The sequence below is a fragment of the Mesorhizobium sp. M0715 genome (genome assembly GCF_040320355.1).
Lineage (GTDB): Bacteria > Pseudomonadota > Alphaproteobacteria > Rhizobiales > Rhizobiaceae > Mesorhizobium.
Genome location: NZ_JAMYPL010000024.1, coordinates 1 through 54380, shown reverse-complemented (window position 1 = coordinate 54380; position 54380 = coordinate 1). Strand labels below are relative to the sequence as shown.

Sequence of the window (54380 nt, the reverse complement as noted above, 5' to 3'; positions counted from 1 at the left end):
TTTGCCGAAGTCGGCGCCGGCATCGCGATGTCATCAGTCCCGATGCCCAGCATGTCGAACATGGTCGGCACGGCGCGCTTGGCTTCGGCCTCGCGGCAGTAGCGCAGCCCATCGCGAAAATAGGTCTCGGAGAGTTCGGAGGCTTGGCCCCGGCGACCCTTGAGGATGGCGCGATAGGGCACCGTCATCAGCCCGCCGAACGGGTCATAGACGATGTCGCCGGGGTTCGAGTAGCGGTCGATCAGCCGGTCGACGATGTCGAACTGCAGCGGGCAGACATGCTTTTCCAGATTGCGGAACGCCTGCTGGCCATTCAGCGTCAGCATGCGCACCACATCGGTCCAGATCGCCGGATGCTTCGACGGCGGATCAAGCGTCATGTAGGTCTTGGAGAGAGCATCGCGGACTGCAAGCTCTTCGCCCAACTTCACATGCATCTCGAAATCGTAGATCGCGGTTTCCGACACCTTCTGGAACAGTTCGCGCAGCGGCTTCGGGCCGAGCCGCACCAGCTCGTCGGTGGTCAGCAGCCGCTCGCCCGACGACGGCCAGAAGGCGTGCGCGTCGAGCTGCCAGCGCGCCAGCGTGTAGCCGCTGTCGGGCACTTGTGGCCGCCTGTCACCATCGCTCCAGCGTTCATGCTTGCCGTCGCCAGCGATCACCAGCGGCTTGGCATGCGCCACCGGCTGATCGGCATAGCCGCGCGAAAGGTCGCTCTGCGGCCGGCGAAACAGCAGCACATATTCCGGACAGCCGACGCCCATCTTGGTGGCGTCCTTCATCATCTCGGAATAGGTCAGCCGGTAGGTCTGGTTGTTTTCCTTCACCACGTCGGTGGCGATGGTGATCATGCCGATGTACTGAAAGCCGTGCTTCAGATAGTGGAAGATCGCCTCGGCATGGAACGGCGACACGGTCGGCACGCCTTCGCCGGTCACTGAGCCGAACAGCACCCGGTCTTTCACATGGATGCAGGCCAGCCGGCCGGGCTGCAGGATGCGCAGCAGCTCCGGCGTCAAAAAATCCATCTGCGCCCAGAAGTGGCCGTTGTCGTCGGTGTGGCCGAAATCGTTGTAGCTCGCCGTATATTCGTAGTGGTTGGCGAACGGGATCGAGGTGACGATCTCGCCGATGCTGGCGCTGGCGGTCTGGCGCGCCTCCAGCACCGCATCATTGTGGGCGATCACAAAACCGTCGCCGCGCTCTTCATGCCGGCGCACGCCGATCGAGCGTGACAGCACGTCGTCGAGCGGCAGGCCGTCGAGGCCATAGCGCCGGATGATCTCCGCCATCCGCGCCATCAGCCGCTCATGCTCGGCCCATTTGCCTTCGAGGTTGCGGCGCACCTCGCGCTCGGCTTCGGAGAAGATGATGTCGATGCGGCATTCATGCATCTGGCCGAAGCGCACGATGCGGTGCACCGCCTGGATGAAATCGTGGAACTTGAAGCCGACGCCGACGAAGATCGCCCAGTGGCAATGTTTTTGGAAATTGTTGCCGGCGCCAGACATTTCCGGCTTGGTGGCGAGGTCGCGAAACTTGCCGTCCTTGAAGCCGATGGCGTTCTTTTCGTTCGCGTCCAGCCCCTGCGTGCCATAGATCGAGCGCACGCCAGGCACCGCTGCCTCGATCGCCCGCCGTTCATCCTCGAGGTCGTGCCAGAGGATGCGATGCGCGTCCGGATCCTGACTGATCAGCTCGACCATCTTGCCGATGCGCGCGGCCAGGCTGTCGCGCTTGGCGGCACTCGCTTGCACCACGCCAAGCGCGGTGTTGCGGATCAGCAGGCCTTGGCCGTCGCGGTCATAGCCAGCGGTGGAGTGGTCGATCGGCACCTCGTGCCAGTTCACCGTCACGGCCGGCAGCACATAACCTTCGTCGGAGAAACCGAGATCACCAGGCGATTGCAGGAACACCGCCCAGCTGTGCACCCACAGCCAGAATTCATCTTCCTTGTGCGGGAACAGCGTCAGGTCGCCGGCCGTCTCCGAATTGCGCTGAAAGAACCGTGTCAGCGCCTGGCCGGTGTCCATGATGCCGAGGAAGCCGGCATAGTGGATCAGTTCCTTGGTGCGGTTCGGCGATGGCGTCGCGGTGGCGACGAATTTGAAGCGCACCGCCTTGAACAGCGGCAGGAACGTCTGGAAGGTTTTGGTGCCATAGCCGCGCAGCACCGCCGCCTCGTCCAAGCTGGCGGCAACGAAGCGTGACGCATCAATCTTGCCGGCCAGCACGCTTTCGTAATTAGTCAGGTAGATCGTCTCTTCATCGTCGACCTCCGAATCGGAGCGGATGAACTTCAGCTTGACGGCACAGTCGCCGGTGAAGCGCTCCGCCGCCTCGGCGAAGAACTCATGCCGCACCCCCAACGGAATGACGATCAGCCGTAGGCCAGGCGCAAACTTGCCTATCAGCCGCATCAGCTCGATCTGCATGAACGTCTTGTGCAGACCGAACGACGCGAAGATACCGCGGCTGCCGCCCTTCAGCGCCCAGCGCACGATCGCCCGGCAATGCGGCGCGCCGGCCGGGTTGATGTCGTCGAGCGCAACATCGAAGCCGTCGGCTTTCGCCAACTGCATCTTGCCACGCAGGAAAGTGAGGTAGGGATCATCGGGGGTCGAGGCGAGCGCGTTCATGCGTGCCCTCCCGGCTGATCAATCGCCGATTCCATGACGAAGCCGTCGCAGAGCACCGAGATGCTGATGATGACGTCTTTTAGCCCCGGCAACTTGAACTGTTCGCGGTCACCGGTTTCCCAGTTCACGGGCAACGCGGCAAAGGCTACAGCCGCTGACTTGGCAGAGCTCTCCCTGTCGAAAAAAAGCGGAGAAATCTGGCGGCCCGACACGATGTGAGTGATCGAATAGACCGGCTGTTTGTCCAGCGTGGTTCTGCCGATCGCCTCATGCACGGCGAGCCCGCGCCAAACCCCGGCCGTAACCTGGCTCGTTTCCATCTGACCGGTCGATATGCGCAACGTCGTGATGAAGATCTTGGCGGTTTTGAAGCGGGGAGTGTTCATGCCGGCACCACTTTCTTGGCGCGCGGCTTCTTTGCCGCCTCGGGCTCTGGCGCAGCCTCAAATCCCCACGCATCCCAGCCCGGGCGTGGCGAGCGGCAGAACATTTCGAGCTTCGGCACGCCGGGATAGAGGCGTTCGATCTGCTCGGCGTACCAGTCGGGCTTGGCGCTGTGTCCGCCCACCGGATGTTCGGTGCATTTCTGCGGTTGCGTGCCAGGCAGCGGCGCCGGCACGTTGCCGCGCGTGCCGATCAGCAGCAGTTCGAGATTGTCGAACGACCAGTAGCCGGTGCCGAGCTGCTTGCCCGGGTAGACCTTCTTCCAGCCCCAGAAGGATTTGAAGACGAAGCCCCAGGCCTGCATGATCGCCAGGCCGTTGGCGAGGTCCGTCACCCACAGGAACAGCACCGCATCTTTCGCTGCCGGGCAGCCAAGCGCGAGGATCGCCTCGATGTCCATGGTCGGATAGTGGTTTTCGGCGCTCTTCTCGCGACCGGTTACCTCCGAATGCACCAGAAACTTGTGCGGCGGATCAGCAAGGATCACCGGGAAGGTCGGCCCTTCGGCGCCGTCCTGCCACCAGATCGGCGCGGTGGCCCGGCCGCGCGACGAGATCAGTTCTAGATGCTCGACCCGCACCGCATGCGCCAGCTTCTGCTTGGCGGCGCGGATGATCTTCGCACCTTTCATGTATTCGCCGACGTTCTCACGGTCGGGCACGAAGGCGGTCTTGATCGTCTTGCGCGCCGGCTGGCGCACGCCGTCCTTGCCCTCGACCTCGTCATGGTGGGGAATTTCCCCACCGTCGACCAGCCGCTTGCGCACGACCGACACCGTCTTATGGTCGACGCCCAGCATGGCGCCGATCGCCCGGGACGAGATCGACGGCGTGTCGCGCAACTGGTCGGCGATGACGTCCTGTTTTTGCGCGGTGTTCAGATGCCGGCGGGCGAAATTGAACTCACGCGACAAGGTGCGTTTTTCGATTTCGGTCAGCCCCTTGCGCACGAAGCGCGGCCAGTCGACTAGGCCGAGGCTTTCGCAGATCTCGACCCGGTGATGGCCGTCGATGATCTGGCCTTCCTCGTCATATTCCACCGGAACCAGCACGCCGTGCGCGATGATCGAGCGTTCCAGCGATGCAAATTCGTCGGCTGTGAGGCGCGGCAGGAGCTGGTATTTCATCACACCATCCCCAGTGCGGATTTGTACAGATCGAGGATCGCCTCGGCTTCCTGCCGCTCCGCCTGATCCATCTTCCGGAGCTTGACCACGGTGCGAACGGCCTTCGTGTCGAAGCCCATGGCCTTGCACTCGGCATAGATTTCCTTGCGGTCATCCGAGAGCGCGGCGATGTCTTCGGACACCTGCTCGATGCGTTCGATAAAGGCTCGCAACTGCCCGACGGCGACCGTCTGCGGCCCGCTCGCTTCTTCCTCGGCCAACTTTGCGCCCGGGCGCTCACGGGCAGGGCCGCGTGGGGCGTATGGATCGTATTCGTCGGTCATTTCGCCACCGCCTTCCGGCGCTTGCGCTTACGCCGCACCACGCCGTTGGCGGCGTCGCGGCGCTTCTGGTTTTCGATGTGGCTGACCATCTCCAGGTGGTCGGGATTGACGCAGCGCCGGTTGTGGCACTTGTGGTCGATCTGCTTGTTGCGCGGCACATAGCCGAATTCATTGGTGAAGCTGACGATGTGCGCCGCGACGGTGCGGTCGTTGAGCTTCATGCGCGGATAGCCGCCGCCGCGCCCATTGCCGCTGTCGCCCATGGTCCACAACCAGCACGGCGTTTCATATCCGCCGTCGAGGACTTCGACGCCTGCAGCGAGGCGCTCGGCTATATGGGCTCGGCGGTCGAACATCACGACACCATCACCACGCGATAGGTGCCGCCGCCGCGACCGCCGGGGCGAACGATGGTGCGGACCAGTTCCGCTTCGACAAGTTCGGCCAGGTAGTCGCCGCCGTGCCCGGCGCTCACTTTGGCTGCGCTGGCAAACTCACGGAGGCCGCCTGAGATGATGCCGGCGGCGTCCGCTCCCCTGCGCATGGCGTTCCACATCCGTGCGGCCTGCGGCGATATCCGGTGCGCCCGCCCGAATACGTCGGCGCAAAACCCGGTGTCGTCGGCCGGCTCGTCGAGGATGGTTTCGAAATGCCGCTGCACGAACGTCGTGGTGCTGACGCCGGCGGCGCGCGCTGCCGCCTGGAGCCGCGCATTCATCAGCCGGTCGCACTTGACCGAGAAGCGGTAGAAACTGTCGGCGCGCTCTTCCGGGTCGCGGCGGGCAAGGCTGGCCATGGTCATTCGCCCACCACCTTCAGGCTGCCGGCGGCCTGGACACCGGCCAGCGCGTCGTCGATCGATGCGGTGAGGCGGGAGATTTTCGAACTGATGCCGCGCAGGATGGTGGCTTCCGTCGCCGTGACGATGCCGTCGGCACGTGCCTTGACGGTTTCGACAACCAGCCTGCCAGCCTGCTCCACAAGTCCGGCGACCTGTTCTTCCAGGTGCGCAACGCGGCTGCCGTTGTCAGCGGCGCCGGTCAGGTTCCGGCCGTGGAATTCAGCCATGACGGCGGTGACGAAGGGCCGGCCGCAATCCTCTTCCAGCGTCAGCACCACGCTGAGCGACATCAGGTCACGGTCGAGGCCGCCATTCCAGCGGCCGACCTGTCCCTTGGAATAGCCGGTCTTTTCCATGACGCGGGCGATTCCCCCGCAGGCCTCGACCAGGTCGTGCTGGGCGGCAAGCAGGCGCAGCTGCCAGCGTGTCGTGAATTCGCTCAATTGGGCCTCCTCAGGCAAAAGCTTTCACGCGGCGGGAATTCGCTCCGCCGTTTCCCGTGGTGGGACAGTTTCAAAGGGTTCAGTGTGCGGGCGTTAGTTCATGGAAGCCCGCAACCAGATGCACTCATGGTCCGCCACCTCGAAATCGGTTCACCGCTGTCCGCGCGTAGCCGGGCACGTCGGCAAGGTCGTCATCCAGATCGGCCACCGCACGGGCCAACACCCCGGCGCCGATCATCGTGGCGTATTCGGTCAGCGCCAGCGCGACGGCGCGCTCATTGGTGCACCGTTCATAGGCAGCGACCGCGCGCACCAGCACCATCACATGGTCGGGCAGCAGGATCGCGTTGAGCGAAAGATCAGGCGCTCCGGCCGAAGAGGCATCAACTGCCGGCGCGCTTTCACCCACGTCGCGTGCCCCCACGGACGAGAACTCGGTGAAGTAGGCAAAGGGTGCGCCGTCCAGGGAGGAGCCGGACGGCGCGGCTGCGGCTTGGGAGGGCAACGCAGCGGGGAATTCATAGCCCACGGCGCCAGCCTGGCGCGGCACCAAGCGGTCGACAAACCCGACGCCGGCAAGGCGCGCGCCACGGTCGGCAAGGGCAGGAGAGGCGAGGCGCTGTTTCATGCCGCCTCCGAAATTGGCCGGGTCACGCCTTCCGGCCATTCCAGGTCGACTGGCCAGTTGTTTGAGAACCACAGCATGGCGCCTTCGAACCGGCTGGTGGTCAGGTCAGCGCTGCCCTGCAGGCGGTCCAAAACCTTGCCGTCGCCAAAAACGATTGTCGAGACGCGCGAAAGGCTCAAGCCTTTCTCGGTTGCGTAGGTCGTTGCGACTTTCAGCAGATGATCTTTGAGCGTCATGGCGCAAAGGAATGAGATATGTTTACCGCATTGTCAACGATAAACTTACCGCTAACGCGTGACGATACCGCGCGGTTAGATTACCGCATGAACACCGAAGCCCCTTCGCCGTTGGCCTTGCGCATTCTTCGCCGCCTTGAAGCCACAGGAAAATCAATGCGTTCCGCCTCACTAGAGGTCGGAAGCGACGCATTCATCCGCAACATCATGACTGGAAAGTCTAAGTCGCCGCGCGCCGACACTCTTGAGGCTTTGGCCAAGGCGTTGGGCACGACATCTGCTTGGCTTTTGACGGAGCAAGGGCCGGAATCAGTCGCCGACGAAGAGCGGACCAAGGGATTCTTGCCGCAGTTCGTTCCCGGAAAGGAACTGGTCGGCGATCGGAATTTTCCTGTCTACGCTGCCGCCAGAGGCGGTAACGAAGCACACCAGATCGTTACGTTCGAGGCGATCGAGTATGTGAAAAGGCCCGCCCTCCTCGAACATGTCAAAGATGCGTACGGCGTTTATGTCGTTGGGGAATCTATGATCCCGGCGTTCGAGCCTGGTGACATGGCGTTGGTGCATCCCCACTTGCCGCCCGCGCGGGACAAGAACGTTGTATTATATCATGTGCCGCCTGTGGCTGAGGCCGAAGCCATGATCAAACGGCTCTTGCGCTACGATGAACGTGACTGGCATCTGCGCCAGTTCAATCCGCCCGAAGGCGAGGAAAAGGAGTTTTCAGTTGCTCGCGCTGATTGGACCGTATGTCACCGCATAGTCGGCAAATACGAAGCCCGCTAGCTCGCCGCCGGCATCTCTCGGACCTCGTCCGGTACATCCCCGAGCGCTGCGATCAGCATCGCTTCCCCAAACTCCCCCGTCGTTGCATCGCCCTCCCGCGTGAAGGCGACCACAAGCGCCTTTGACTGAGCAAGCCGCTCGGCCATTCGTCGTGCATGATTGGTATTTTGCGCCTGAACGGGGATATCCGGCCTGAGGCCGCCCCGGTCTCCACGAGTAAAACTTTGCACCACGAAAAACGCACTCATTCCAGGCTCCCTGTTGCCCTTGTTGTTGTGCGGCATACTGACTCACAGACCAGAACGTAGCAAGAACAAATGAGTCGCAGTTCTCAAGTGGAGCGCGATAATCTGTGAGATATTTATACCGCATATCTCTTGACGCGGTATTTTTATCGCGGTAGCGTTCGCCACCATTCGCAATTCCGCGAAGGAGGCATGGCGTGTCGCTATCTCATCCAGTTGCCGTCAACGACAGAACCGAGGTCTTCCTCGAGGCTGCCTTTGACCATGGCCACGCCGATGCCGTCGGCGGCTGCGACCTGGCAATAGGCTGCCATTGCGATTCCGACGTGTATCTTGGTACTGACCATCGCCCATCGCGCCGTGATCACTTCGACAAACGCCCCGTTGATTGTCCCGATGCTGCTACGCCGGATATTTCGAATGATGCCGGCGTCCCTGGCCTGATCCAGAACCTGTTGGCCGTTCCAGCCCTTGCAGATGTTGGTGCCCGCGACCTTCGGCGCTTCCGCATGGTTCCCGCCCTTGTGCAGGCCAACCCACACCAGAACGGCGAGCGCCGGAAGAATAAGCCACCGCGCAAGCTTCCTGTTTTCAGCTGCCGGGTCCGCCGTGACACGAAAATCATGGCGGCAGAACCGGCAGATGCGCGCGTCGCGCTGAACTGTCTCCGCGCACTCCGGGCAAGTCTTGGTGTCGCCCTCCATTGTTCCCCCCAGCATTTTTCCCCAACGCGAAAGGATAGTCCCATGATCACCTTCCAGCAATCGCCCATCGGCTCGCTGTCCACTTCCCCAGCCGTCATCACCCAAGGCATCGTCGAGCTGATGGCCGACAAGATGCTCGAAATGGGCATGAACGGCACCGCGGTCACCGCCGACAGCCTGGCCGAACATTCCACCTTCACCCGCGCCCAGATCGAGGAACACGGCCCCGAAGCGGCGGACCTCGCCAAGTCGCGCGCCGTCCACAGGCTGGGCTGACGGCCATGCGAAACACCGCCGAAAGGCTGATCGCGGTGGCCGGCCAGTCGCCCGAAATGGAAGCGTGGATTTCCCGCCAGCTTTATGCCGGCCAGAAACCTTCGCAGATCCTCGCCGAACTGGGGCAGGGCGGTTTCGACCGCGCCTGCGCCGCCCTGGCCAAGGTGCACACGCGTCTCGCGCTGGCATCCGCCTTCACCTTCGCACTGGCCTTCGTCAGTGTCGCCGTGGGGCTGCGTTGATGCAGCACCCCCTCGACTATGAACGCATTACGATACCGCCGCACGGCACGGTGCGGATCGTCTGCCACAACTGGCCCACATGCGGCTGCGGCGACGACTGCACCAACCGCCCGGCAGCGGAATCGCCCACGGCGCGGCGGATCCTGAATGGCCTAATCGCCGCCGTCGCCATCATCGGCGCCGGCTTGGTTTGGTGGAGTTTTCAGCCATGAAGATCAGCCGCGCAGTCCGCGACATCGCCATCGAACGTCAACGCCAGATAGACGCCGAGGGTTGGACGCCAGCACATGACGACATGCACAGCGGCGGCGAAATGGCGGCGGCCGCGGCGATGTACGCGCTCCCGGCGCGTTACCGGCAAATGAGCGTCGTGGGCAACCACGAGCGATATGAGCAGCTTTATCGATACATCTGGCCTTGGGATGAAGGCTGGTGGAAGGCCACCACTCGTCGCCGCGATCTGGTGAAAGCGGGCGCGCTGATAGCCGCAGAGATCGAACGCATCGACAGACTGGATGCTGCGATGCCGGAGACGACAGCAGTCAACGTGCAGCGCACGCGCGGCGATCGGCTGGCCGAAGCAGTCGCCTTGGCCGACCGCCTATTTCCCGACAAGCACTGGCTGTTCGGTAAAGGACGGATCACACCCACGGAACCGCTCTACGGCTTCCGTGTGTTCGAGCCCGGAAATGAAGATACGCACATTGCCGAAGGCGAGCACGATGACCCGGTCGAGTGTGTCTGGCTTGCCGTAGGCAAATCCGACACGCAGGAGCTTCCTGAGGTGTCAGCCCTATGAGCGTCTACGTCGACAACGCCAAGCACCCATTCGGCCGTCTGCTCATGTGCCACATGTGGGCGGACAGCCGCGCGGAACTGTTCGCCATGGCCGACCGCATCGGCATCCAGCGCAAATGGTTCCAGCGCCCGGCCGGCCTTGGCGTGGCCGGTATGGATGCGACGTGGGAGCATTTCGACATCGCTCAGTCCAAGCGCGCACTGGCGGTTGCCGCCGGCGCGATCGAGACGGACAAATATGGCCCGTCCGAGCACACCGCCCGCCTCAAAGGCGATCAGGCAAAGCTCGATCAGATCGCCGCGCTGCGCGCCAAGGGCTTTGGCGCGGGCGCACGGCCGGCCGATCCTAAGCAGGGAGCGTTGCTGTGACGGCTCCCCAGCGCATTCAGCTGTCGCGCCGCAAGGGCTGGCGCATGCCGGAGAACACCGTGACCGTGGCGCGCCCCGGCCCATGGGGCAATCCCTTCATCGTCGGCAAGCATGGCGACGCCGCCTATTGCGTCGACCTCTACACGGCGCTGCTGGCCGGCCTGATGCGCGTCGGCCGCGACCCCGACATTGAGGCGCTGGAGCGAACCCGCCAGTTCGTCGCTGACAATGCCAGTGAACTGACCGGGAAGAACCTCGCCTGCTGGTGCAAGCCCGGCGCGCCGTGCCACGCCGACGTGCTGCTGAAGGTCGCCAACCGCAAGGTCGGGGAGGGCCAGGCATGCCGCTCTTGAAGCCGGTCGAGGCCTGCGCGGAACTGGGCATTGGTGAAGACACCTTGCGCGCCATGCGAAAATCGGGCGAAATCCCATACATCAACGTCGGTCTGGGCAAGAAACGCGAGACGCCACGGTACGAGCTTGACGACCTCATTGCCTGGAAGGCGAAGAGAAAGAAGACCGCCACATGTCCGTCTACATCAGGGCCGATGCCAAGGATGGCTTCTACGCCTACGACTTCCAGCTACAGGGTCGTCGATTTTCAGGCTCAACGGGATGCACGTCAAAGCGCGAAGCGCGAGAGGTAGAGAAGGCCAGGAAGATCGAGGCGAAGGCGACTATCGCCGTCGAGCAAGCCTTCTCAGATCCGAACATGACGGTCGCCATCGCCACAAGCCGCTATTGGCTCGAGGTCGGCCAGAACCACGAAAACTGGAAAAATACCGAATGGTCGATGGCCTGGCTGGTCGCGCATTTCGGTCCTGAGTTCCTTCTGCAGAACATCAATGACGAACGAGTCTCCGCCATGGTCGCCAGGCGCCGCGGGGACTTCGTGCCCTCGCAGCGCAAGCCCGGCCGGAAGTACCAGGCGCCCGAACGGCGGCGACGGGTAAGCCCCGCCACGGTCAATCGCACGGTCACCCAGCCTCTGCGGGAGATCATCCTGCGCGCCGAAAAGCTGTGGGGTGCCAGGACAGGCGAGGTCGACTGGTCAAAGCACCTGCTGGCCGAGCCCAAGGAACGCGTGCGCGAGGCCAGCATCGGCGAAGAGGCGGCGATCATGGCCGAGCTGTCGCGCGGCTACGATGTCGCCGTCGAGTTCGCTTTCCTGAATGGCTGCCGGCGCATGGAAATACTTGGCCTTGAATGGTCAAGAGTAGACTTCTTCGGCCGCCGTTTCACCGTCATCGGCAAAGGCAACAAGCCCCGCTCGATTCCTATGACGAAGCGGACCTTTGAGATCCTGTGGTCGCAGCAGAATTTCCACGCCGAGAAGGTCTTCACCTATGTCGCCGCCCGGACAGTGAAGACGGCCGACCGAACCCTGGTCAAGGGCAGCCGCTATCCGCTGACGGAAGCCGGGCTGAAGATTGCCATGCGGCGCGCCGTGCCGAAGGCTGGAGTGAAGAACTTCCACTTTCACGACACTCGCCACACCGCCGCAACGCGCGTGCTGCGCAAGAGCAACCTGAAGGTCGTGCAGCAGCTGCTCGGGCACGAGGACATCAAGACCACGACCAAATACGCCCACGCGATGATGGATGACGTGCTGAATGCGCTGGAGGCTGCAAGTCCCACGGAAAGTCCCACGGGAGCAGGCGAGGGGTATGACAAGCATTTGAAAGATTTGGGAAAAGCCGGCTGAGAGCCACCGCCCCCCAGTCAAGTGCGCTACCGGGCTGCGCTACACTCCGGACCGGTCGCGATGTATCGTGATAACCCCGTGCGGGTCAACCGAATTCCGCGACTTTTATCCCGCTGCGATTGCCGGTGCCGGCGAGCCCTGCAAGGCAGGCCGCAACAGCCGCTGATGGCTGTATTCCAGCGCGATGGCGCCCCAGATCAGGCCGAGCAGCAGATAGACGTGGCGCCAGTGGTCGATGTCGATGAAGGTGCCGAGCCCGATATTGCCGATAAAGGCGACATAGGCGCACAGGAGATAGGGCTGCCACGGCCGGTCGCGCAGCAGGATGCGGAAGCCGGCTGCTATCGTCCATAAGACGAGCGCCAGGAACGACACGAAGCCGAGCCAGCCATAATCCATCAGCATCTTCAGCCAGATGTCGTGGGTGTCTTCACCGAAGATCGTGCCGAAGACCAGCGGGCCGATGCCGAACGGATGCTCCATCGCCATTTGGAAGCCGATGCCGTAGCGGGCGAAACGGCCGAGGCGGGCGGTGTCGTAGCTCTGCTCGAGATGGGCACGGTTGGAGAACATCTCCGAGACGCCGGGCAGCTGCAGGATGACGATCATGGCGACGACCAGCAGCGCCAGTGCTGCAATCGTCATCACCACCACGCGCAGCCGGAACATTCCGCTGGCGCTCTGCAGGAACAGGCAGCCGGTGAGCAGGACGGCCGAAACGGCGAACATGCCCCAGGCACCGCGCGAGAAGGAAAAGAAGATGCCGGCGGTGATGATCAGCAGTGGTACCGCCAGCAGCGGCATGCGTGTCACCGGTCCGGTCAAAAGCAGATAGAGCAGATAGATGCCGGGCAGCACCAGGAAGGGGCCGAACACGTTCGGGTCCTGGAAGGCGCCGGCGGCACGATCGTATTTGGTGAACATCTCCGCGCCCGGAAAGGCATCGAAGTAGCCTGCAATGCCAAGCAGCGAGGTGGCCACGGCCGAAACCACATAGGCAATGAAGATCAATCGGTAGAGGCCCGGCTGTACGGCGGTGATCGATGCGAAGAACACCGCGCTGAAGGCGAGAAACAGCGAGACGGCGAGATAGAGCGGTGTGTTGGCGAGGTCCGCCATCTGCGTCATAGAGATCATGCCGCCGATGTTCATCGTCACCAGCAGCACCAGCAGCGGCGTGGCCGCGCGGGAAATCCGCAAGCCGAAAAGCGCACAGATGGCGATCAGCCCGGCCATGTAGAGCTCATAGGGCGCCGGCTCGCTGATGACGAAGCCGGACAGCAGAATGCCGAGGAAGACCGCGCCCGAGGAAATCAGCGCGACCAGCTTGGCGTTGACCGCCGCGCGCGGCAGATCATGGCTGATCGCGCTCAATAGGCGTTTTCCGTGTTGAGCAGCCGGAGCGGCGTGAGGAACAGAATCCGCAAATCGAACAGCAGCGACCAGTTCTCGATGTAGAAGAGATCATACTCGGTTCGCATGCGGATCTTCTCGTTGGTGTCCATCTCGCCGCGCCAGCCATTGATCTGCGCCCAGCCGGTGACGCCGGGCTTGACCTTGTGGCGGGCGAAATAGCCGTCGACAACCTCGTTGTAGAGCAAATTATGCGACTGTGCGGCGATGGCATGCGGGCGTGGACCGACCAGCGACAGCGAACCCAGCAGCGAGTTGAAGAACTGCGGCAGCTCGTCGATCGAGGTCTTGCGGATGAAGCGGCCGACGCGGGTGACGCGCGGGTCGTTCTTGGTCACCGTCTGCTTGGCGGTCGGATCGGCCTTGTCCGTATACATCGAACGGAACTTGTAGACCTCGATGATCTCATTGTTGAAACCGTGCCGCTTCTGATGGAACAGCACCGGCCCCTTGCTGTCGAGCTTGATGGCGATGGCGGTCGCCAGCATCACCGGCGAGAACACGACGATGCCGATCAGGCTGAAGACAATGTCGAAGGCGCGCTTGGCGACCGAATCCCAGTCGTTGATCGGCTTGTCGAAGATGTCGAGCATCGGCACCGCGCCGATGTAGGAATAGGCGCGCGGGCGAAACTGCAGCGCGTTGGAATGCGCCGAAAGCCGGATGTCGACCGGCAGCACCCACAGCTTCTTCAGCAACTGCAGAACGCGCGATTCGGCGGTCAGCGGCAGCGATACGATCAGCATGTCGATGCGGGCGATGCGGGCGAATTCGATCAGTTCCGAAATGGTGCCGAGCTTGGGGTAGCCGGCGACGATGGGCGGCGAGCGCTTGTCGCCGCGATCGTCGAAGATGCCGCAGATGCGGATATCGTTGTAGGGCTGCTTTTCGACCGAGCGGATCAGGATTTCCGCCGCCTTGCCGCCGCCGACGATGACGGCGCGCCGCTCCATGCGGCCATCGCGCGCCCAGGCCCGGATCAGCTTCGACATCACCAGCCTGAGGCCGAAGATGAGAACGAAGCCGATGACGAACCAGCTGCCGAACAAAAGGCGCGAATAGTCCTGCGACATCTTCATGACGAATGCCGTCAGCGCCATCAGGGCGAAAGTGCCGGCCCAGACGAGCAGCACGCGGCCGAAATTGGCGATGGGCCGCATCAGGGCGACGATCTGGTAGCAGTCGGTGACGTCGAGCAGCACCACGGCAAGGAACGAGCCCGCTGCGATCGTCACCGGATATTGCCAGGCGAGATAGTTGAAGAACCCGACATAGTGGAAATAGACGGCGAGTCCGGACAGGAACAGCAAGCCGAATTCGACCATGCGCAGGACACCGCTGACCATGATCGGCGACATCGTATCGCGCCGGTACTGCGAGGCGACCTGGCGGGCGACATCGTTCATGCCGCTTGGCGTGTCGCCGTCGGCCGGGCCGTCGAATTTACGCACCGCCTCTGCTGAAAAGCGGCGCGCGGGGTCGATCTCGTTCATGAGGGCTTTCCGCAAGCTTCCCCCCGGTCATAGCAAAAGAGAGCTAAGAAACCCTTGAAACAACGCATGGCTTTGGAACGGCTTGGTCCTGCGCCTACGTGTCGAGCGCGGCGAAATAGGCCTTCTCGATGTCGGCGGCCATCACATCGGCGCCGAAGCGTGCCTTGAGGTTGGCGCTATCGGGCATCAGGTCGCGATAGGCGGCCGGGTCGGCCAGCGCCTGGCTCATCCTGTCCGCGAGCTCGATCGGGTCAGGTCGGATCAGGGCGGGGGAACCGATGTCGAATATCTCCGGAATGCCGCCGACCGCGGTTGCGATCATCGACTTTCCCGCGGCAAGCGTTTCCAGGACGATATAGGGCATGGCTTCGGCGCGCGAGGGAACGATGATAAGCGCGGCAAGGGCAAAGGCCTCCCTGGCCGGCATCGGCGGCAGGAAGCGGACATGGCGCTCGAGCCCGAGGCGTTTCACTTGCCCGTGGTAACGCGGAAGGTCGTCGCCGTCGCCGACCATCACCGCGGTCAGCGCGCGGCCGAACCGCGGGCCGGCGAGCGCCAATGCGTCGATGAAGATGTCCGGTCCCTTCAGGTCGCGCATCATGCCGATATAAAGCAGGTCGGCTGCGTCCGGCGCGGTGATCACCGGCTCGAATTCAGTGGCGCGCAGGCCGTTATAGACGAGGGTGTTGGGAATGGGCGGTTCGCCGACCTTGTGGCGATAGGTCCGCCGCTCATAGTCCGAGACAAACAGCAGAGAGTCGGTGAAGCGAGCCATGAAGCGCTCGAGCGCGAAGAACAGCTTTCCGATGACCGTGTTCTCGTCATAGTGGAGCGAGCCGCCATGCGGCGAATAAAGGCGGGCTACGCGAGACCTTGATACCCGCAACAATGAGCCGAACAGACGGGCATAGGCGCCACCCTTGGCGCCGTGCCCGTGCAGTACGTCCGGCCGCAATTCCTTGATGATCCTGTACGTGCGCCAAGCCGAGGCAAGGTCTCCGGAACCGACGTGGCGCTGCATCGGCGTGCGATGAATGCCGAGCGCCAGCATGTCCTTCATCTGCTCGAACAAATGTTCCTCGAACGCGCCGCCTGTCGTCGAATCGCAGACGATGCCAACGGAATGCCCGGCGGCGACCTGCGCCTCGGCCAGGTCGCGCACATGCCGGAAAATTCCTCCGACGGGTGAGCGAAAGCAATGGACGATCCTGAGCCTGTCCGCCACTTGATATCTGTCAGAACAGACGTTCGCGGACGTAGACCGTATCGCCGGGCAGCAGCGGGTCGGAGGTGACCACGCGGCCGGTCATCACCTTGCCGTTGATGTCGCGGGTGATGTCGACGCTTTCCTGGTTGGCGCGCGGCGTGAAGCCGCCGGCAATGGCGATCGCCTTCTGCACCGTCAGGCCGGGAACATAGGAATATTGGCCGGCGGCACCCACTTCGCCCATGACGAAGATCGGGCGGTAGCGGTCGATCTCGACCGAAACGTCGGGATCGCGCAGATAGCCTTGCCGCAATTTGTCGGCAATCTCCTTTTCCATTTGCTGCGCGGTGTGGCCGCGCGCTGGTATGGCGCCGACAAGCGGGAAGGAGAGATAGCCGGATTGATCGACGCTGTAGGTGTTGGTCAGCCCGTCCTGCTCGAACACGGTCACGCGGACGCGGTCGCCGGCGCCAAGACGGTAGGGCTGATCGAGCACCTCATGGAAGGCGGCCGGCGTCGGCCGGTAGCTGGAACAGCCAGCCAGCATCGATACGGCAAGCAGCGCGCGAAACAGGGAAGCAGTGCTTTTCATGGCCGGACAGGTACCTTCGACTGGTCGCTGCAACGTCGCAGCAACTCTAGGGATCGAGGTCCGTTATCATCCTGTTAGGGTTAATGGCCGGTAAAGGGAGCGGCCGACACGTGGCGCATCGGCAAGAGTTTTTGTGATTTTTGGCGGTTTTGTTTGTCACCCGCCAGTAAACCCTAACGGAAACTTACCACGATCTTAACGGCTGAGTTACCATAGTTGTTTACGGTGCGTGCTGACCCAGTATCGGAGTAGGGATGCATGTCCGTTCAGTCCGCGGCCGCAGATGTCGATGTCGATCTCAGGCAGCTCTTCGCCAGCCTGGCGAGGAACTGGCTGCGTATAGTCCTCGTCGTCCTGTTGGCAACCGGGCTGGCCTTCGCTTTCGCCTCGCTGGCAACCCGGCACTACAAAGCCGAGACGCAGGTGGAGATCGCGCCGCGCGAATCCATCTACACGCGGCCGGCCAGCAACAACAACGACACCGACAAGCCTATTCTCGACGAACAGGGCGTCGCCACCCAGGTCCAGATCATTTCCTCCAACGAAATCCTCAAGCAGGTCTCGCAAAAGCTCGGTCTGGAAAAACTGCCCGAGTTCAATGAAGCGCTCGACATGTCGGCGCTGAGCCGCGCTCTGGTCCTGGTCGGCCTGAAAAGCGACCCGATGGAAATTCCGACGGAAGAGCGCGTGCTCAAGAAAATGCACGAGAAGCTCAACGTCTATGGCGTCGAGAAGACCCGCATCATTGCCATCGAGTTCTCATCGGAAGATCCCAAGCTCGCGGCCGCCATACCAGACGCGATCGCCGCCGCCTATATAGCGGGGCAAGGGGCGGCCAAGCTCGAATCGAACAGCGCCGCGGCGGACTTCCTGGCGCCGGAAATCGCCGACCTGCAGCGGCAGGTCAAGGATGCCGAGGCGAAGGTCGCCGCTTATCGCGCCCAGTCCGATCTTCTGATGGGTGGCAACAATTCGGTGCTGGCCACCCAGCAGCTTTCAGAACTGTCGAGCGAACTGTCGAAAGTGCGCGCCAACCGCGCCGCTGCGGAAGCGACCGCCGACGGTGTGCGCAGGGCGCTGCAGAATGGCGGTTCGCTGGATGCCGTGCCGGAGGTTCTGTCATCGGACCTGATCCAGCGCTTGCGTGAGCGACAGGTCGAATTGCGCTCCAACATCGCCGATCTGTCGACGACACTGCTTGGCAATCATCCGCGCATTCGCGCGCTGAAATCGCAACTGTCCGATCTCGACGCGCAGATCCGCAGCGAGGCCCAGAAGATCATGAAAGGCCTGTTGATGCAGGCCGAGACCGCAAAGGCCCGCGAGAACCAGCTTGTCGCCGACGTCAACACGTTGAAAGCCGCTTCGGCGCAGGCCGGCGAACAGCAGGTCGATCTCGACGCACTGCAGCGCGACGCGACCGCCAAGCGACAGCAACTCGAGCTCTACCTGACCAACTACCGCGAAGCGGCATCGCGCCAGGATCGCAACTATCTGCCGGTCGACGCCCGGATCGCCTCGAAGGCTTCTGTTCCCTCCGAGGCCTATTTCCCGAAGGTCGGGCCGATCGTCGGCGCGGCTTTCGCCGCATCGCTGCTCATCATGGCCATCGTGACGCTTCTGCGGGAGCTGTTTTCAGGCCGCGCGATGCGGCCGGCGAGCGGTTCCCGTTTCGAACGGATCGATGAGGTCGCGATGCCCCATGTGGCGCAGCCGCCGGTCGCCAAGCCTTTTGTCCGCCACGAGCCTGCCATCCTGCAGGAACCCGTCGTTCGCCAGGAGCTGCCTGACCTTGCGGATGAAGCAGATGCGGAGCCCTATGCCGCCGCGATGCCGGCCATGGCCGAGGCGCCGGATGTGGTCGCAATGCCCGATACGGCGGCGACAGAGCAAACGGTTGTCGAGCCCGAACCGGCGCGTTCCACCCTGGGCGAGATCGATATCGAGAAGGCTGCCGAAAAGCTGATCTCCAGCGGTGCGGCGCGCGCCATATTCGTCTCGCCGGAAGGCGACGAGGCGGCTGCATCCGCGATCCTGGTGGCGCGCGAGGTCGCCGACGCCGGCCTGCGCGTGCTGTTGCTGGACCTCACCGCATCGGGGGCCGCCTCGCGGCCGATGCTGGACAGCGGCCTTTTCCCGGGCATTACCAACCTGCTCGCTTCGGAAGCGCAGTTCAGCGACGTCATCCATGCCGATCTGTACTCGGACTGTCACGTCATTCCGGTCGGCACCGCCGATCCGGTTCGTGCCATGCGTGCCGCCGACCGGCTGCCGATCATCATGCAGTCGCTGACGACAGCCTACGATCTGGTCGTGGTCGAGTGCGGACCGGCCGACGCGCAAGGCATCGGCCGTCTGACTGGCGACGCCACCGAGGTCTTTCTCTCCATGCTGGAGGCCGACGATGAGGTGACGCAGGCTGCGGTCAAGCTGATCGAGAACGGCTATCCCGACCTGACGCTGGTGACGCCGCTCGGCCACGAACCGCCCGGCAATCCGGTGCCCGGACGGCGCACTGCCGCCGCCTGAGAGAGCCGCGGATCGTTTGGCGGAGCCGCTCAGCGGTTCGCCCGATCTATCCCAGTTCCAGAGTCGTTACGCCGAACACCCTTTGCAGGTCCAGTTCCGGGGCAGGACCTTTGTACATGCGCGTGGTGGTGAAGGTCGGCGCAAATCCGGCCGCATCGAGCGCAGTTATGAAGCCGGTGTTATCGGCGGGGACGTCGATGTGCAGCTCGCCGCCCTCACAGGCACCGGCCAGTCCCTCCAGGAGTTGCAAAGCGGTTTCCATGTCGTCGGCAAACAGCGGGCCGATCTTGAAGCCGGATCGACAGCGGCGCGCCACACCAAAGCCGGTCACGCCGCGCGAACCGATCGCCGCCAGCCCATGATGCGGTTCCTGCAGCCATCGCTTCAGAAAGGTGCCTCGGGGCGCCGGAAAACAATAGGAGTCATAGGCGATGACATCGGACAGGAGCTGCGTCGTAATCATCCGCAACCCATCGTCCCTGACCGCCGGGCCTGCCTTGCGCCCGGTGAAGCGGATGGTCTCGTAGGCCGGTGCGAAGCCCTTGCGCCGGTAATTGGCCTGCTGCTCGACGACGCCGTCAAGGCCGACGGTCCGGCCAGCGAGCCTTTTCATGCCGGCGTCCCACACTGTCTTGCCGTAGCCCATGCCGCGCATGTCAGGCCGGGAGATGTAGAGGCCGATGAAACCGAATTCGCTTCCATAGGCCACGGCCGAAATTGCCGCGGCCATGTCGTCGCCGACAAAGGCGCCGATGAAGCCTTCGGGGTCCGCCGCCTGGAGCATCGCCGGGTCTTCAAGACCTGGGTTCCAGCCTTCCGCGGCCGCCCAGTCGACGAGAAGCGCCAGTTCCTGCAGGGACAGTGTGCGGATGATCGGCTTCATGGTGTCAGCTATCTTCTTCCGAGGGCGCTGCCTGGCCGGCGGCTTTGCGGCGCAGCACCTTGGTCAGCTTCCAGATCACCGGGCTGTTCTTGACGAAGGCTTTCAGCCGCGCGCCTTGCCGAAGCGTCAGCGCCAGCATGCGGCCCTTCACGGTCAACGGGACCAACACTTCGAAATGCCGCGTTTCGATATCGCACCACAGCCGCTTGTAAGGCTCATCTCCGACCGAAAAGTCATAGACCTCGAAACCGGTCTCGCAGGCTTCCTGGATGTTGTCGAAGAACAGGAAGTCGCCGGGGCTGGCGTGCCCGAGATCGTCCTCGGCGATCGCTCCGAATTCGCAGATCAGGCGTTTGCCCGAGCGGCTTGAACCGGTGATGGCGCGCAGCTTGCCGGCAACCTCAAGTCCGTGCAGCACGAACGAAGGCTTGTCCTCGGCAAGCGCCTGCATGAACAGCGCGCGGAAGAAGCCGCGTACCTGCGCGTCGCCAAAAACATTGGCGATGCCCATCTTGCGGAAGCGGAGCTCCTTCATCTCGAAGAAGGCGTCGAGCAGCGTGTCCACCTCGTCGGGGGTGCGGGCCTCGATGCGCCGATAGCTGCCTACGGCCTCGAATTTCCGGATCTGCGACCGGTGCTTCTTGCGTTTGCGTTTGCCGCTCGCGCGGGAAAGCAGCGCATCGAAGCCGCCGGCGAGATCGACGGCCAGCGACAGATTGGGGCTGGAAAAATGGTCGAGCGATGCGAGCGGATTGGCGACGCCGTCGAGATCGGGCAGCAACCGCTCGAGCGCGACCAGATCGATGTCCGGGCGTGCCTTGGCGATGGCCGCCAGTACCGATCGGAGGGCCGGTATATCCGCCTTGGCCAGCCAGTTCGGGTCCGCGGCGACGAAGTTGCCGTTGGCGTGGCGCCCACCCATGAAGCGGGCGATCCGGAACGGCCCCTTGGAGGAAACTTCCAGCGCCAGCGAAAAAACCGGTTTGCCCTCGGCACTCAGCGTCGCGACGAGCAGGTCCGGTCGTGTCTCGGCCGCCCAGTTCAGGATCCAGGCAGCACTCTGCGCCGGCCCAAACAGAGCCGAGCGGCAGAACTCGGCATAGGCCGCGAGTCCATCCGTGGACGCCACTGAAATCGACAGGCCGGCATGGTCCCGTGGCAAGGCGCGCGACGATGCCTCGGTCGCCGCAAGCCGATTGCCGTCAAATGACGCAGTTGCGTCAACCATACCTCAATCCTTAGGGCGTATTGATCGCGATTTGGGGGGTCGCATAGGCGCATTCCGTGCTTGGATCAGCCTAGGCGCAAAAGGTGAATGAATGATCGACGGCGGGGAGGCAATCCGGAAACTGGCGCTGAACGTCGCCCGCTATACCGGCCTCGCACCGCTGGCCAAGCCGTTCATCGGCGGCATTGGCGCCATCCTTATGCTGCACCGTGTTACCGCGACGCCGGAAAAGCCGGACGGCGTCAACCGGCACCTGAATATCGCGCCCGGCTTCCTTGACGCCATGATCGCCGACATGAAGGCGCATGGCTATGCCTTCGTCTCCATGGACGAAGCGGTGGAGTGCATCAAGGTGGGCGGCAAAGGCGGTCAGTTTGCCACGATCACCGCCGACGATGCCTATCGCGACAACATGGTCGAGGCGCTGCCGGTGCTCGAGAAGCACGGCGCGCCGATCACCATCTATGTCGCGCCCGGGCTGATCAACGGCACAGCCGACCTGTGGTGGGATGTAGTCGAGGACATCGTCAACGCGCGCGATACCTTGACGCTGACGCGGCCGAAGGGTCCGCTGACGATCGATTGCTCGACCCCCGCGAAGAAATTGCAGGCCAATGCACGCCTGCACGCCTATCTCACCTCGGAAGTCCGCGAGGAGGACCTGCAGGCCGTGTTGCGTGACCTGGCTCGCGCAAACGGCATCGACGCCGACGGCCCACGCTTGCGCACATTGATGAGCTGGGATGAAATCCGTCGCATCGCCGCGCATCCGCTGGTGACGATCGGCGCCCATACGATCAACCACAGCAACCTGAAGCGGCTCTCCGAAGCCGATGCCCGGCACGAGGTTGGCGCCGTGCGCGCCATGTTGCAGGCCGAACTGGGCGAAATGCCCCGCCATTTCGCTTATCCCTATGGCTATGCCAGCGCCGTCGGCTGCCGCGAAGTGGGCTTTGCCCGCGACGCCGGCTATACCTCCGCCGTGACGACGCGCCACGGCGTGCTGCGCGCCGAGCATGCCGGGTTCCTGCACGCCTTGCCGCGCATCTCCGTCAACGGCCGCTACCAGAGCCTCGCCCACATCCGCACCATGCTGTCGGGCGTGACGACGCCGCTCGCCAACGCCGGCAAGATGGTCGTCACCATCTGACGCTGGCGTTTTCGCCTAGCGCTTGGCTCTCGGCTCCAGCATCAGCCACTTGATGATGCCCATCGCCGGCAGCACCCAGAGCAGGCCGCTGAGCAAGAAAAAAAGGAAATGCACCCACGGACCCGACTCCGACAGCCGGGCGACCGCGAAGATCGATGCGACCAGCGCATAGACAATGACCAGCGCCACCAGCAGAAACATTCCGATCAGCTTTTTCAGGCGCAGGGGCATGGTGGTCTCCTGATCGAGCATGCCGGAATTCGCACAGGCGGCCTGGCCGGCTCAAGGGGTATTGGCCTCGCATAGGCCTTGAGGCGAGACTGTGCAACCGGTGAGACGCGGCGCGACGGCGTGCCGCGCCGTATGGTCTTGCCAGCACGGGTGCGATGGTCCACCAATCCGCCAAATCAACCTGCCGGGACAAGATCATGGCTGCCATATCAGCTGCCGCGCCATACGTTGCCCGCGACCGCGACCTGCATAACCGGGCGCTGCTGCGCGGCTGGCTCTATGTGGTGCTTCTGGTGCTGTTTGCGCTGGTGCTGGTCGGCGGCGCCACCAGGCTGACCGATTCCGGCCTGTCGATTACGCAGTGGAAACCGATCCACGGCGTGATCCCGCCGCTCAACGACGCCGAGTGGCAAGAGGAATTCCAGCTCTACCAGCAGATCCCGCAATATGCCGAGCTCAACAAGGGCATGAGCATCGAGGCCTTCAAGTCGATCTTCTGGTGGGAATGGGCGCACCGCATCCTGGCGCGCAGCGTCGGTCTGGTCTTTGCATTGCCGCTGCTGGTTTTCTGGGCGACGCGCCGCATCGAGCGCGGCCTGGGCCCGAAACTCGTGGGCATTCTCCTGCTCGGCGGCCTGCAGGGCGCCATCGGCTGGTGGATGGTGGCTTCAGGATTGGTCGACCGCGTCTCCGTCAGCCAGTACCGGCTGGCGACCCACCTGACGCTTGCCGCGCTGATCTTCACCGCCACCATGGTGGTCGCGCGCGGACTGGCGCCGCATTCCGAGCCTGCCGCCGATGGATCGACGCAGAGGCTGGCCGGCTTCATCGTGCTGCTGGCGCTGATCCAGATCTATCTCGGCGGCCTGGTCGCCGGGCTCGACGCGGGCTTGAGCTACAACACCTGGCCGTTGATGGACGGCAAGATCATCCCGGGCGATCTGCTGATCCTCGAGCCGGCATGGCGCAATTTTTTCGAGAGCCCAAAGACGGTGCAGTTCGTCCATCGGCTTGGCGCCTACACGGTATTCGTCGTGGCGTTGTGGCACGTGATCGCCACGCGCCGGCGGCTGCCTGAAACAACGCATGCGCGCCGCGCGACGCTGCTGTTCTTGGCTGTGCTGGTGCAGGCCTCGATCGGCATCGGCACGCTGCTGATGCATGTGCCGCTGCATATGGCGCTGACCCATCAGGGATTTGCGCTCATAGTCCTGGGGTTTGCAGCCGCCCATTGGCGCGGCACCAAGGGCGCCTATCCCTTGCCGCACGAAATCGCACGCAGGGCCTGACCTCGAACCGATCGGCCAACTACATCCAGAATTCGTTTGTAGATGTCGTCTTCTCGCCATCGAATTCCGCCTGCCGCAACGCCGCGACGGACGGCGCGGACTGGTCCTGAGCGGCTTTGGCTACCTTGTCGGCGGCCTTGAGCGCATCGAGCCTGGCCTGGGCCACGGCGATATCCTGCTGCACCTGGGCAGCCTTTACCTGATCCGTGATCGCCTTGGCCTGGTCTTCCAGGTCCTGGATCTGCTTTTCGAGCGCGGCCTCCTGGGCTGCATTGCTCGAGGAACTCGACGAGGAATACTGGGCTGCCTGGGAGGAACCCGAAATCGCGCTGACCATGACAAATCCCGAAGTGGAGCCGAGGCCAGTCAGTAGCCCATCGCTGTGAACAAGCGATTACCGCGCCGCAGCCCGCGATCAGAAGCTTGCCCGCACCGCCCGGATCGCCTCGGCGATCGACAATTCGCGGCTCTCCTCGACCTCATTGTCGTCCTCATGATGCCAGGCAGCCGACAGGCAACCATAGGCGATGGCATGATCAAGGACGGCTGGTGGCGTCTGGCCCAGTGTTTTGGCGAAGATCTCGGCCATATGCGCGATCCGCTCCGGATCGAGGCAAAGCTCGTCCCGGTCGAGCGGGTTGTAGAACATGTTCGCGGCGTCGAAGCCGGGGTCGCCGAGAACGCCCTTCGGATCGATCGCCAGCCAGCCGCGCGGCCCGTGCAGGATGTTTTCGTGATGCAGGTCGCCGTGCAGGGGCCTGATATCGTGCGGATTGGCCAGCAGTCGATCGGCGATGATGGCGGCCTCGACATAGAGGCTGTCATGGCCCGAATCGCGGTCGATTGTCGCCTTCTTGAACAGGCTTGAAAACCGTTCCCGGAGCGGCTGAAGCTCGGGCGGGAAGGGGTCTTTCCCCTGTGAAAATAGTTTCGCCATCACCTCGGCCGCGATTTCGGTGGCGGCGTTGTCGCCCTGTTGGTCGAGCACCTGCTCCAACAAGGTCTCACCGGCATATTCGAGCAGCATGCTGTGGCCGTCGCGGCCGAGCAGGCGCACCGCGCCTTCGCCGCGTCGCCAGGCGAGATAATGCTCGCCGCGCAACTCGTCGGCGACGTCGTCGAAAGGCTTGAGCGCCTTGACGATCGCCGGCGAGCCGTCTGCGCGCAAAACCTTCCAGATGCGGCTCGAAAAGGTCTCGGCAATGAGTTCGGGTGCGCTGACTTTCCAGCGCGCCGGAAAGGCGGGCGTGTCCATCAGAGGCCGAGCATCAGATCCATGTTCTGCACGGCGGCGCCCGAGGCACCCTTGCCGAGATTGTCGTAGACCGCCAGCAGCAGGGCCTGCGCCCGTTTGTCATTGGCGAAGACATAGACCTTCATCCGGTTGGTGCCGTTGTAGACCTCGGGATCGATCTCCGGCATGCGCTCCGAATGCGCATAGGGCGCCACCTCGACCACGCCGCCCTTGATAGCGGCGAAATGGTCGGCAATCGCCGCATGCAGTTCCGCACCGGTCGGCACATGGTCGAGGCCGCCAAGCTGCAACGGTACGACGGTGATCATGCCTTGCGCGAAATTGCCGACCGCCGGCTGCATGATCGGATCATGCGACAGCCTGGCATAGGCCCTCAATTCCGGCACGTGCTTGTGCTGAAGGGTGAGGCCGTAGGGCAGGAATTCCGAGGCGTCCTCGCCCTTGGCGATATAGTCCTCGATCATCGGCCGTCCGCCGCCCGAATAGCCCGAAATGCCGTTGACGGTGATCGGGAAATCCGCCGGCAGCAAGCCGGCGGTGACGAGGGGCCGCAACGTCGCGATCGGTCCCTGCGGCCAGCAGCCTGGATTGGCGACGCGTTTTGCCGAGGCGATCGCCTTTGCCTGGTCCTTGTCCATCTCGGCGAAACCATACGCCCAGCCTTCCGCCACGCGATGCGCGGTCGACGCATCGATGACTTTGGTGGTGTCGTTGGCGATCAGCGAGACGCTTTCCTTCGCCGCGTCGTCGGGCAGGCACAGGATCGCGACATCGGCGGCGTTGAGGAACTCGGCGCGTGCCGCCGTTTCCTTGCGGCGTTCGGTCGGGATGGAAATGATCTCCAGATCACTGCGCTCGGTAAGCAGCGCCCTGATCTGCAGGCCTGTGGTGCCGTGTTCGCCGTCGATGAAGATTTTCGGTTTCATGGGTTGATCAAATTCCTTGATATTTCAAGACTATATGCCCTGACCTTGAATCACTGCGGCACCATTTTGGTTGCCGTTGTTCAACTCTTCAAGCCGGGCCTTTCGCTCAGCCAGCAGGCCGAGATATTGCATAGCCACCATCGAGCCGGCGATCGCCGTTATATCGGCGTGATCATAGGCCGGCGCAACCTCTACGACATCGGCGCCGACAATATCGATCTGGTTGAGCTGGCGCAGCGTTGACAGGATTTTCGCCGAGGACGGTCCGCCGGCGACCGGCGTGCCGGTTCCCGGCGCATAGGCCGGATCGAGGCAGTCGATGTCGAAGGTGAGATAGGTCTTCTTGCCGCCGGTGCGGTCGACGATGGCGTAGGCGATATCGGACGCCCGCATCTCCTCGATTTCATGGCCATGGAGGATCTTGATGCCGAACGTGTCGGGCGCATGGGTGCGGATGCCGATCTGGATCGAACGGTCGGGATCGATGATGCCTTCCTTGACGGCACGGCCAACGAAGGATCCGTGGTCGATGCGCTTGCCGTCGTCCGGCCAGGTATCCTGATGGGCGTCGAACTGCACCAGTGCGAGCGGACCATGGATGGCGGCATGCGCCTTGAGCAGCGGCCAGGTGACGAAATGGTCGCCGCCCAGCGTCAGCAGGAAGGCGCCGGATTTGAGGATCTTGGCCGCTTCGCGCTCGATCGTGCCGGGGGTCTTCTGGTGATTGCCCGAATCGAGCAGGCAATCGCCATAGTCGACGACCGCCAGATGCTCGAACAGATCGCGTGAAAACGGATATTGCGGGTCGTTGTCGAGGATCGCCGAGGCGCGGCGGATGGCCTGCGGCCCGAAGCGGGCGCCCGGCCGGTTGGTGACGGCGGCATCGAAGGGAATACCCCATACCACAGCATCCGCGCCCTTCACGTCCTTGGTGTATTTGCGCCGCATGAACGACAGCGCGCCGGAATAGGTCGGCTCGAACGCGGCGCCCGTTTTGGAACGGGCGGTGAAGGCGTTGTCGATGTTGTTGTTCGCCATTACGGATCCTCGTTTTTCATCGGGTTGCAACAACTACAGAACCGGCACGGAAGATGCCAGTCACAGCTTGGCGAGACGGAATGGCGCTGCCCGAGTGCCACGGCAAGACAGGATTGTATCATCATGACGCAGACCGCGTTTCTCAACCCCACCCGTGCCGCGGCGTCGACCCACACCGGCACGGTCGCCGGTGAACGCTTCCTGGTGCTCGATTCGTGGCGTGGCATCTGCGCGCTTCTGGTGGCGCTGTTTCACTTTCCGACCGCTTCGACGATTTCGCAAAGCGCCTTCATCGGTTCGTCCTACCTTTTCGTCGACTTCTTCTTCGTCCTTTCCGGTTTTGTCATCGCCAGCAGCTACGGCGATCGGCTGAACCAGCCGGAACAGGTCGCGCGTTTCGCCCTGGTCCGTTTCGGCCGTATCTACCCACTGCACCTTCTCATGCTTGCCGCCTTCGCCGGCTTCGAGCTGCTGCGGCTGATGCTGCCGCAATTGCACGGCACCGGGGCTGCGCCCTTCACCGGAGGCTTCGACCCTGGGAGTCTGCTTGCCAATCTTCTGCTGCTGCAAGGTGTCGGCTTCGAGGATCAATTGACCTGGAATGCGCCAAGCTGGAGCATTTCCGCCGAGTTCTTCGCCTATCTCTTGTTTGCCGGCGTGGTCTTCGTCGCCGGCGCGCGCGCCTGGATATGGTTCGTCGCCGCCGCCGTCACCGCGCCGCTGTTCCTGCTCGGCTTCTCGACCCATCATATGGATGTGTCCTTCGATTTCGGCTTCATCCGCTGCCTGTACGGCTTCTCGCTCGGCGCCTTGCTGGCCTGGTTTCAGCATGATTCCATTGCAGGGGCGCGACAGGTCCTCGCCAGGAATGGCCCGCGGATGGACTGGACCCTTGCCGAGATCGTCATGGTGGCCGTCATCGTGCTTTTCGTTTCGCTGGCCGGCGGCAATGATTTCGGCATCGCGGCACCCCTGGTGTTCGCGCTGGCGCTGTTTCTGTTCGCCCATGAAGGCGGCTGGATCAGCGCTTTGCTGAGGGCGCCGTTCATGCTGACGCTCGGCGCGCTGTCCTACTCGATCTACATGGTCCACATCTTCGTCCAGGCGCGCATGATCAACGTCGCCGGGCTCGTCGAGCGCAAGCTTGGCCTCGGTCTGATCGGCGACTTTATGCTGCGCGGCCAGCCTGCGACCGGCTTCGGCGCCGGCTGGACGGGAGCGGTGGCGATCGTCGTCATGCTCGCCGCCACCATTGCCGCCTCCTGGATCACTTGGCGCCTCATTGAGATGCCGGCCATGGCGTGGTTCCGCAGGCTCTCGAAACGCATCTGACGCGAGCATTTTGCGAGCATGATCCCGAAAAGTGGAAGCCGGTTTTCGGGGAAGATCATGCTCAAACCAGAGATCCGCTAGCCGGCTTCGTTCACCCAGATGTCACGGGCATCGCCTATCCGGGGTTCGATCCGGCAAGGAGCGATTCTCGATGCGGACCATCTGGCTGAGCCTCCTGTTTTCCTCGGCACTAGCGGCCGCTTCTGGCCAGGCCTTGGCCGGCGAAACCCGCGCCAGGCAGATTCTCGACCGCTTTGAGCATGCCAACCAGTGGCGCGACCACGTCATGGTGGCCGCGCATCGCGCCGGCAGCATGCAGGCGGGCAAGACGCTCTATGCGGAAAATTCGATCGCCGCCGTTGAAGGCTCGATCGCCATGGGCGCCGAAATCGTCGAGGTCGACATCAGGCGCTCGAAGGGCGGTGAGTTCGTCGTCATGCATGACAGCTGGCTCGACCGCACCACGACCTGCAAGGGCGAGGTGGTCAAATACACACTGGCCGAACTGAAGACCTGCAGGCTGGTGATCGAGGGCACCGGCCCCGTCACCAATGAAACGGTCTCGACGTTGCGCGAGATGCTGATGGCGACCAGGGACAGGATCCTCATCAACCTCGACAACAAGCTCGACGTCGGCGATCTCTCGGGCATGATCGCGGTGGCTCGCGATCTCGGCATGGCCGAGCAGGTCATCGTCAAGGAGAATTTGTGGAACCAGAACCGGATCACCACGGTCAAGGCGGCAATGACCGCTATCGGCGGCGGCTTCCAGTTCATGCCGATCATCGCCGATGACGCGGTGCGTGATGCCGGCTTCGCCCGGACGGTCGACCATGCCTTTTCGCCGCGCGCGATCGAGCTGATCAACTGGCGGGCTGGCGCCGAGACGCTGACCGAAACCGGCGGACCGCTGTTCAGCACGCGCATGCGCGCGGCCGCGGTCAGGGGCAACTGGCACATCTGGGCCGACACCTACGCCATCGCCAACAAACCGGGCGGCTTCCTGGCGGGCGGCCGCGGTGACGAACTGGCCGTACAGGCCAGCCTGCCGCGCGAAGCCTGGGGCTTCTGGGCCGATCGCGGCGCCACAATCATCCAGAGCGACGAGCCGAAGGCGGCCATCGGCTGGCTGGCAGCGAATGGTTTTCGCGTGCCTTATGCGAACGAGGCGCGGCCCGTTGAGCCGGCGAATACGGCGAGTATCAATTAGCAATCCGATGCTGGCGCAGTCACCCCACCTTGGGAACGCCGGCGCCATCACCCCACCCGGCGCTACGCGCCGACCTCCCCATCGAGGGGAGGTAGGAGGTCGCGGCTATTTTCGATCCGCCGAGGGTCTGCGCGACCAGGCAGTAGTCTGGATGTAAAGCGCGGCGCCCCACCTCCCCTTGATGGGGAGGTCGGCGCGAAGCGCCGGGTGGACTGCCGAGCCCTAAAAAGGCCGTCCGAAGACGGCCTTAGCTTCCATAGCTGCATGCAAGTCCCGCGCCTCAAGCCGCCTTAGCCATCCCATCCAACTCCCCCAGCACATCGTCTGAAGGCACCAGTTCGGCAGCAGCAAGGTTTTCCCGCAAATGCCCGACCGACGATGTGCCGGGGATTAGCAGGATGTTGGGCGCGCGGCGGAGCAGCCAGGCGAGCGCGACCTGCATCGGTGTGGCGCCGAGGCGCTGCGCTACATCGGACAGCGTCGAAGACTGCAGCGGGTTGAAGCCGCCTAGCGGGAAGAACGGCACGTAGGCGATGCCATCACGGCCAAGATCGTCGATCAGGGCATCATCGCCGCGATGCGCCAGATTATATTGGTTCTGCACGCAGACGATTTCCGCGATCCCTCGTCCTTGCGCGATCTGCGCCGGCGTCACGTTGCTCAGCCCGATGTGCCTGACCAGGCCCTGTTGTTGAAGCTCGGCCAGCACGGTGAGCGGCGCTTCGATCGATCCCTCGGCGGGGCCATGGGTATCGAACATGATGCGCAAATTGACGACGTCGAGCACCTCGAGCCCGAGATTGCTGAGATTGTCGTGCACCGCCTGGGTCAGCGCTTCGGCAGAAAAGGCCGGCAACCACGATCCATCCGCGCCGCGCCGCGCGCCGATCTTGGTGACGATGACGAGATCGTCAGGGTAGGGCGCCAGCGCTTCGCGGATCAAAAGGTTGGTGACGTGCGGACCGTAGAAGTCGCTGGTATCGATATGGTCGATCCCTTGCGCAACGGCCTCGCGCAGCACGGCCAATGCCGCGTCATGGTCCTTGGGCGGCCCGAACACGCCGGGTCCGGCGAGTTGCATGGCGCCGTAGCCGAGCCGCTTCACGGTATGGCTGCCAAGCTTGAAGGTGGCGGGGGTGAAGGTGCCGGCCTGTTGAATATTGGACATGATTGATCTCCTTTGAGGAGGCAGAGATAGGCGCTGCCCAACCTTGTGATAATCCGGTACAATCCACACAGGCCGTGCGGAATGGCGAACAATGATGGACCTCAGCGATCTGAACGCCTTCGTGGCGGTGGCGCGCGCCGGCGGTTTTCGCGATGGCGCGCGTGCGAGCGGCGGCAGCGCCTCCGGCTTGAGTGAGGCGGTGCGTCGCCTGGAAGTGCAGCTCGGTGTCAGGCTGTTCAACCGCACGACGCGCAGCGTTGTCCCGACCGAGGCGGGCCTCAGCCTGCTGGAGCGGCTTGGCCCTGCGCTGTCGGAGGTGGAGGCGGCGCTGGACGTGGTGAACGGCTTTCGCGACAGGCCGGCGGGCTCGCTGCGTCTCAATGTGCCGGTCAGCGCCGCGCGGTTGATCTTGCCCGATATCGTGCCGGGTTTCCTCGCCGCCTATCCCGGCATCCGCCTGGAAGTGATCGCCGATGAGAACTTTGTCGATGTGCTGGCGGCCGGGTGTGACGCCGGCATCCGCTATGACGAGCGGCTGGAGCAGGACATGATCGCGGTGCCGATCGGACCGCGCGTGCAGCGCTTCGCCACCGCCGCCAGCCCTGCCTATCTTGCTCGCCATGGGCGACCGCAACACCCGAGCGACCTGCTTGGCCACTCTTGCGTGCGCGGGCGCTTTGCCAGCGGTGCGATGCTGCCCTGGGAGTTCGAGCGCGACGGTGAGGTGGTGCGGGTCGATCCGACAGGGCCGCTGATCGTGCGCATCGGCGGCGCGACCGATCTTGCCGTCGATACGGCCATCGCGGGCACCGGCATCATCGGCCTCTTCGAGGGCTGGCTTCGCCCTTACTTCGAAAGCGGCGCGCTTGAGCCCATTCTCGAACCGTGGTGGCCGAGTTTTCCCGGACCGTTCCTCTATTATCCCGGCCGGCGCCTGGTTCCGGCCCCGCTGCGGGCGTTCATCGACTATATCAAGGGCGGCAAGGCCTGACCTGTTTTGTGACGGCGCCATCAGCCCACCCGGCACTACGCGCCGACCTGCCCATCGAGGGGAGGTCGCGCCGCAGGCGCGGATGGGGTGACTGCCGAGCCGCAAACAAAAAGGCCGCCCGGAGGCGGCCTTTCGATGGTCTGAAGCTGCGGAGCGTTTAGCGCTTCGAGAACTGGAACGAACGACGGGCCTTCGCCTTGCCGTACTTCTTGCGCTCGACGACGCGGCTGTCGCGGGTCAGGAAGCCGCCCTTCTTGAGCACGGCGCGCAGCGTCGGCTCGTAGTAGGTCAGCGCCTTGGAGATACCGTGACGCACGGCGCCAGCCTGGCCGGAGAGACCGCCGCCGACGACGGTCGCGACGATGTCGTACTGCCCGGCGCGGTTGGAGGCGATGATCGGCTGGTTGAGGATCATCTGCAGGACCGGACGCGCGAAATAGGTCGCGAATTCCTTGTCGTTGACGATGATCTTGCCGGAACCCGGCTTCACCCAGACGCGCGCAATGGCGTTCTTGCGCTTGCCGGTGGCATAGGCGCGGCCCGACTTGTCGAGCTTCTGGACGTGGACGGGGGCCGCCGGCTGGGTATTGGTGTTGCCGGTGGCGGCGCCCAGTTCTGCGAGCGAGGAAAGCTCAGCCATCTTATGCGACCTTCTTGTTCTTGGCGTTCAGCTTGGCCACGTCGAGCACGACGGGCTGCTGGGCGACATGCGGATGCTCGGCACCTGCATAGACGCGCAGGTTCTTCATCTGGCGACGGCCGAGCGGGCCACGCGGGACCATGCGCTCAACGGCCTTCTCGACGACACGCTCGGGGAAACGACCCTCGAGCAGCTGGCGCGCGGTGCGCTCCTTGATGCCGCCTGGGTGGCCGGTGTGCCAGTAATAGACCTTGTCGGTGAACTTCTTGCCGGTGAACACCACCTTGTCGGCATTGATGACGATGACGTTGTCGCCGTCGTCGACATGCGGGGTGAAGGTCGGCTTGTGCTTGCCGCGAAGATGATTGGCGATGACAGTGGCCAGACGACCGACGACGAGACCTTCGGCGTCGATCAGGATCCACTTCTTCACCACATCCGCAGGCTTCTGCGAAAAGGTTGTCATGTTTTCTGCTCTCGGTTCTGACCTTCACGAGGGAAGGCGTTTCTTGTTGCTTGGATTGTCGGAAGGACGCTGCCCGCCGCCAATAACAAAACGGCGGCCTTTGCGGGCCGCTGCTTCGTGATGGGCTTATAGGCGAGGGTGTTTGTGGCGTCAAGGTGCACGAAACGGTCGATAGCAGGTAAAGTACTGCAAAAACAATAGTTTAGTTAAAAGGTATTATTTTACCACATCGCCATTTCGCTTTGGCGGGATCGAATAGGTGCCGGTGGCGTGCGCCACAGTGTGCCGGTCCGGGCCGGCGACGATGTCGATGTCGAACACCATCAGGCTCTTTCCGAGCTTCAGGATGCGGCAATGGCCATCGATCGGTCCGGCCTCGGCCTTGCGCACGAAATTGATGTCGAGGTTGACGGTAACGGAAAGCGCATCCGGCCCGGCATGGCTGAGCACGCAGACGTAGCCGCCAATGTCGGCCAGCGTGAACAGCGAAGGGCCGGATACGGTGCCGCCCGGACGCAAGTGCCGCTCGCCGGCGTTGAGCCGCACGGTGCAGCCGCCGGGGAACACGTCGATCGCCTCGAAATATTTGAACTGCTCATTGAGCTGCGGATAGACGGTCTCCAGCAGCGCATTGACTTGTTGCGCGGTCAGCACCGGCTTCAAATTGGTTTGGGCGGGCATGTCGGTCTCTCGTTTTTGGCCTACCTGTATGGGCGCGGCGCGGCATTTCTGACAATCTTCGTCCCCTGGTGCAAGCGATCGGTGTTGGACGAAACCTGATCCGGTATTAGATACTCTGGCAGCCCCAGCGGAATCGCGGAGACCTTATCCATGGCCGAAATCCTTGCCATCAAGCCTGCCGCCGTTGAGGGTCCGGTTGTTGCACGACTGGACAAGGGCGTGCTGCGCCTCACACTCGCCAATCCGCCCGCCAACGCCCTGTCGCTGGCGGTGATGGCGGCGCTGACGGCCGAACTCGAGCGCGCCAAGGCCGATAAGGCGGTTCGCGTGATCGTTTTGTCGGCAGCCGGCAAGGTGTTCTGCGCCGGCCATGATCTCAAGGAAATGACGGCGCGTCGCACCGATGCCGATCATGGCAAGGCCTTCTTCGCAGAGACGTTTGCCGCTTGTGCGACGCTGATGCAGGCCATCGTGCGCCATCCCGTGCCTGTGATCGCCGAGGTTGACGGCCTGGCCACCGCCGCCGGGCTGCAACTGGTCGCCAGCTGCGATCTGGCGATCGCTTCACATGAGGCGACCTTCTGCACGCCGGGTGTCAACATCGGCCTGTTCTGTTCGACGCCGATGGTGGCGCTGTCGCGCAACGTTTCGCGCAAGCATGCGATGGAGATGCTGCTGACAGGAGAGACGATCGATGCGGCGACCGCCAAGGAATTCGGCCTGGTCAACCGTGTCGTGCCGCGCGAATACCTGAATCAGATCGTCACCAAATACGCGCAAACCATTGCTTCCAAATCATCTTTGGTGGTCAAGACCGGCAAGGAGGCTTTTTACGCGCAGGCCGAGACGGGCCTGGCGGACGCCTATGCCTATACGGGCCGGATCATGGTCGAAAACATGCTTGCGCGCGACGCCGAGGAAGGCATCGGTGCCTTCATCGGCAAGCGCAAGCCGGAATGGACGGACGAATAGGAGCAGCACCATGGAACCGCGTATCTCCATCATCACCATTGCTACCGACGATCTCGACCGTGCGGTGCGCTTCTACGAGGCGATGGGCTTGAAGCGGCATGCCGGTATCACCGACGGTGTCGCCTTCTTCCAGATGGGCGGCGTCATTCTTGGCCTGTTCCCACGTGCCAGCGCAGAAGAGGATTCCGGCATTGCCTTCGCCGCGGCGCCATCGGCGGTCTACCTCGCCTACAACACCCGCTCCGACGCCGAAGTCGACGACGTGCTCGCCAGGGCGCAAAAAGCCGGCGGCCGCATCGTCAAGCCGGCCGGCCGCGCCTTCTGGGGCGGCTGGTACGGCTATTTCGCCGACGCCGACGGGCATGTCTGGGAAGTGGCGCACAATCCGGCCTTTCCGATCGCGGAAGACGGTACGATTTCGCTCCCCGGCTGATGGCCCATCGCAAGCAGCTGACGCGGCTCAAAGCTCCCTACCTCAAGCGTATCCTGCTTGATCCCGCGCGGGTCGAGGATTGGGAAAAATATCCCTGGAACCTGCCGCTGTTTCGCGGCCATGAGTTCGAGCTCGAATTCACCACGCCGATCACCATCATTGTCGGCGAGAACGGCACCGGCAAATCGACGCTGCTCGAGGCGATCGGCGCGTTGGCCGGCTATGATGAGGCCGGCGGCGGCAAGGGCTATCGGCCGGTGGACCATTCCAGCGCCATCGACAAGAGTGGTGCTGCATTGGCCAACACATTCCGCGGTCACTGGCTGCCGAAAGTCACCGCCGGCTGGTTCTTTCGTGCCGAATCCTTCTACTCCGTGGCCCGCTATCTCGATCAGGCAGCGCTGGAGTCTGGCGGGGCGCCGCCGGACTTCCTGTCCTGGTCGCATGGCGAGGGCTTTATCCGATTTTTCGAGGAGCGCTGCCGCAGGCAAGGCATCTACATCCTCGATGAACCCGAGAGCGCACTGTCCCCGACGCGCCAGATCGAACTGCTCAAGATGCTGCGGCGCATGGACCAGTCGGGCACCGCGCAAGTGATCATGGCGACGCATTCGCCGCTGCTGATGGCCTGTCCCGGCGCGCGGCTGTTCCGCATCAGCCGGTTCGGGCTGGAACCCGCCGACTTTCGCGACACGGACCACTTCCGCATGCTGCGCGATTTTAGCAATGACCCGGATGGCTTTCTCGACGAGGCGTTGTATGAGGACGAGGCATGATCCACGATAGTTACGACAACACCTACATCGCCGGCATCCTCAATTCGGTGAAGACCGTCGCCATGGTCGGCGCGTCCGCCAATGATGTGCGGCCAAGCTATTTCGTGCTGAAATATCTGCTGGCCAAGGGCTTTTCGGTGTTCCCGATCAATCCCGGCCAGGCCGGCAAGGAGATACTCGGTCGGATGACCTATGCCAGGCTCGCCGATATTCCGGAGCCGGTCGACATGGTCGACATTTTTCGCGCGCCGGCGGCAGTGCCCGGCATCGTCGACGAGGTGTTGCGGCTCGATCCCCTGCCGAAAGTCATCTGGATGCAGCTTGGCGTGCGCCATGACGAGGCAGCCGCGCGCGCCGAGGCCGCGGGCATCAAGGTGGTGATGAACCGCTGCCCCAAAATCGAATATGGCAAGCTGTCCGGCGAGATCGGCTGGACCGGCGTCAATTCCGGCGTGCTGTCGTCGAAGAAGCCGCTGATGCGCTCTGGCTTCCAGAGTTTTGGCGTCCGCCAGAAATAGGCGAGGGGCGAAAGCGCAAAATTATTCCGGCAAACGCCGTATTTTCCTGCCGCTTGATAGAAGGTCCTGCACGGAAGGGTATTTTCTTCTTTGCATTCGAGGCCGGGCTTCGCCAAGAATGCCCGGCGAATTTCAGAAGGTTTTTCAGGGAGGTTTTCAGTGACCCGCACGCCAGGTTTCAACACGCTCGCCGTCCATGCCGGCGCCAAGCCCGACCCGGCGACCGGCGCTCGCGCCACGCCGATCTACCAGACGACCTCCTTCGTCTTCGACGATGCCGACCATGCCGCCTCACTGTTCGGACTGAAGGCTTTCGGCAACATCTATACCCGCATCATGAACCCCACCCAGGCGGTGCTGGAAGAGCGCATGGCGGCCCTCGAAGGCGGCACGGCGGCTCTTGCGGTCGCCTCCGGCCATGCCGCGCAGGTGATCGTGTTCCACAATCTGATGCAGCCTGGCGACAATTTTGTTGCCGCCAACAAGCTCTATGGCGGTTCGATCAACCAGTTCGGCCATGCCTTCAAGAATTACGGCTGGGAGGTGCGCTGGGCCGACACCAACGACATCTCGACCTTCGAAAGCCAGATCGACGACAGGACCAAGGCTCTCTTCATCGAGAGCCTGGCCAATCCGGGCGGCACCTTCGTCGATATCGAGAAGATCGGCGACATCGCACGCAAGCACGGCCTGCCGTTGATCGTCGACAACACGCTGGCCTCGCCCTACCTGATCCGGCCGATCGAGCATGGTGCCGACATCGTCGTCCATTCGCTGACCAAATTCATCGGCGGTCACGGCAATTCGATCGGCGGCGCCATCGTCGATGGCGGCACCTTCGATTGGTCGAAGTCGGGCAAATATCCGATGCTGTCGGAACCGCGCCCCGAATATGGCGGCCTCGTCCTGCACGAAACCTTCGGCAATTTCGCTTTCGCCATTGCCGCGCGTGTGCTCGGCCTGCGCGATCTCGGCCCGGCGATCTCGCCGTTCAATGCCTTCCTCATCCTGACCGGCCTGGAAACCTTGCCGCTGCGCATGCAGCGCCACTGCGACAACGCCGTGACGGTTGCTGCCTGGCTGTCCAACCACCCCAAGGTTGCCTCGGTGAACTATCCCGGCCTGCCCAGCGACAAGAACAACGCCCTGCAGAAGAAATACTCACCACTTGGCGCCGGCGCCGTGTTCACCTTCGCTCTCAAGGGCGGCTATGACGCCGGCGTCAAATTCGTCGAGGCGCTCGAACTGTTCTCGCACCTGGCCAATGTCGGCGACACCAAGTCGCTGGTCATCCACCCGGCCTCGACCACGCACCGCCAGCTTTCCGACGAGCAGAAGGTCAAGGCCGGCGCAGGACCGGACACGGTGCGGCTTTCGATCGGCATCGAGGACGTCAACGACATCGTCGCCGACCTCGAACAGGCGCTTGCCAAGGTCTGATCTTTTTTACCCTCCTCCTTGTGGGGAGGGTCGGCGCGCAGCGCCGGGGTGGGGGTGAGCCGACGCGAAGCCGGCTCTTTCATGGAGGCAAGTTCTTGTCCGCGCATTACCTGACAATAGCGACTGACGCCGTCGAGCCTGAATCTGGCGCGCCGGCGCCGGACCGGCTGATCTCGGGCGATCCCAAATTCCGCACCTGGAATGTCGAGGAGCGCGACGGCGGCCTCTACGCCGGCATCTGGGAATCGACCCCGGGCAAATGGCGCATCGTCTATGACGAGTGGGAGTTTTGCCACATCCTGTCCGGCGTTTCGGTGATCGCGGAGGACGGTGGGCAAGCGCGCACCGTTCGGGCCGGCGACAGCTTCGTGCTGAGGCCCGGCTTCAAAGGCAGCTGGGAAGTGCTTGAAACGACTCGCAAGGAATATGTGATCAAGCTGTAGACCATGATCCCGAAAAGTGGAGGCCGGTTTTCGGGTAAAGATCATGGTCGAACAACAACAGATGTGCGGATCAAACGATGCGATCGATATCGCTGTCCGAGAATCCGTATCGCGCCATCATCTGTCGGTGCCAGTCGCTGCCCACCAATTCATCGAGGCAAGCATCGATGCGCCGGAGCAGGGCTGAATTGCCTTTGGCGATCGCGAAGGCACCGGCCGACGGCTGCTTTTCAATCGAGGGAACCTCGACAAGTCCAAGCCGCATTTCGGGCCGCCGGGTCAGATAGCCTCGATGCGCCATGGCGACGCTGGCATCGGCGTGCACGACGCCGTTGGCCACTGCGTCCGCCGCATCCGCCTGCGTTGCAAACATCCTGATCTGCCCAGGCGCAATTCCGTTGTGCAGCGCCGTAAGGTGCTGAACCTGATCGTTTATGACACCAATCAACGCTGTTCCGTCCTCGGCAATGGATTGGTAGCCGCGAAAGCCGCACGGATTGTCCACCGCGACCAGCAACCCGTCCTGCAACGCCCATATCGGCCGTGTGAAGTCGACAAGCTGCCTGCGCTCTTCGGAGAAGAACAGGCCGGTCGTCATGGTCCAACGGCCCTCGACCAACCCAGGCAGCAGCTCAGCGAATTCGGTTTCGATCGGCTTAAAGCTCGCCAATCCGAGCATGTCACCGAGCCTGCGCGCAAGCTCGACGTCACAGCCTGAGACCTCGCCCGGTGCGCCGGTGAAGCAGAATGGCGGCTCTTCCAGGAAGGCGAATTTCAACTCGGTCATGTCAGGCAAAGCGTCGCCGTCCTATTTTGCCGGAAACTGGCTGAGGCAGCCCCAGGTTCGCGATCGTCAAAAGCCGACGGCGAGCGTTTCCAGCCCATGGAAGTGGTAAGTGTCGCGGAAGCTTGGGCTTTCGGCAAGATGCAGCTTCGGATGCCGTTCGAACAAGGTTTTCAGCGACACCTGCAATTCGAGCCGGGCGAGCGGCGCGCCGATGCAGAAATGGATACCGGCGCCGAAGGAGACGTTCTTCTGGTCGGCACGGTCGGGCCGGAAAGCGAGGGGATCGGCGAAGGCGCGCGGGTCATGATTGGCCATGCCAAGCAGCAGCCCGATCGTCTGCCCCGGCTGCACGACGATGCCGGGCGAGACTTCGATCTCCTGATAGGCGTAGCGCGTGAACATGTGCAGCGGCGCGTCGAACCGCAGGCATTCCTCGACCGTTGCCGCGGTCGTCTCGGGCGAGCCGAAGAAGCGGCTGACATCGCCCCCTTGCGCAAGGATCGAGCGGACGGCATTGCCGGTCTGGTGCACGGTCGCTTCATGGCCGGCATTGAGCAGCAGGATCGCCGAGGACACCATCTCGTCCTCCGACAGCTTTTGGCCATCCTCCTGCGCCGAGATCAGCAGCGACAAAAGGTCGTCGCCGGGATTCCTGCGTCGTTCGGTGACGTAGCCACGGAGGAAATCCGCAAATTCGCGCGCGGCGCGGTTGGCCGTCTCTTCGATTTCGCGGGTGCGGCCATGCATATACATGGCAACCATCTGGTGCGACCAGTCGAGCAGTTGCGGCCCCATTTCGACCGGCACGCCGAGCATTTCGGCAATGATGGTGATCGGCAAGGGCGCCGCGAAAGCAGGCAACAGGTCGACCGTCTTGCCTGGTTCGAAACGGTCGATCAGGTCGTTGGCCAAGGCCTCGACACGCGGCCGCAGCCTTTCGACCTGGCGCGAGACGAAGGCGCGGTTGACCAGTGTTCTCAGACGCGTGTGCACCGGCGGCTCCAGTTCCAGCATCGAATTGGCTTCGAGCTCGTCGAAGGCCCTGAGATGGCTGCGGTCCTGTCCAATGCCGCGGCTGTCTGGAATGCCGGCCGGGTTCTGGCGGCCGAAGCGGCGGTCGCGCAGCAGCCGGTTGACGTCGTCGAAGCCGCCAAAGCACCAGAAGCCGAATTCTTCCCAGAAGAATGCATTCGATACGCCATGCAGGAAAGCATAGGCATCATAAGGGTTTTGAAAAAAGGCCGGCTCGTGCGGGTCGAGCCGCAGGCGTCGAGTGGCTGGATCAAAGACCAGGGCGGGTGGCGTCAATTTGCTCATGCCAGACCAATAGCGCGGCTTGCCAGCCTGGTTCCAGACCGTATGTTGGCGCCCGCAATCGAATACGGAGCCAGCCGACCGGCTGCGGAAAGTCTGATTTGATGAATGTGATCGTTGTCGGCGCGGGCATTGCCGGTCTCTCCACGGCGTGGTCGCTGGTCAAGGCCGGCCACAGCGTTTCGATCGTCGAGCAAGGGCCGATCCCAAACCCGATGGCCGCGTCGGGCGACCATCATCGCATCATCCGCCGCGCTTACCGCGCGGGGACCGGCTATGGCCGGCTGATCACCGAAGCCTACCAGGCCTGGGACGAGATGTGGGCCGATCTCGGCGAAAGCCATCTTGATGCGCGCGGATTTGTCTGCGTTTCGCGCGAACCGGGCGACGAGGCCGAGGAATATCGCGAGGGCCTGGAAGAAGGCAATTTTCCGTTCGAATTGCTGGAGCCCGATGCAGCAGTGAAACGCTGGCCGTTTCTCGAAGCCGGCTCGTTTCGCTACGCCTATTTCTCGACCGAAGGCGGCGCCCTGCATTGCCGCAAGATAGCCTCCGGCATGGCAAACTGGCTGCGCGCCAACGGCGCCAATGTCTACGAAAACAGCAAGGTCATCGAAGTCGACGCCGAAGCCGGCCACATCGTGCTCGAAAGCGGCGAGACGATGCAGGCCGACCGTATCGTTGTCGCCGCCGGCGCCTGGGTGCTGAAACTGTTTCCGGAACTGGACGGCGAGCTGAAGACCTATCGAACCGCACTCGCCTATGTCGAACCGCCGGCCGACCTCAAGGCCGCCTGGCGGGTGGCACCGGTTGTCCTCGATGTCGGCGGCGCGATCGACGGCTATGTGATCCCGCCCTCCGGCGGCGCCGGCATGAAATTCGGGTCCGGGCTGCACAGGGTGCCGACCAGCGACGCCGATTGGAACCGTCAGCCGGTGGCGGGCGAGGGCGAGGCGATCCGCAACCTGTTTTCGCCGCCGATCGCGCGCATCGAGGAATACAGGGTGACCGAGGTGGTCACCTGCGCCTACACCTTCACCGAAGATGAGAAGTTCTTCGCTCACGAGCGAGGAAAATGCCTGATCGTCTCGGCCTGCTCCGGCCATGGCTACAAATTCGGCGCTGCGGTCGGCCGGCGCGTTGCGGCCGCGGTGGGCGACGGCGACATCGCCGGCCTGAAGACATGGCTGCGGGCGGAAGTGGCCTGAACGCCGCCAGGTTGAAGACTCACTCAGCGATTGATTTCGTCTGCGGCGGCAATGACTTCGGACACAATCGCCTGCACGTCATCTGGGGTCGTTCGGTGATTGACGAAACACGCGCGCAGCGCGAAATGGCCGTTGATCGTCGCATTCGACAGATACACCCGGCCGCGCGCGATCACGCGGCGCAGGATCGCTTCATTGTTCTTTGAGCGGTGGCGGAAACAGACTGCGCTTAGCGATACGGGTGCAAGCTGTTCCAACTCCGGCTGCGACGCGATTGCCTGCGCCAACATCTGGGCATGGTTGAGATCGCGGGCGATGGCTTCGCGATAGGCACGGCGTCCGTGATACTGCAGCGACATCCAGAGCTTCAGCGCACGGAAGCGTCGAGAGAGTTCGATCGACTCCTCAAAGAACGCAAATGCTTCCGTAGGGTCATCGCTCAGTATCCTGACGTAGTCGTCGCTGTGCGAAAAAGTCTTTCGCGCAATGTCCGGGTGACGATAGAGCAGGCAGCCGCAATCGAGTGGCTGATAGAGCCATTTGTGCGCATCCAGTGACAGCGAATCCGCCGAAGACAACCCTTGGAACTTTTCCGGCGCCGCAAGAGCCGCCAGCCCTCCGTAGGCACCGTCGACGTGCATCCACAGCGCCTCCCTCCGGGCGATGTCTGCAATCTCGGGAAGGGGATCGATCGCACCGGAGATGATGGTGCCGACCGTGGCCACGATGGCGATGGGCATGTTTCCGGCCTCGCGGTCGACGGTGATAGCCGCCTGGAGGGCATCCGTCCGCATCCTGAATTTGTCGTCGACAGGGATCAAACGGAGATTTTTTCTACCGATCCCCAACAGCGCGACGGCCTTTGGAATGGACATGTGCACTTGCTCGGAAGCATAGATCACGCAGGGCCGCACGCCTGTTTCGTTGGCTGGTAGCTTCGCTTCCCGCGCCATCGCCAGGGCCATGAGGTTCGCCGTCGAGCCGCCGCCGCACAGGCTGCCTGTAAATCCGGGGCAACCGACAGCCTCCGCCAACCACCCGATCACGGCGCGTTCGATCGATGTCGCAGCCGGAGCCGACCGCCACGACGTCACATTCTGATTGAGCACCGCAGCCAGCAGCTCCCCCAGCGCGCCGACCGGTTCGCCGGAGCCGACGACATAACCGAAGAATCTGCCGGTTGAAGGCCGCACATGCTCCGCGATCGACTTGAAATCCTGCAAGACTTCCCGTCCGCGGCCGCTCTCCTGCCAAGGCCGCGAGAACAGTTCGGTCGTCTGTTTGCCGCTGGTCGTGGGATACGTCCGACGTTCCTCGAGGGAGGCCCAGTAACCTTTGGCAAGCGCCAAGGCTTCTTCGGCAAGGTCTGACAATTCCTGATTGGAAATTTCCAGGTCGCGCATGCCCTCAGCCCTACGGAGATCCGCTGCGACGCAGGTTACGCTATGCTCGCTAATCCTGGCAATGCCTGGGAATATGCACCCGCCGCCAGCCCGATGAACCTTCGCGAACCAGCACGCGGCGCGCGATGGTCTGGTAGGAGGCGGGAACATCGATGACGCGCCTTTGCTCGGGCTGCACCAGCACCTCCTGGGCGATCCTGTCGTACTGTGCGGGGATGACCACGCGCCGCGTGCGTTCGGGCTGGATCACCACGGTTTTGGCAACACGTTCGTAGCGCGCCTTGTGCCATACCTTGCACAGCACCTTGCGGCCATGGATGACGCGCCATTCCCAGGAGTAGCCGCCGCCATCGACCCGGACCGTGCGGTAGACGGTGCGGGTGACGGCCGGCACGATCTGGTAGGTCACTTGCGCCGGAACGGTCATCACGACGCGCTCGCGCGTGCCATAGATAGGGGCGATATAGTCGACCTGCTGGCCGGGCGGACTGATCATCACGTCTTCATAGACCGTGTCGTAGACGGCCGGACTGCGGACCGGTTCATAACATTCGACGGCGCGGCCGCCGGCCGCCGTCTGCGAAATCGTGCCGAGCATGGTCAGCCCGGCGATGGTGAAGCATGCGGTTTTCCCGGGCATGACACTCCCCCTGTTGAACTCTACGCATAAGTTCAACGTTGAATTGTAGAGGAAGCCGTTTCGGAGAAAAGCGGTTTCGGCGCATTTCGTTAAGTGACGCGGTTAAGAAACTGCTACCTTGCGCGGCCGGCCATGCGGCTCCGGACCCGCGGAAGCATCCGCCGCCGCGAATCCTTGGTCAGAAAGCTTGATTCGACTTACCCAGATGGCTAGGAGGGGTCGGCCTTGCACAAGGATGAGCCGGCATCCTATTTACGGAATAACGATCCAGAACCGATTCTGCCCGATCCGCCAGCATTCCCGGCGCCGGAATCCCACCGCGAGATAAGAGACAACTGATGAAGAACCCCGTCGAAACCTACATGAACCTCGTTCCGATGGTGGTCGAACAGACCAATCGCGGCGAGCGGGCCTACGACATTTTCTCGCGTCTCCTCAAGGAGCGCATCATTTTCATCACCGGTCCGGTCGAGGACGGCATGGCGACGCTGGTCTGCGCGCAGCTTTTGTTCCTCGAAGCCGAGAATCCGAAGAAGGAAATCAACCTCTACATCAATTCGCCGGGCGGCGTCGTCACCTCCGGCATGGCGATCTACGACACCATGCAGTTCATCAAGCCGGCCGTGTCGACGCTCTGCATCGGCCAGGCGGCTTCGATGGGTTCGCTGCTGTTGACCGCCGGCCACAAGGATATGCGCTTTGCCACGCCGAACGCCCGCATCATGGTTCACCAGCCTTCCGGCGGCTTCCAGGGCCAGGCGTCCGACATCGAGCGCCATGCCCTGGATATCATCAAGCTGAAGCGTCGCCTCAACGAGGTCTACGTCAAGCACACCGGCAAGAGCTACGAAGAGATCGAGAAGACGCTCGACCGCGACCATTTCATGACCGCTGACGAAGCCAGGGATTTCGGCCTCATCGACAAGGTCATTTCGTCGCGCGAGCCGCCTGAAGGCGCTGTGGCATAAGGGCTTATTGGCAGTTGGATGGCGGCATCACGCGCTTTTGGTGTGTCTTGCGGCATTTCGGCCACAATTGGCTGTTCCCTCGGGGGACAGGATTGCCTACGTTAAGGCTATGTTGAGTTTCGGCGGCTTAGCTTTATGCGGGGTTGTCGCGAATCATTGCCACGTTTTCTGATTTGTGTTTCGTACGGAATGCGTTGCGGGAGCCGGAACACACTGGCGGCGGCGGATTCCCGCGATAGATAGAGTATGCGCCCTTTCAGCCAGACCATCGGCGGGCGGCCATGAAAGGACATGAAAATGAGCAAGGTCGGCAACAACAGCGGCGATTCCAAGAACACGCTTTACTGCTCGTTTTGCGGCAAAAGCCAGCACGAAGTGCGCAAGCTGATCGCCGGTCCGACGGTCTTCATCTGCGACGAGTGCGTCGAACTCTGCATGGACATCATCCGTGAGGAGAACAAGACCTCGATGGTGAAGTCGCGCGAAGGCGTGCCGACACCGCAGGAGATCCTCAAGGTTCTCGACGATTATGTCATCGGTCAGCCCTATGCCAAGCGCGTGCTGTCGGTGGCGGTCCACAACCACTACAAGCGCCTCGCGCATGCCGGCAAGAACAACGATGTCGAACTGGCAAAGTCCAACATCCTTTTGATCGGCCCGACCGGTTGCGGCAAGACGCTGCTCGCGCAGACGCTGGCCCGCATCATCGACGTGCCCTTCACCATGGCTGATGCGACGACGCTGACCGAAGCCGGCTATGTCGGCGAGGACGTCGAGAACATCATCCTGAAGCTGTTGCAATCGGCCGACTACAATGTCGAGCGGGCCCAGCGCGGCATCGTCTACATCGACGAGATCGACAAGATTTCGCGCAAGTCGGACAATCCCTCGATCACCCGCGACGTGTCGGGCGAGGGCGTGCAGCAGGCGCTTCTGAAGATCATGGAAGGCACCGTCGCCTCGGTGCCGCCGCAAGGCGGCAGGAAGCACCCGCAGCAGGAGTTTCTGCAGGTCGATACGGCCAACATCCTGTTCATCTGCGGCGGCGCCTTCGCCGGGCTGGACAAGATCATCTCGGATCGCGGCCGGAAGACCTCGATCGGCTTCGGCGCGGTCGTCGCTTCGCCGGAGGATCGCCGCACTGGCGATGTCTTCCGCCTGGTCGAGCCCGAGGATCTGTTGAAGTTCGGTCTTATCCCCGAATTTGTCGGCCGTCTGCCGGTTCTGGCGACGCTGGAAGACCTCGACGAACCGGCGCTGATCCAGATCCTGACCGAGCCGAAGAACGCGCTGGTCAAGCAGTATCAGCGGCTGTTCGAGATGGAGAATGTCGACCTGACCTTCCACGAGAACGCTCTTTCGGCGATCGCCAAGCGCGCCATCGAGCGCAAGACCGGCGCGCGCGGCCTGCGTTCGATCATGGAGGCGATCCTGCTCGACACGATGTTCGAGCTTCCCGCGCTCGAAGGCGTGCGCGAAGTGGTGATTTCGGAGGAGGTGGTGACCGGCAGTGCCCGGCCGCTCTACATCTACTCCGAGCAGAAGGAAAAGAAGGGCAATGTCAGCGCCTGACATGAGCCCGCAGCGAAATTCTGGAACGGCGCCGCAAGGCGCCGTTTTGCTGTCGCGCAGGGGTTTTGCGCGGCGTACGGCTTGGCGTCGCAAATGTGTCACTCGCGGACGGGTTGGAAGTGCGGATTTGGACGCGCCCCTTGATCTTTGGGGGTCGTGCATCCAACTAACTGGAGAAGGCCGAGGTGCCCGATTTCTGTGCTGTAAAACTCCCGTCACAAACGGTGGTAGGCGGAACGATCCCCGGTCGTTAATATAAGATTCGCGGTTGGCTGATTGGCAGCCGCGACATGAAAGGTTGGACAATGGCCAAAGTATCCAAGGCACCCAGCGACGGCGTCTTCGCAGTTCTCCCACTGCGCGACATCGTGGTGTTCCCGCACATGATCGTGCCGCTCTTCGTCGGGCGTGAGAAGTCGATCAAGGCGCTGGAAGAGGTGATGGGTCAGGAAAAGCAGATCCTGCTTGCCACCCAGATGAATGCCGCCGACGACGATCCCGAGCCCGATGCCATCTTCGACATCGGCACGCTCGCCAATGTGCTGCAATTGCTCAAGCTGCCCGACGGCACCGTCAAGGTTCTGGTCGAAGGCGCTTCGCGTGCGAAAATCGTCTCGTTCACCGACCGTCCCGACTTCCACGAGGCCCGCGCCGCGGCGCTGGTCGAGCCGGAAGAGGAAGAGGTCGAGGTTGAGGCGCTGGCGCGTTCGGTCGTCACCGACTTCGAGAACTACGTCAAGCTGAACAAGAAGATCTCGCCCGAAGTGGTGGGTGCTGCCAGCCAGATCGACGACTATTCCAAGCTCGCCGACACGGTTGCCTCGCATCTCGCCATCAAGATCCCTGAGAAGCAGGAAATGCTGGCCACGCTCTCGGTCAAGGAGCGGCTGGAAAAGGCTATGGGCTTCATGGAAGCCGAAATCTCCGTCCTGCAGGTGGAGAAGCGCATCCGCTCGCGCGTCAAGCGCCAGATGGAGAAGACGCAGCGCGAATACTACCTCAACGAGCAGATGAAGGCGATCCAGAAGGAACTCGGCGAAGGTGAGGACGGCCGCGACGAGGCCGCCGAGATCGAGGCGCGCATCAAGAAGACCAAGCTCTCCAAGGAGGCCCGCGAAAAGGCGGAAGCCGAGTTGAAGAAGCTCCGGACGATGTCGCCGATGTCGGCTGAATCGACCGTCGTGCGCAACTATCTCGACTGGATCCTGTCGATTCCGTGGGGCAAGAACTCCAAGGTCAAGCAGGACTTGGCTTTTGCGCAGAACGTGCTCGACACCGATCATTTCGGCCTCGACAAGGTCAAGGAGCGCATTGTCGAGTATCTCGCCGTGCAAAGCCGCCAGAAGAAGCTGAAGGGGCCGATCCTGTGCCTCGTCGGCCCTCCCGGCGTCGGCAAGACCTCGCTCGGCAAGTCGATCGCCAAGGCGACCGGTCGCGAATTCATCCGCATGGCGCTTGGCGGCGTGCGTGACGAGGCCGAGATCCGTGGTCACCGGCGCACCTATATCGGCTCGATGCCCGGCAAGGTCATCCAGTCGATGAAGAAGGCCAAGAAGTCCAACCCGCTCTTCCTGCTCGACGAGATCGACAAGATGGGCCAGGACTTCCGTGGCGATCCGTCATCGGCGTTGCTCGAGGTCCTCGATCCGGAACAGAACTCGACGTTCATGGACCATTACCTCGAGGTCGAATACGATCTGTCGAGCGTCATGTTCGTGACGACGGCGAACACGCTGAACATCCCGGCGCCCTTGATGGACCGCATGGAGATCATCCGTATCGCCGGCTACACCGAGGACGAGAAGATCGAGATCGCCAAGCGGCACCTGATGCCGAAGGTGATCCGCGATCATGCGCTGCAGCCGAAGGAGTTTTCCGTCGGTGAGGACGCGATCCGCGCCATCGTCCAGACCTACACCCGTGAAGCGGGCGTCAGGAGCCTGGAGCGCGAGCTGATGAAGCTCGGGCGCAAGGCGGTGACCGAAATCCTGAAGACGAAGAAGAAGACGGTGAGCATCACGGCGGAGAACCTCTCCGATTACCTTGGTGTGCAGCGCTACCGCTTCGGCCAGGTCGAGGCTGACGATCAGGTCGGTGTCGTCACAGGTCTTGCCTGGACGGAAGTCGGCGGCGAACTGCTGACGGTCGAAGGCGTCATGATGCCCGGCAAAGGCCGCATGACGGTGACCGGCAACCTGCGCGACGTGATGAAGGAATCGATTTCGGCGGCGGCCTCCTATGTCCGCTCGCGCGCCGTCGATTTCGGCATCGAGCCGCCGCTGTTCGACAAGCGCGACATCCACGTGCACTTGCCGGAAGGCGCCACGCCGAAGGACGGCCCGTCGGCAGGTGCTGCCATGGCGACAGCCATTGTGTCGGTACTGACGGGTATTCCGGTCCGGGCGGATGTGGCGATGACCGGCGAGATAACGCTTCGCGGCCGCATCCTGCCGATCGGCGGGCTCAAGGAGAAGCTGCTCGCCGCACTGCGCGGCGGCATCAAGAAGGTGCTGATCCCGGAAGACAATGCCAAGGACCTGGCGGAGATTCCGGACAATGTGAAGAACGGCATGGAGATCATTCCGGTCTCACGTGTCGGCGAGGTGTTGCGGCACGCGCTGGTGCGTATGCCGGAGCCGATCGAATGGGTCGAACCGGTCAATCCGCCGGCCGCGACAGACAGTGCCGACGACGCTGGAAAGTCCCTGGCGCATTAGAGCTCCGGGCGTCCATCTGGACGCACAAAGGACGCTCTAACGCTCAGACTTGTGCATGGCCCCTGCCGATAACCGGCTACGGTTTTCAGGGCCATGCATTGGTTTTCGTCAAGGTTGCAGCGCACAAACAGAGAGCCGGGCCTCGAGCCCGGCTTTTTCATGTGAAAAACCCAGCATTTCCGGGCTTTTTCCGCTTTTTTCCTGCCTTTTCGACTTGGTTGCGGGAGCGCTTCTTTCTAAAGTCCGTTTCCTGCCGGATGAGTCGATAGTTCCGGTGTTCTCATGGAAGGGAATTTTATGAACAAGAACGAACTGGTGTCCGCTGTCGCCGACGCCGCGAGCATTTCGAAGGGTGACGCGCAGTCGGCGGTCGATGCGGTATTTTCCACCATCACCGGCGAACTGAAGAAGGGCGGCGATGTCCGGCTTGTCGGCTTTGGCAATTTCACCGTGTCAAAGCGTGCCGCCTCGACCGGCCGCAATCCTCAGACCGGCGCCGAAGTGAAGATCCCGGCGCGTACCGTGCCGAAGTTCTCGGCCGGCAAAGGCCTCAAGGACGCAGTCAACTAAGCGTTTTTTCTTTTCAGAGACCAGAAAAGCCGGGCTTGCCCGGCTTTTCATTTTTGTGCCAGACGCTGACGCGACGGCGGCCGGCTATGCGGTCGGCGCTTCAGGGCGCATAAGGCCTTCCTTCTTGAGATCGGCCCAAAGGGCTGCGGGCAGTTTCGCATCGAGCAGCGAGCGATTGCTCTCGACTTCGCTCGGCCGCTGCCCACCGGGGATCACCGAAACGACTGAAGGATGCAGCAGCGGGAATTGCAGGGCGGCCTCGATCAGCCTGACACCATGACGCTTGCAGACGCTCTCGATGCCGGCGACGCGGTCGAGGATGTCCTTCGGCGCTTCGGAGTAGTTGTAGTAGGCGCCGGGCTTCGGTCCGGTCGCCAGGATGCCGGAGTTGTAGGGGCCGCCGAGAACGATGCCGATGCCGCGTGCCTGGCAGAGCGGCAGGAAGGACGTCAGCGCCTCCTGTTCCAAGAGCGTATAGCGCCCGGCCAGCAGGAACAGGTCGAAGTCCCCGCGCTCGGCCAGCGTCTGCGCGACCTGCCACTCATTGATGCCGCCACCGAACGCCTTGATCACGCCCTGGTCGCGCAGCGACAGCAAGCCGTAATAGCCCGAGCGCATGAACTCCTCGATGCGCCGGTCGGAGGCCTCCTTGCTGCCATGGGTGAAGATGTCGACATCGTGCACGAAGAGGATGTCGATCCGGTCGACGCCGAGGCGCTCAAGCGAGGCTTCGAATGAGCGCATGACACCGTCATAGCTGTAGTCGTACACCTCGCGGCGCGACGGCGTGTCGAAGAATTTGCCGATGCCGGTGCGCTCTTCGGGCGGGCAGGCACGCATGATGCGGCCGACCTTGCTCGACAGCACATAGTCGTCGCGCTTCTTGCCGCGCAGGAACGGGTTGAGCCGCGTTTCCGAGAGGCCGAGCCCATAGAGCGGCGCGGTGTCGTAGTAGCGGCAGCCGGTCGCCCAGGCGGCCTCCAGCGTGGCGTTGGCGTCCTCGTCCGAGACGGCACGGTAGAGGTTGCCGAGCGGCGCCGTGCCGAAGCCGAGCTCGGTGAAAGTGATGCCGCCATTGCCGATGCGGTCGAAATGCCGTGTCTTCATATGCTGCCGTTTGCCTCGTTTGATTTGTCTGACATGACACTATCATGCCTGTGGTCCGGCAAAAGCATCGCTGCGCGTTGGACACGCATTTTCGCGGTTGCTAGCATGAACGAAATCAAGCTGTTCGTAGCAGCAAGGGCGGCAAATCCCAGGGGTGATTTTTGATGGCAGGATCGCGGTGAGCGACAAGAGCAAAAGCCTGTTCGACACCGCACTTGAGGAACTCGGCGGCGTGCTGGCACGCATCGACGAAAGCCGGATCGACGCCGCCTGCAAAATGCTGGCCGGCGCCCGCCAGATCGTCGTCTATGGCTGCGGCCGCGAGGCCTTGCAGGTCAAGGGTTTTGCCATGCGGCTCTACCATTTGGGCCTGCCGGTTTCCGTGGTCGGCGACATGAACACACCGCCACTGGGGCAGGGCGATGTCTTCCTGGTCAGTTCCGGGCCGGGAGAGACCTCGACCGTGCTGACCTTGATGCAGGTCGCGCGCCAAGCAGGTGCAACCAATCTCCTGTTGACCGCCCAGGCCGAAGCCAGCGCGGCAAGGCTTGCCGACTTCACCCTGCTCATTCCCGCGCAGACCATGGCCAACGATCAGGGGGCGCAAAAAACATCGGTCCTGCCGATGGGCTCGGTGTTCGAAGGCGCACTGTTCCTGCTGTTCGAGGTGATGGTGCTGAAGCTCAGGGAATTGATTGGCGCGTCGCCTGAAGCAATGCGCGCCCGCCACACCAACATGGAATAGATCATGCGCTACGAACTGATGCTGCCACACCAGATCCGCAGGGCGATCGCCGAGAATTGGCCGGTCGCTCTGCCGCTCGGCGTGCTCGAATACCATGGCGAGCACATGGCGGTCGGCATGGACACGCTGGCCGTCGTCAAGACGCTGGAGCTGTTCGAGAAGGAGAGGGACGTCGTCATCCTGCCGCCGTTCTACTACGGTGCGGCGAGCTACGCGGTGGCGCCGCCGGAAGGCAGCGGCTCAGTGCAGGTCGGCGGCGCTGCGCTGGCGCCGTTTGGCGAGGAACTGTTCTACAGCCTGCTGCGCATCGGCTTTCGCAACATCCACGCCATCATCCACCACCAGACCGAGAATTTCGCCGCCGGCATGCCGACCGATCTGGCGTTCAAGACCGCCGGTCGCCAGGCGATCTTCCGCTTTCTCGAAAAGGAACGCGGCGAGGGCTGGTGGGGGTCGCAGGCGATGGCCGACTACTATTCCGGGCACGCCGCGGGTGAAAATTTCTTCAACTGGGTACAGGTTCATCCGCTGATGCCGGCTGACATGAACGGCAAGTACCCGTTCGACCATGCCGGCATCGGCGAGACATCGCTGATGCTGGCGCTATGCCCGGAGGCGGTGGACGCCGGTCACTTCGACGACAACAAGAGCTGGTATACGGCGAGCGCCAAGGATGCTTCGGCTGAGCTTGGGCAGAAGGGTGTGGCTATGATCCTCGATCACCTGCGGATGATTCTGAGGAGCTAGCTACGAGATTGTCGGGCGGCTTTGGTAGTTCGTCATCCTAGGGCGAAGCAGGAGCGAAGCGACGTCGCGGAGACCCTAGGATCCATGCCGTGACCGCAGCCAACGAACGCTGCGGCGCAGGATAGAAGCGGTTCGCAGCGGCCTTTCCTCGCGTCAAAAATTTTTTTTCCGTGGCGGAGCGCCGATGTCACGGCATGGATCCTAGGGTCTGCGCCGCGTCGCTTCGCTCCTTGCTCCGCCCTAGGATGACGAAGTGATGAGCCTGGCGCTGCTCGCTGCTACTTCACCGCTCCCGCGGTCATGCCCATGATCAGATAGCGCTCCAACGCGATGCCGATGACGGCGAGAGGCGCGATGGCCGCCGTGGCGAGCGCCGCCATCGACCACCAGTTGATGCCTTGCGAGCCGGTCTGGCTTGCCACCATGACCGGGATGGTCTTGGCGTCGGTCGAGGTCAAAAGGGCGGCGAAGAAATACTCGTTCCAGCACAGCACCATCGCCAGGATGAAGGCGGCGACCATACCCGGCAAGGCGATCGGCATGACGATGCGGAAGAAGGCGCCCCATATCGACAGCCCGTCGACGAGCGCTGCTTCCTCGAGTTCGACGGGAATCGAGTTGAACTGGTCGCGCATGATCCATACGACGATCGGCAGCACCATCAGCGTGTAGAGCAGGATCAGCCCGATGCGCGTGTCGAGCAGGCCGACCTCGCGGTAGAGCACCAGGAAGGGCAGTGCGAGCACCACCGGCGGCAGGATCAGCTGCGACAGGAAGAAGAACGAGATGTCCTCGTTCTTGAACCAGGCGAAATGATAGCGATAGCGGGTGAGCCCGTAGGCGGCGAGGCTGCCGATGACGATGGCGAGGCTCGACGCGCCGACCGAGGTAATCACCGAATTCATGAAGCGCTTGAGGAATTCCTCGCGCACCGTCGAGGTCTGGAAGATCGAGTCCGGCGACAGGCCAAGCGAGCGCCAGCCTTTCCAATCCGGCTGGAAGTCGACGAAGGGAATGAGATGGCCTTGCGTGACATCGACCGCCGTTTTGAATGAGGTCGTGATCGTCCAGTAGATCGGGAACAGGCAGATGAACGCCCAGAAGGCCAGCGCCCCATAGATGAAGACGCGGCTGGCGAGGAAGCTCGCCGGCGAGCGGATCTCCGAGGCGACATATTCGGTGGTCTGAACGCTCATCTCAGCTCAATTCACATTTCGGACAAAACGGTTGGCAAATTTCAACAGCCACGTGACGAACACGACGATGATCACCAGATAGGCCATCGCCAGCATGGTTCCGTAGCCGACATTCGAGCGGTCGCGATATTCGCGGTAGATGAAGCTCGACACGGAATCGGTGGCGCCGCCCGGGCCGCCCGACGTCACCGTGATGATGATGTCGGCAAGCTTCAGCTTGAAGATGATGCGCAGGATCACCGCCGTCACCGACACCGGCAGCATCAGCGGAAAAGTGACCTGCCAGAAGGTCTGCCACGCACTGGCGCCGTCGACGCGTGCGGCTTCGAGCACCTCGCGCGACATCGCCTGCAGCCCGGCCAGCAGCATGATCATCATGAACGGAATGAAGGTCCAGGCATCCAGTATCATGATCGATATGCGCGCGATGATCGGGTCCGAGAAGAAGGCCGGGTTTTCCCAGCCGAGATAGCGCGCCAGCGTTGCGGCCGGTCCGAACCGGTATTCCATCAGCGACTTGCCGATCATCCACGACACGGCGACCGGCGACAGCATCAGCGGCATCAGGAAGACGACGCGGAAGAATTTTCGCGCCCGGATCTGGGCGTTGAGGAGCAGCGCCAGGCCAAAGGCGATGACATATTCGACCGCCACCGCCAGCACATAGAGCACCATGTTGAACAGGGCGTTGCGGTAGTAGGGATCGGCCAGCATCTGCCAGAAATTGTCGAGCCCGTTGAACTTGCGGCCGCTGAACGAGCTGAGGTTCCAGTCGGTGAGCGCGATGTAGAATCCGAACAGCGTCGGGAAGATCACCATGGCGATGGTGAACAGCAGCGCCGGCAGCAGGAACAGGGCACGTTGGCCATCCTCGCCGCGCGTCAGCACCTGGCCGACGCCGATCGCCACACCCCACAGAACATAGGCATAGACGACGGGGCGCCAGGTCTCGAAGCCGATCGTATCGGCGCTGCCCTTGTAGAGGATCTCCAGCACGATCGTCGCCAGCAGGCCGAGCGTCGCAATGGCCATCAGCGCCCAGCCGAACCGTTTGCGGCCTGGAGAGATCAGATCGGAAGGGCCGGCATCTGCCGGCCACTGGTTCGCGGTCGAAGTCTGGTCAGCCACAAATCTCGCCCGTTTGAAGGCTCTCGAGGAGCCGGAGCCGGTCTAAAGTGGTGGCGGGGGGGCGCGGGCCGCCGGCGGGAAGGGACACCAGAGAAGACAAGGCAGCAATATTGAGCATTAATTGTTTTTGTAGTCCGGGGTGCAGGGTGCGCTGGGAGCCACCCCCCCCC

General features: G+C 62.8%; 60 protein-coding genes and 1 pseudogene (1 of these 61 running past the window's edge). 28 read left to right on the top strand and 33 right to left on the bottom strand.

The genetic code is table 11. The features are described from left to right. From NKI21_RS24940 to NKI21_RS24900, 9 genes are all read right to left on the bottom strand, one after another. Nucleotides 1–2639: the 5' portion of a DNA methyltransferase gene (locus NKI21_RS24940; protein WP_352867799.1), read on the bottom strand. 217 nt of this gene lie to the left of the window's left edge; 2639 of the gene's 2856 nt are visible here — the first part of the coding sequence; the start codon lies at nucleotides 2637–2639; the stop codon falls past the left edge of the window. Continuing rightward, on the bottom strand, nucleotides 2636–3025 hold the full coding sequence (locus tag NKI21_RS24935; protein WP_352867797.1) for a hypothetical protein: 390 nt from the start codon (nucleotides 3023–3025) through the stop codon (nucleotides 2636–2638). Before NKI21_RS24935 ends, NKI21_RS24940 begins: the two co-directional genes overlap by 4 nt. Continuing rightward, nucleotides 3022–4209, bottom strand: coding sequence for an MT-A70 family methyltransferase (locus tag NKI21_RS24930; protein ID WP_352867795.1), 1188 nt, complete (start codon nucleotides 4207–4209; stop codon nucleotides 3022–3024). The genes NKI21_RS24935 and NKI21_RS24930 overlap by 4 nt, the downstream gene beginning before the upstream one ends. Further along, the gene (locus NKI21_RS24925) at nucleotides 4209–4469 is read right to left on the bottom strand and encodes a DUF2312 domain-containing protein (protein WP_352867934.1); all 261 of its coding nucleotides are present in this window, start codon (nucleotides 4467–4469) and stop codon (nucleotides 4209–4211) included. Before NKI21_RS24925 ends, NKI21_RS24930 begins: the two co-directional genes overlap by 1 nt. Before the next feature lie 59 nt (nucleotides 4470–4528). Beyond that, nucleotides 4529–4888 carry an HNH endonuclease signature motif containing protein gene (locus NKI21_RS24920; RefSeq protein ID WP_352867792.1) on the bottom strand — a complete coding sequence of 120 codons (360 nt, stop codon included), beginning with the start codon at nucleotides 4886–4888 and terminating at the stop codon, nucleotides 4529–4531. Further along, a complete protein-coding gene (locus tag NKI21_RS24915; protein ID WP_352867790.1) occupies nucleotides 4888–5334 on the bottom strand; it encodes a hypothetical protein in 447 nt (148 codons plus the stop codon). Before NKI21_RS24915 ends, NKI21_RS24920 begins: the two co-directional genes overlap by 1 nt. After that, entirely contained in the window at nucleotides 5331–5816 is a 486-nt protein-coding gene (locus NKI21_RS24910; RefSeq protein ID WP_352867787.1) for a hypothetical protein, read from the bottom strand. The genes NKI21_RS24915 and NKI21_RS24910 overlap by 4 nt, the downstream gene beginning before the upstream one ends. Before the next feature lie 124 nt (nucleotides 5817–5940). After that, nucleotides 5941–6444 carry a hypothetical protein gene (locus tag NKI21_RS24905; protein WP_352867784.1) on the bottom strand — a complete coding sequence of 168 codons (504 nt, stop codon included), beginning with the start codon at nucleotides 6442–6444 and terminating at the stop codon, nucleotides 5941–5943. Beyond that, a complete protein-coding gene (locus NKI21_RS24900) occupies nucleotides 6441–6623 on the bottom strand; it encodes a hypothetical protein (RefSeq protein ID WP_352867780.1) in 183 nt (60 codons plus the stop codon). Before NKI21_RS24900 ends, NKI21_RS24905 begins: the two co-directional genes overlap by 4 nt. Before the next feature lie 144 nt (nucleotides 6624–6767). Between NKI21_RS24900 and NKI21_RS24895 the strand changes: the two genes are divergently transcribed. Further along, complete coding sequence (locus tag NKI21_RS24895) at nucleotides 6768–7466, top strand: XRE family transcriptional regulator (protein WP_352867778.1); 699 nt, start codon at nucleotides 6768–6770, stop codon at nucleotides 7464–7466. On the opposite strand, the gene NKI21_RS24890 is transcribed toward NKI21_RS24895, so the two are convergent. Together NKI21_RS24890 and NKI21_RS24885 are read right to left on the bottom strand one after the other, a co-directional pair. Continuing rightward, nucleotides 7463–7714: a hypothetical protein gene (locus tag NKI21_RS24890; protein WP_352867775.1), complete on the bottom strand. Its 252-nt coding sequence runs from the start codon at nucleotides 7712–7714 to the stop codon at nucleotides 7463–7465. The genes NKI21_RS24895 and NKI21_RS24890 overlap by 4 nt on opposite strands. A gap of 200 nt (nucleotides 7715–7914) precedes the next feature. After that, nucleotides 7915–8415, bottom strand: coding sequence for a zinc ribbon domain-containing protein (locus tag NKI21_RS24885; RefSeq protein WP_352867771.1), 501 nt, complete (start codon nucleotides 8413–8415; stop codon nucleotides 7915–7917). Between the two features lie 42 nt (nucleotides 8416–8457). Between NKI21_RS24885 and NKI21_RS24880 the strand changes: the two genes are divergently transcribed. The 8 genes and pseudogenes from NKI21_RS24880 (at nucleotide 8458) to NKI21_RS24845 (ending at nucleotide 11804) form a co-directional block, all read left to right on the top strand. Continuing rightward, nucleotides 8458–8691: a hypothetical protein gene (locus NKI21_RS24880; RefSeq protein WP_352867769.1), complete on the top strand. Its 234-nt coding sequence runs from the start codon at nucleotides 8458–8460 to the stop codon at nucleotides 8689–8691. 5 nt (nucleotides 8692–8696) lie between these two features. After that, nucleotides 8697–8933 carry a hypothetical protein gene (locus NKI21_RS24875; protein ID WP_352867766.1) on the top strand — a complete coding sequence of 79 codons (237 nt, stop codon included), beginning with the start codon at nucleotides 8697–8699 and terminating at the stop codon, nucleotides 8931–8933. Then, a complete protein-coding gene (locus NKI21_RS24870; RefSeq protein WP_352867763.1) occupies nucleotides 8933–9145 on the top strand; it encodes a hypothetical protein in 213 nt (70 codons plus the stop codon). The genes NKI21_RS24875 and NKI21_RS24870 overlap by 1 nt, the downstream gene beginning before the upstream one ends. Then, entirely contained in the window at nucleotides 9142–9732 is a 591-nt protein-coding gene (locus NKI21_RS24865) for a hypothetical protein (protein ID WP_352867759.1), read from the top strand. The genes NKI21_RS24870 and NKI21_RS24865 overlap by 4 nt, the downstream gene beginning before the upstream one ends. After that, nucleotides 9729–10100: a DUF4031 domain-containing protein gene (locus NKI21_RS24860; RefSeq protein ID WP_352867757.1), complete on the top strand. Its 372-nt coding sequence runs from the start codon at nucleotides 9729–9731 to the stop codon at nucleotides 10098–10100. The genes NKI21_RS24865 and NKI21_RS24860 overlap by 4 nt, the downstream gene beginning before the upstream one ends. Further along, nucleotides 10097–10453, top strand: a complete 357-nt coding sequence (locus tag NKI21_RS24855) for a DUF4326 domain-containing protein (RefSeq protein ID WP_352867754.1) — start codon at nucleotides 10097–10099, stop codon at nucleotides 10451–10453. The genes NKI21_RS24860 and NKI21_RS24855 overlap by 4 nt, the downstream gene beginning before the upstream one ends. Beyond that, nucleotides 10441–10551: pseudogene (locus tag NKI21_RS24850) on the top strand (helix-turn-helix domain-containing protein); the annotation flags it as partial. The gene NKI21_RS24855 and the pseudogene NKI21_RS24850, both read left to right, overlap by 13 nt. Before the next feature lie 74 nt (nucleotides 10552–10625). Continuing rightward, entirely contained in the window at nucleotides 10626–11804 is a 1179-nt protein-coding gene (locus NKI21_RS24845; protein WP_352867751.1) for a tyrosine-type recombinase/integrase, read from the top strand. A 105-nt stretch (nucleotides 11805–11909) separates the two neighbouring features. Here NKI21_RS24845 and NKI21_RS24840 read toward each other — a convergent pair whose 3' ends face one another. The 4 genes from NKI21_RS24840 to NKI21_RS24825 form a co-directional block, all read right to left on the bottom strand. After that, complete coding sequence (locus NKI21_RS24840) at nucleotides 11910–13178, bottom strand: O-antigen ligase family protein (protein WP_352442551.1); 1269 nt, start codon at nucleotides 13176–13178, stop codon at nucleotides 11910–11912. Then, nucleotides 13175–14710 (bottom strand): undecaprenyl-phosphate glucose phosphotransferase, encoded by a 1536-nt coding sequence (locus NKI21_RS24835; protein WP_128305463.1) that lies wholly within the window; start codon nucleotides 14708–14710, stop codon nucleotides 13175–13177. Before NKI21_RS24835 ends, NKI21_RS24840 begins: the two co-directional genes overlap by 4 nt. Before the next feature lie 94 nt (nucleotides 14711–14804). Further along, nucleotides 14805–15935: a glycosyltransferase family 4 protein gene (locus NKI21_RS24830; protein WP_352442552.1), complete on the bottom strand. Its 1131-nt coding sequence runs from the start codon at nucleotides 15933–15935 to the stop codon at nucleotides 14805–14807. Nucleotides 15936–15945: 10 nt separating this feature from the next. Further along, on the bottom strand, nucleotides 15946–16509 hold the full coding sequence (locus NKI21_RS24825; protein ID WP_013532220.1) for a polysaccharide biosynthesis/export family protein: 564 nt from the start codon (nucleotides 16507–16509) through the stop codon (nucleotides 15946–15948). Between the two features lie 258 nt (nucleotides 16510–16767). On the opposite strand from NKI21_RS24825, the gene NKI21_RS24820 reads away from it, so the two are divergent. Continuing rightward, nucleotides 16768–19038 (top strand): GumC family protein, encoded by a 2271-nt coding sequence (locus NKI21_RS24820; protein ID WP_352629807.1) that lies wholly within the window; start codon nucleotides 16768–16770, stop codon nucleotides 19036–19038. A 46-nt stretch (nucleotides 19039–19084) separates the two neighbouring features. On the opposite strand, the gene NKI21_RS24815 is transcribed toward NKI21_RS24820, so the two are convergent. Together NKI21_RS24815 and NKI21_RS24810 are read right to left on the bottom strand one after the other, a co-directional pair. Further along, nucleotides 19085–19921, bottom strand: a complete 837-nt coding sequence (locus NKI21_RS24815; protein ID WP_352629809.1) for a GNAT family N-acetyltransferase — start codon at nucleotides 19919–19921, stop codon at nucleotides 19085–19087. Nucleotides 19922–19925: 4 nt separating this feature from the next. Next, entirely contained in the window at nucleotides 19926–21149 is a 1224-nt protein-coding gene (locus tag NKI21_RS24810; protein WP_352867748.1) for a GNAT family N-acetyltransferase, read from the bottom strand. Between the two features lie 91 nt (nucleotides 21150–21240). On the opposite strand from NKI21_RS24810, the gene NKI21_RS24805 reads away from it, so the two are divergent. Further along, entirely contained in the window at nucleotides 21241–22299 is a 1059-nt protein-coding gene (locus NKI21_RS24805) for a polysaccharide deacetylase family protein (RefSeq protein ID WP_352629813.1), read from the top strand. Between the two features lie 15 nt (nucleotides 22300–22314). Here NKI21_RS24805 and NKI21_RS24800 read toward each other — a convergent pair whose 3' ends face one another. Further along, on the bottom strand, nucleotides 22315–22530 hold the full coding sequence (locus NKI21_RS24800) for a DUF2842 domain-containing protein (RefSeq protein ID WP_023810263.1): 216 nt from the start codon (nucleotides 22528–22530) through the stop codon (nucleotides 22315–22317). 197 nt (nucleotides 22531–22727) lie between these two features. On the opposite strand from NKI21_RS24800, the gene NKI21_RS24795 reads away from it, so the two are divergent. Beyond that, the gene (locus tag NKI21_RS24795) at nucleotides 22728–23819 is read left to right on the top strand and encodes a COX15/CtaA family protein (RefSeq protein WP_128305459.1); all 1092 of its coding nucleotides are present in this window, start codon (nucleotides 22728–22730) and stop codon (nucleotides 23817–23819) included. Between the two features lie 19 nt (nucleotides 23820–23838). Here the strand turns inward: NKI21_RS24795 and NKI21_RS24790 are convergent, their stop codons facing one another. The 4 genes from NKI21_RS24790 to speB form a co-directional block, all read right to left on the bottom strand. Further along, on the bottom strand, nucleotides 23839–24156 hold the full coding sequence (locus NKI21_RS24790) for a hypothetical protein (RefSeq protein ID WP_352867743.1): 318 nt from the start codon (nucleotides 24154–24156) through the stop codon (nucleotides 23839–23841). A 78-nt stretch (nucleotides 24157–24234) separates the two neighbouring features. Then, complete coding sequence (locus NKI21_RS24785) at nucleotides 24235–25077, bottom strand: aminoglycoside phosphotransferase family protein (protein ID WP_352677836.1); 843 nt, start codon at nucleotides 25075–25077, stop codon at nucleotides 24235–24237. Continuing rightward, nucleotides 25074–26000: an N-acetyl-gamma-glutamyl-phosphate reductase gene (gene argC, locus NKI21_RS24780; RefSeq protein WP_352867741.1), complete on the bottom strand. Its 927-nt coding sequence runs from the start codon at nucleotides 25998–26000 to the stop codon at nucleotides 25074–25076. Before argC ends, NKI21_RS24785 begins: the two co-directional genes overlap by 4 nt. A 30-nt stretch (nucleotides 26001–26030) precedes the next feature. Next, nucleotides 26031–27038: an agmatinase gene (speB, locus tag NKI21_RS24775; protein WP_352867738.1), complete on the bottom strand. Its 1008-nt coding sequence runs from the start codon at nucleotides 27036–27038 to the stop codon at nucleotides 26031–26033. A 123-nt stretch (nucleotides 27039–27161) separates the two neighbouring features. On the opposite strand from speB, the gene NKI21_RS24770 reads away from it, so the two are divergent. Together NKI21_RS24770 and NKI21_RS24765 are read left to right on the top strand one after the other, a co-directional pair. After that, complete coding sequence (locus NKI21_RS24770) at nucleotides 27162–28370, top strand: acyltransferase family protein (protein WP_352867735.1); 1209 nt, start codon at nucleotides 27162–27164, stop codon at nucleotides 28368–28370. A 151-nt stretch (nucleotides 28371–28521) separates the two neighbouring features. After that, the gene (locus tag NKI21_RS24765; protein WP_352867733.1) at nucleotides 28522–29580 is read left to right on the top strand and encodes a glycerophosphodiester phosphodiesterase family protein; all 1059 of its coding nucleotides are present in this window, start codon (nucleotides 28522–28524) and stop codon (nucleotides 29578–29580) included. 280 nt (nucleotides 29581–29860) lie between these two features. On the opposite strand, the gene NKI21_RS24760 is transcribed toward NKI21_RS24765, so the two are convergent. After that, complete coding sequence (locus NKI21_RS24760) at nucleotides 29861–30748, bottom strand: aldo/keto reductase family oxidoreductase (RefSeq protein WP_352867730.1); 888 nt, start codon at nucleotides 30746–30748, stop codon at nucleotides 29861–29863. 91 nt (nucleotides 30749–30839) lie between these two features. On the opposite strand from NKI21_RS24760, the gene NKI21_RS24755 reads away from it, so the two are divergent. Continuing rightward, nucleotides 30840–31739: a LysR family transcriptional regulator gene (locus NKI21_RS24755; RefSeq protein WP_023810271.1), complete on the top strand. Its 900-nt coding sequence runs from the start codon at nucleotides 30840–30842 to the stop codon at nucleotides 31737–31739. 157 nt (nucleotides 31740–31896) lie between these two features. On the opposite strand, the gene rpsI is transcribed toward NKI21_RS24755, so the two are convergent. The 3 genes from rpsI to NKI21_RS24740 all read right to left on the bottom strand — a co-directional run bounded on the left by rpsI (nucleotide 31897) and on the right by NKI21_RS24740 (nucleotide 33526). Further along, nucleotides 31897–32379 (bottom strand): 30S ribosomal protein S9, encoded by a 483-nt coding sequence (gene rpsI, locus NKI21_RS24750; protein ID WP_023810272.1) that lies wholly within the window; start codon nucleotides 32377–32379, stop codon nucleotides 31897–31899. Nucleotide 32380: 1 nt separating this feature from the next. Then, entirely contained in the window at nucleotides 32381–32845 is a 465-nt protein-coding gene (gene rplM / locus NKI21_RS24745) for a 50S ribosomal protein L13 (RefSeq protein WP_013532205.1), read from the bottom strand. 216 nt (nucleotides 32846–33061) lie between these two features. After that, nucleotides 33062–33526: a PaaI family thioesterase gene (locus tag NKI21_RS24740; protein ID WP_023810273.1), complete on the bottom strand. Its 465-nt coding sequence runs from the start codon at nucleotides 33524–33526 to the stop codon at nucleotides 33062–33064. A 150-nt stretch (nucleotides 33527–33676) separates the two neighbouring features. On the opposite strand from NKI21_RS24740, the gene NKI21_RS24735 reads away from it, so the two are divergent. The 6 genes from NKI21_RS24735 (at nucleotide 33677) to NKI21_RS24710 (ending at nucleotide 38108) form a co-directional block, all read left to right on the top strand. After that, the gene (locus NKI21_RS24735; RefSeq protein ID WP_352867726.1) at nucleotides 33677–34498 is read left to right on the top strand and encodes an enoyl-CoA hydratase; all 822 of its coding nucleotides are present in this window, start codon (nucleotides 33677–33679) and stop codon (nucleotides 34496–34498) included. 10 nt (nucleotides 34499–34508) lie between these two features. After that, on the top strand, nucleotides 34509–34931 hold the full coding sequence (locus tag NKI21_RS24730; protein ID WP_023810276.1) for a VOC family protein: 423 nt from the start codon (nucleotides 34509–34511) through the stop codon (nucleotides 34929–34931). Beyond that, a complete protein-coding gene (locus NKI21_RS24725; protein ID WP_352632498.1) occupies nucleotides 34931–35707 on the top strand; it encodes an AAA family ATPase in 777 nt (258 codons plus the stop codon). The genes NKI21_RS24730 and NKI21_RS24725 overlap by 1 nt, the downstream gene beginning before the upstream one ends. Beyond that, nucleotides 35704–36225 (top strand): CoA-binding protein, encoded by a 522-nt coding sequence (locus tag NKI21_RS24720; protein WP_023810278.1) that lies wholly within the window; start codon nucleotides 35704–35706, stop codon nucleotides 36223–36225. The genes NKI21_RS24725 and NKI21_RS24720 overlap by 4 nt, the downstream gene beginning before the upstream one ends. 159 nt (nucleotides 36226–36384) lie before the next feature. Further along, nucleotides 36385–37665 carry an O-acetylhomoserine aminocarboxypropyltransferase gene (locus tag NKI21_RS24715; RefSeq protein ID WP_023810279.1) on the top strand — a complete coding sequence of 427 codons (1281 nt, stop codon included), beginning with the start codon at nucleotides 36385–36387 and terminating at the stop codon, nucleotides 37663–37665. Nucleotides 37666–37760: 95 nt separating this feature from the next. Beyond that, nucleotides 37761–38108, top strand: coding sequence for a cupin domain-containing protein (locus tag NKI21_RS24710; protein ID WP_023810280.1), 348 nt, complete (start codon nucleotides 37761–37763; stop codon nucleotides 38106–38108). 70 nt (nucleotides 38109–38178) lie between these two features. On the opposite strand, the gene NKI21_RS24705 is transcribed toward NKI21_RS24710, so the two are convergent. Together NKI21_RS24705 and NKI21_RS24700 are read right to left on the bottom strand one after the other, a co-directional pair. Continuing rightward, nucleotides 38179–38895: a transporter substrate-binding domain-containing protein gene (locus NKI21_RS24705; RefSeq protein ID WP_031212921.1), complete on the bottom strand. Its 717-nt coding sequence runs from the start codon at nucleotides 38893–38895 to the stop codon at nucleotides 38179–38181. 66 nt (nucleotides 38896–38961) lie between these two features. Continuing rightward, complete coding sequence (locus NKI21_RS24700; protein ID WP_352677834.1) at nucleotides 38962–40212, bottom strand: cytochrome P450; 1251 nt, start codon at nucleotides 40210–40212, stop codon at nucleotides 38962–38964. 101 nt (nucleotides 40213–40313) lie between these two features. Here NKI21_RS24700 and NKI21_RS24695 point away from each other — a divergent pair, with 101 nt between their 5' ends. Then, nucleotides 40314–41417, top strand: a complete 1104-nt coding sequence (locus NKI21_RS24695; RefSeq protein ID WP_128305447.1) for an NAD(P)/FAD-dependent oxidoreductase — start codon at nucleotides 40314–40316, stop codon at nucleotides 41415–41417. 23 nt (nucleotides 41418–41440) lie between these two features. Here the strand turns inward: NKI21_RS24695 and NKI21_RS24690 are convergent, their stop codons facing one another. Then, nucleotides 41441–42820 (bottom strand): pyridoxal phosphate-dependent decarboxylase family protein, encoded by a 1380-nt coding sequence (locus NKI21_RS24690; RefSeq protein ID WP_023810283.1) that lies wholly within the window; start codon nucleotides 42818–42820, stop codon nucleotides 41441–41443. 49 nt (nucleotides 42821–42869) lie between these two features. Further along, entirely contained in the window at nucleotides 42870–43460 is a 591-nt protein-coding gene (locus NKI21_RS24685) for a hypothetical protein (RefSeq protein WP_023810284.1), read from the bottom strand. 338 nt (nucleotides 43461–43798) lie between these two features. Here NKI21_RS24685 and NKI21_RS24680 point away from each other — a divergent pair, with 338 nt between their 5' ends. The 4 genes from NKI21_RS24680 (at nucleotide 43799) to hupB (ending at nucleotide 49287) form a co-directional block, all read left to right on the top strand. Then, complete coding sequence (locus tag NKI21_RS24680) at nucleotides 43799–44428, top strand: ATP-dependent Clp protease proteolytic subunit (protein WP_023810285.1); 630 nt, start codon at nucleotides 43799–43801, stop codon at nucleotides 44426–44428. Between the two features lie 297 nt (nucleotides 44429–44725). Then, complete coding sequence (clpX, locus tag NKI21_RS24675) at nucleotides 44726–46000, top strand: ATP-dependent Clp protease ATP-binding subunit ClpX (RefSeq protein WP_013532190.1); 1275 nt, start codon at nucleotides 44726–44728, stop codon at nucleotides 45998–46000. A 305-nt stretch (nucleotides 46001–46305) separates the two neighbouring features. Then, entirely contained in the window at nucleotides 46306–48717 is a 2412-nt protein-coding gene (gene lon / locus NKI21_RS24670; RefSeq protein ID WP_023810286.1) for an endopeptidase La, read from the top strand. A gap of 297 nt (nucleotides 48718–49014) precedes the next feature. After that, on the top strand, nucleotides 49015–49287 hold the full coding sequence (gene hupB, locus NKI21_RS24665) for a DNA-binding protein HupB (RefSeq protein ID WP_023810287.1): 273 nt from the start codon (nucleotides 49015–49017) through the stop codon (nucleotides 49285–49287). Nucleotides 49288–49371: 84 nt separating this feature from the next. Here hupB and NKI21_RS24660 read toward each other — a convergent pair whose 3' ends face one another. After that, nucleotides 49372–50394, bottom strand: a complete 1023-nt coding sequence (locus tag NKI21_RS24660) for an aldo/keto reductase (protein WP_352442564.1) — start codon at nucleotides 50392–50394, stop codon at nucleotides 49372–49374. Nucleotides 50395–50572: 178 nt separating this feature from the next. Between NKI21_RS24660 and NKI21_RS24655 the strand changes: the two genes are divergently transcribed. Together NKI21_RS24655 and NKI21_RS24650 are read left to right on the top strand one after the other, a co-directional pair. Beyond that, nucleotides 50573–51139, top strand: coding sequence for an SIS domain-containing protein (locus NKI21_RS24655; protein WP_352442565.1), 567 nt, complete (start codon nucleotides 50573–50575; stop codon nucleotides 51137–51139). 3 nt (nucleotides 51140–51142) lie between these two features. Next, nucleotides 51143–51886 (top strand): creatininase family protein, encoded by a 744-nt coding sequence (locus NKI21_RS24650; RefSeq protein ID WP_352442566.1) that lies wholly within the window; start codon nucleotides 51143–51145, stop codon nucleotides 51884–51886. A 278-nt stretch (nucleotides 51887–52164) separates the two neighbouring features. Here the strand turns inward: NKI21_RS24650 and NKI21_RS24645 are convergent, their stop codons facing one another. Beyond that, nucleotides 52165–53082: a carbohydrate ABC transporter permease gene (locus NKI21_RS24645; RefSeq protein WP_352442567.1), complete on the bottom strand. Its 918-nt coding sequence runs from the start codon at nucleotides 53080–53082 to the stop codon at nucleotides 52165–52167. A gap of 6 nt (nucleotides 53083–53088) precedes the next feature. Further along, complete coding sequence (locus NKI21_RS24640; protein ID WP_352442568.1) at nucleotides 53089–54210, bottom strand: carbohydrate ABC transporter permease; 1122 nt, start codon at nucleotides 54208–54210, stop codon at nucleotides 53089–53091. Between the last annotated feature and the right edge of the window lie 170 nt (nucleotides 54211–54380).

Bases quoted from the DNA above. Each gene is read 5' to 3' on its own strand.
- NKI21_RS24935 (WP_352867797.1), bottom strand. From the start codon at position 3,025: ATGAACACTCCCCGCTTCAAAACCGCCAAGATCTTCATCACGACGTTG.
- NKI21_RS24930 (WP_352867795.1), bottom strand. From the start codon at position 4,209: ATGAAATACCAGCTCCTGCCGCGCCTCACAGCCGACGAATTTGCATCG.
- NKI21_RS24920 (WP_352867792.1), bottom strand. From the start codon at position 4,888: ATGTTCGACCGCCGAGCCCATATAGCCGAGCGCCTCGCTGCAGGCGTC.
- NKI21_RS24915 (WP_352867790.1), bottom strand. From the start codon at position 5,334: ATGACCATGGCCAGCCTTGCCCGCCGCGACCCGGAAGAGCGCGCCGAC.
- NKI21_RS24905 (WP_352867784.1), bottom strand. From the start codon at position 6,444: ATGAAACAGCGCCTCGCCTCTCCTGCCCTTGCCGACCGTGGCGCGCGC.
- NKI21_RS24895 (WP_352867778.1), top strand. From the start codon at position 6,768: ATGAACACCGAAGCCCCTTCGCCGTTGGCCTTGCGCATTCTTCGCCGC.
- NKI21_RS24890 (WP_352867775.1), bottom strand. From the start codon at position 7,714: ATGAGTGCGTTTTTCGTGGTGCAAAGTTTTACTCGTGGAGACCGGGGC.
- NKI21_RS24885 (WP_352867771.1), bottom strand. From the start codon at position 8,415: ATGGAGGGCGACACCAAGACTTGCCCGGAGTGCGCGGAGACAGTTCAG.
- NKI21_RS24880 (WP_352867769.1), top strand. From the start codon at position 8,458: ATGATCACCTTCCAGCAATCGCCCATCGGCTCGCTGTCCACTTCCCCA.
- NKI21_RS24875 (WP_352867766.1), top strand. From the start codon at position 8,697: ATGCGAAACACCGCCGAAAGGCTGATCGCGGTGGCCGGCCAGTCGCCC.
- NKI21_RS24870 (WP_352867763.1), top strand. From the start codon at position 8,933: ATGCAGCACCCCCTCGACTATGAACGCATTACGATACCGCCGCACGGC.
- NKI21_RS24865 (WP_352867759.1), top strand. From the start codon at position 9,142: ATGAAGATCAGCCGCGCAGTCCGCGACATCGCCATCGAACGTCAACGC.
- NKI21_RS24860 (WP_352867757.1), top strand. From the start codon at position 9,729: ATGAGCGTCTACGTCGACAACGCCAAGCACCCATTCGGCCGTCTGCTC.
- NKI21_RS24845 (WP_352867751.1), top strand. From the start codon at position 10,626: ATGTCCGTCTACATCAGGGCCGATGCCAAGGATGGCTTCTACGCCTAC.
- NKI21_RS24835 (WP_128305463.1), bottom strand. From the start codon at position 14,710: ATGAACGAGATCGACCCCGCGCGCCGCTTTTCAGCAGAGGCGGTGCGT.
- NKI21_RS24825 (WP_013532220.1), bottom strand. From the start codon at position 16,509: ATGAAAAGCACTGCTTCCCTGTTTCGCGCGCTGCTTGCCGTATCGATG.
- NKI21_RS24820 (WP_352629807.1), top strand. From the start codon at position 16,768: ATGTCCGTTCAGTCCGCGGCCGCAGATGTCGATGTCGATCTCAGGCAG.
- NKI21_RS24815 (WP_352629809.1), bottom strand. From the start codon at position 19,921: ATGAAGCCGATCATCCGCACACTGTCCCTGCAGGAACTGGCGCTTCTC.
- NKI21_RS24810 (WP_352867748.1), bottom strand. From the start codon at position 21,149: ATGGTTGACGCAACTGCGTCATTTGACGGCAATCGGCTTGCGGCGACC.
- NKI21_RS24805 (WP_352629813.1), top strand. From the start codon at position 21,241: ATGATCGACGGCGGGGAGGCAATCCGGAAACTGGCGCTGAACGTCGCC.
- NKI21_RS24800 (WP_023810263.1), bottom strand. From the start codon at position 22,530: ATGCCCCTGCGCCTGAAAAAGCTGATCGGAATGTTTCTGCTGGTGGCG.
- NKI21_RS24795 (WP_128305459.1), top strand. From the start codon at position 22,728: ATGGCTGCCATATCAGCTGCCGCGCCATACGTTGCCCGCGACCGCGAC.
- NKI21_RS24790 (WP_352867743.1), bottom strand. From the start codon at position 24,156: ATGGTCAGCGCGATTTCGGGTTCCTCCCAGGCAGCCCAGTATTCCTCG.
- argC (WP_352867741.1), bottom strand. From the start codon at position 26,000: ATGAAACCGAAAATCTTCATCGACGGCGAACACGGCACCACAGGCCTG.
- speB (WP_352867738.1), bottom strand. From the start codon at position 27,038: ATGGCGAACAACAACATCGACAACGCCTTCACCGCCCGTTCCAAAACG.
- NKI21_RS24770 (WP_352867735.1), top strand. From the start codon at position 27,162: ATGACGCAGACCGCGTTTCTCAACCCCACCCGTGCCGCGGCGTCGACC.
- NKI21_RS24765 (WP_352867733.1), top strand. From the start codon at position 28,522: ATGCGGACCATCTGGCTGAGCCTCCTGTTTTCCTCGGCACTAGCGGCC.
- NKI21_RS24760 (WP_352867730.1), bottom strand. From the start codon at position 30,748: ATGTCCAATATTCAACAGGCCGGCACCTTCACCCCCGCCACCTTCAAG.
- NKI21_RS24755 (WP_023810271.1), top strand. From the start codon at position 30,840: ATGATGGACCTCAGCGATCTGAACGCCTTCGTGGCGGTGGCGCGCGCC.
- rpsI (WP_023810272.1), bottom strand. From the start codon at position 32,379: ATGGCTGAGCTTTCCTCGCTCGCAGAACTGGGCGCCGCCACCGGCAAC.
- rplM (WP_013532205.1), bottom strand. From the start codon at position 32,845: ATGACAACCTTTTCGCAGAAGCCTGCGGATGTGGTGAAGAAGTGGATC.
- NKI21_RS24740 (WP_023810273.1), bottom strand. From the start codon at position 33,526: ATGCCCGCCCAAACCAATTTGAAGCCGGTGCTGACCGCGCAACAAGTC.
- NKI21_RS24735 (WP_352867726.1), top strand. From the start codon at position 33,677: ATGGCCGAAATCCTTGCCATCAAGCCTGCCGCCGTTGAGGGTCCGGTT.
- NKI21_RS24730 (WP_023810276.1), top strand. From the start codon at position 34,509: ATGGAACCGCGTATCTCCATCATCACCATTGCTACCGACGATCTCGAC.
- NKI21_RS24725 (WP_352632498.1), top strand. From the start codon at position 34,931: ATGGCCCATCGCAAGCAGCTGACGCGGCTCAAAGCTCCCTACCTCAAG.
- NKI21_RS24720 (WP_023810278.1), top strand. From the start codon at position 35,704: ATGATCCACGATAGTTACGACAACACCTACATCGCCGGCATCCTCAAT.
- NKI21_RS24705 (WP_031212921.1), bottom strand. From the start codon at position 38,895: ATGACCGAGTTGAAATTCGCCTTCCTGGAAGAGCCGCCATTCTGCTTC.
- NKI21_RS24700 (WP_352677834.1), bottom strand. From the start codon at position 40,212: ATGAGCAAATTGACGCCACCCGCCCTGGTCTTTGATCCAGCCACTCGA.
- NKI21_RS24695 (WP_128305447.1), top strand. From the start codon at position 40,314: ATGAATGTGATCGTTGTCGGCGCGGGCATTGCCGGTCTCTCCACGGCG.
- NKI21_RS24690 (WP_023810283.1), bottom strand. From the start codon at position 42,820: ATGCGCGACCTGGAAATTTCCAATCAGGAATTGTCAGACCTTGCCGAA.
- NKI21_RS24685 (WP_023810284.1), bottom strand. From the start codon at position 43,460: ATGCCCGGGAAAACCGCATGCTTCACCATCGCCGGGCTGACCATGCTC.
- NKI21_RS24680 (WP_023810285.1), top strand. From the start codon at position 43,799: ATGAAGAACCCCGTCGAAACCTACATGAACCTCGTTCCGATGGTGGTC.
- clpX (WP_013532190.1), top strand. From the start codon at position 44,726: ATGAGCAAGGTCGGCAACAACAGCGGCGATTCCAAGAACACGCTTTAC.
- lon (WP_023810286.1), top strand. From the start codon at position 46,306: ATGGCCAAAGTATCCAAGGCACCCAGCGACGGCGTCTTCGCAGTTCTC.
- hupB (WP_023810287.1), top strand. From the start codon at position 49,015: ATGAACAAGAACGAACTGGTGTCCGCTGTCGCCGACGCCGCGAGCATT.
- NKI21_RS24660 (WP_352442564.1), bottom strand. From the start codon at position 50,394: ATGAAGACACGGCATTTCGACCGCATCGGCAATGGCGGCATCACTTTC.
- NKI21_RS24650 (WP_352442566.1), top strand. From the start codon at position 51,143: ATGCGCTACGAACTGATGCTGCCACACCAGATCCGCAGGGCGATCGCC.
- NKI21_RS24645 (WP_352442567.1), bottom strand. From the start codon at position 53,082: ATGAGCGTTCAGACCACCGAATATGTCGCCTCGGAGATCCGCTCGCCG.